Annotated in this window: 41 protein-coding genes; 27 read left to right on the forward strand and 14 right to left on the reverse strand. The window is 73.3% G+C overall.

Annotated features, from left to right (window positions below; all coding sequences use genetic code 11):
* From VE546_RS15810 to argF, 7 genes are all read left to right on the forward strand, one after another.
* Positions 1-351, forward strand: a 351-nt coding sequence (locus tag VE546_RS15810; protein WP_324922735.1) for a DUF6099 family protein, incomplete at its 5' end; no start/stop codon positions are given.
* A gap of 18 nt (positions 352-369) precedes the next feature.
* A complete protein-coding gene (locus tag VE546_RS15815) occupies positions 370-1,293 on the forward strand; it encodes an LLM class F420-dependent oxidoreductase (protein ID WP_324922737.1) in 924 nt (307 codons plus the stop codon).
* A 26-nt stretch (positions 1,294-1,319) separates the two neighbouring features.
* Positions 1,320-2,270 carry a homocysteine S-methyltransferase gene (gene mmuM / locus VE546_RS15820; RefSeq protein WP_324922738.1) on the forward strand — a complete coding sequence of 317 codons (951 nt, stop codon included), beginning with the start codon at positions 1,320-1,322 and terminating at the stop codon, positions 2,268-2,270.
* A 43-nt stretch (positions 2,271-2,313) separates the two neighbouring features.
* On the forward strand, positions 2,314-3,813 hold the full coding sequence (locus VE546_RS15825; protein ID WP_324922739.1) for a 3' terminal RNA ribose 2'-O-methyltransferase Hen1: 1,500 nt from the start codon (positions 2,314-2,316) through the stop codon (positions 3,811-3,813).
* Positions 3,810-6,389: a polynucleotide kinase-phosphatase gene (locus tag VE546_RS15830; RefSeq protein ID WP_324922741.1), complete on the forward strand. Its 2,580-nt coding sequence runs from the start codon at positions 3,810-3,812 to the stop codon at positions 6,387-6,389. Before VE546_RS15825 ends, VE546_RS15830 begins: the two co-directional genes overlap by 4 nt.
* Before the next feature lie 146 nt (positions 6,390-6,535).
* Entirely contained in the window at positions 6,536-7,813 is a 1,278-nt protein-coding gene (locus tag VE546_RS15835) for an arginine deiminase (protein WP_324922742.1), read from the forward strand.
* A gap of 123 nt (positions 7,814-7,936) precedes the next feature.
* Positions 7,937-8,941 (forward strand): ornithine carbamoyltransferase, encoded by a 1,005-nt coding sequence (gene argF, locus VE546_RS15840; protein ID WP_324922743.1) that lies wholly within the window; start codon positions 7,937-7,939, stop codon positions 8,939-8,941.
* Positions 8,942-8,995: 54 nt separating this feature from the next.
* On the opposite strand, the gene VE546_RS15845 is transcribed toward argF, so the two are convergent.
* On the reverse strand, positions 8,996-11,413 hold the full coding sequence (locus VE546_RS15845; RefSeq protein WP_324922744.1) for an ATP-binding protein: 2,418 nt from the start codon (positions 11,411-11,413) through the stop codon (positions 8,996-8,998).
* A gap of 168 nt (positions 11,414-11,581) precedes the next feature.
* On the opposite strand from VE546_RS15845, the gene VE546_RS15850 reads away from it, so the two are divergent.
* From VE546_RS15850 to VE546_RS15865, 4 genes are all read left to right on the forward strand, one after another.
* Positions 11,582-12,235, forward strand: a complete 654-nt coding sequence (locus VE546_RS15850; RefSeq protein ID WP_324922746.1) for a pentapeptide repeat-containing protein — start codon at positions 11,582-11,584, stop codon at positions 12,233-12,235.
* 148 nt (positions 12,236-12,383) lie between these two features.
* The gene (locus VE546_RS15855; protein WP_324922747.1) at positions 12,384-12,995 is read left to right on the forward strand and encodes an NAD(P)H-dependent oxidoreductase; all 612 of its coding nucleotides are present in this window, start codon (positions 12,384-12,386) and stop codon (positions 12,993-12,995) included.
* Positions 12,996-13,167: 172 nt separating this feature from the next.
* Positions 13,168-14,172: an ATP-binding cassette domain-containing protein gene (locus VE546_RS15860; protein ID WP_324922749.1), complete on the forward strand. Its 1,005-nt coding sequence runs from the start codon at positions 13,168-13,170 to the stop codon at positions 14,170-14,172.
* Positions 14,169-15,023 carry an ABC transporter permease gene (locus VE546_RS15865; protein ID WP_324922751.1) on the forward strand — a complete coding sequence of 285 codons (855 nt, stop codon included), beginning with the start codon at positions 14,169-14,171 and terminating at the stop codon, positions 15,021-15,023. Before VE546_RS15860 ends, VE546_RS15865 begins: the two co-directional genes overlap by 4 nt.
* A gap of 64 nt (positions 15,024-15,087) precedes the next feature.
* On the opposite strand, the gene VE546_RS15870 is transcribed toward VE546_RS15865, so the two are convergent.
* The 3 genes from VE546_RS15870 to VE546_RS15880 form a co-directional block, all read right to left on the reverse strand.
* Positions 15,088-18,390, reverse strand: coding sequence for an ATP-binding protein (locus VE546_RS15870; RefSeq protein ID WP_324922753.1), 3,303 nt, complete (start codon positions 18,388-18,390; stop codon positions 15,088-15,090).
* Entirely contained in the window at positions 18,387-19,235 is an 849-nt protein-coding gene (locus tag VE546_RS15875) for an isocitrate lyase/phosphoenolpyruvate mutase family protein (protein WP_324922755.1), read from the reverse strand. Before VE546_RS15875 ends, VE546_RS15870 begins: the two co-directional genes overlap by 4 nt.
* A gap of 125 nt (positions 19,236-19,360) precedes the next feature.
* Positions 19,361-20,128 carry a winged helix-turn-helix domain-containing protein gene (locus VE546_RS15880; RefSeq protein ID WP_324922757.1) on the reverse strand — a complete coding sequence of 256 codons (768 nt, stop codon included), beginning with the start codon at positions 20,126-20,128 and terminating at the stop codon, positions 19,361-19,363.
* Between the two features lie 176 nt (positions 20,129-20,304).
* Here VE546_RS15880 and VE546_RS15885 point away from each other — a divergent pair, with 176 nt between their 5' ends.
* The 3 genes from VE546_RS15885 to VE546_RS15895 all read left to right on the forward strand — a co-directional run bounded on the left by VE546_RS15885 (position 20,305) and on the right by VE546_RS15895 (position 23,445).
* Positions 20,305-20,889, forward strand: a complete 585-nt coding sequence (locus VE546_RS15885) for a hypothetical protein (RefSeq protein ID WP_324922759.1) — start codon at positions 20,305-20,307, stop codon at positions 20,887-20,889.
* Between the two features lie 466 nt (positions 20,890-21,355).
* Positions 21,356-22,867, forward strand: coding sequence for a DNA-3-methyladenine glycosylase 2 family protein (locus VE546_RS15890; RefSeq protein ID WP_324922760.1), 1,512 nt, complete (start codon positions 21,356-21,358; stop codon positions 22,865-22,867).
* A gap of 23 nt (positions 22,868-22,890) precedes the next feature.
* A complete protein-coding gene (locus tag VE546_RS15895) occupies positions 22,891-23,445 on the forward strand; it encodes a methylated-DNA--[protein]-cysteine S-methyltransferase (protein ID WP_324922795.1) in 555 nt (184 codons plus the stop codon).
* 206 nt (positions 23,446-23,651) lie between these two features.
* Here VE546_RS15895 and VE546_RS15900 read toward each other — a convergent pair whose 3' ends face one another.
* Positions 23,652-25,181 (reverse strand): UDP-N-acetylglucosamine 1-carboxyvinyltransferase, encoded by a 1,530-nt coding sequence (locus VE546_RS15900; RefSeq protein ID WP_324922762.1) that lies wholly within the window; start codon positions 25,179-25,181, stop codon positions 23,652-23,654.
* A 373-nt stretch (positions 25,182-25,554) separates the two neighbouring features.
* Between VE546_RS15900 and VE546_RS15905 the strand changes: the two genes are divergently transcribed.
* From VE546_RS15905 to VE546_RS15950, 10 genes are all read left to right on the forward strand, one after another.
* Positions 25,555-28,392 (forward strand): aconitate hydratase, encoded by a 2,838-nt coding sequence (locus tag VE546_RS15905; protein ID WP_324922763.1) that lies wholly within the window; start codon positions 25,555-25,557, stop codon positions 28,390-28,392.
* A 352-nt stretch (positions 28,393-28,744) separates the two neighbouring features.
* Entirely contained in the window at positions 28,745-30,163 is a 1,419-nt protein-coding gene (gene ngcE, locus VE546_RS15910) for an N-acetylglucosamine/diacetylchitobiose ABC transporter substrate-binding protein (protein WP_324922764.1), read from the forward strand.
* A gap of 70 nt (positions 30,164-30,233) precedes the next feature.
* Positions 30,234-31,259: a sugar ABC transporter permease gene (locus VE546_RS15915; RefSeq protein WP_324922765.1), complete on the forward strand. Its 1,026-nt coding sequence runs from the start codon at positions 30,234-30,236 to the stop codon at positions 31,257-31,259.
* Positions 31,260-31,284: 25 nt separating this feature from the next.
* Positions 31,285-32,247 carry a carbohydrate ABC transporter permease gene (locus VE546_RS15920; protein WP_324922767.1) on the forward strand — a complete coding sequence of 321 codons (963 nt, stop codon included), beginning with the start codon at positions 31,285-31,287 and terminating at the stop codon, positions 32,245-32,247.
* A gap of 305 nt (positions 32,248-32,552) precedes the next feature.
* Positions 32,553-33,773, forward strand: coding sequence for an ROK family transcriptional regulator (locus VE546_RS15925; RefSeq protein ID WP_324922770.1), 1,221 nt, complete (start codon positions 32,553-32,555; stop codon positions 33,771-33,773).
* 296 nt (positions 33,774-34,069) lie between these two features.
* On the forward strand, positions 34,070-35,176 hold the full coding sequence (locus VE546_RS15930) for a sugar ABC transporter substrate-binding protein (protein ID WP_324922772.1): 1,107 nt from the start codon (positions 34,070-34,072) through the stop codon (positions 35,174-35,176).
* Positions 35,177-35,277: 101 nt separating this feature from the next.
* Complete coding sequence (locus tag VE546_RS15935; RefSeq protein ID WP_324922773.1) at positions 35,278-36,066, forward strand: ATP-binding cassette domain-containing protein; 789 nt, start codon at positions 35,278-35,280, stop codon at positions 36,064-36,066.
* Positions 36,063-37,388 (forward strand): sugar ABC transporter permease, encoded by a 1,326-nt coding sequence (locus VE546_RS15940; protein WP_324922774.1) that lies wholly within the window; start codon positions 36,063-36,065, stop codon positions 37,386-37,388. The genes VE546_RS15935 and VE546_RS15940 overlap by 4 nt, the downstream gene beginning before the upstream one ends.
* Positions 37,389-37,592: 204 nt before the next feature.
* Complete coding sequence (dxs, locus tag VE546_RS15945; protein ID WP_324922776.1) at positions 37,593-39,518, forward strand: 1-deoxy-D-xylulose-5-phosphate synthase; 1,926 nt, start codon at positions 37,593-37,595, stop codon at positions 39,516-39,518.
* A 98-nt stretch (positions 39,519-39,616) separates the two neighbouring features.
* Positions 39,617-41,221, forward strand: a complete 1,605-nt coding sequence (locus VE546_RS15950) for a glycosyltransferase family 39 protein (RefSeq protein ID WP_324922777.1) — start codon at positions 39,617-39,619, stop codon at positions 41,219-41,221.
* Between the two features lie 25 nt (positions 41,222-41,246).
* Here VE546_RS15950 and VE546_RS15955 read toward each other — a convergent pair whose 3' ends face one another.
* The 7 genes from VE546_RS15955 to VE546_RS15985 all read right to left on the reverse strand — a co-directional run bounded on the left by VE546_RS15955 (position 41,247) and on the right by VE546_RS15985 (position 48,775).
* Positions 41,247-41,615 carry an NYN domain-containing protein gene (locus tag VE546_RS15955; RefSeq protein WP_324922778.1) on the reverse strand — a complete coding sequence of 123 codons (369 nt, stop codon included), beginning with the start codon at positions 41,613-41,615 and terminating at the stop codon, positions 41,247-41,249.
* Positions 41,616-41,733: 118 nt separating this feature from the next.
* The gene (locus VE546_RS15960; protein WP_324922779.1) at positions 41,734-43,863 is read right to left on the reverse strand and encodes a 3-hydroxyacyl-CoA dehydrogenase NAD-binding domain-containing protein; all 2,130 of its coding nucleotides are present in this window, start codon (positions 43,861-43,863) and stop codon (positions 41,734-41,736) included.
* Positions 43,860-45,086 (reverse strand): acetyl-CoA C-acyltransferase, encoded by a 1,227-nt coding sequence (locus tag VE546_RS15965; RefSeq protein ID WP_324922781.1) that lies wholly within the window; start codon positions 45,084-45,086, stop codon positions 43,860-43,862. Before VE546_RS15965 ends, VE546_RS15960 begins: the two co-directional genes overlap by 4 nt.
* 253 nt (positions 45,087-45,339) lie before the next feature.
* Positions 45,340-45,603 carry a hypothetical protein gene (locus VE546_RS15970; protein ID WP_324922782.1) on the reverse strand — a complete coding sequence of 88 codons (264 nt, stop codon included), beginning with the start codon at positions 45,601-45,603 and terminating at the stop codon, positions 45,340-45,342.
* Positions 45,604-45,747: 144 nt separating this feature from the next.
* Positions 45,748-47,022, reverse strand: a complete 1,275-nt coding sequence (locus VE546_RS15975) for a ribonuclease D (protein WP_324922783.1) — start codon at positions 47,020-47,022, stop codon at positions 45,748-45,750.
* Positions 47,023-47,295: 273 nt separating this feature from the next.
* A complete protein-coding gene (locus VE546_RS15980; protein WP_324922785.1) occupies positions 47,296-47,961 on the reverse strand; it encodes a response regulator transcription factor in 666 nt (221 codons plus the stop codon).
* 178 nt (positions 47,962-48,139) lie between these two features.
* Positions 48,140-48,775 (reverse strand): DUF3000 domain-containing protein, encoded by a 636-nt coding sequence (locus tag VE546_RS15985; protein WP_324922787.1) that lies wholly within the window; start codon positions 48,773-48,775, stop codon positions 48,140-48,142.
* Positions 48,776-48,946: 171 nt separating this feature from the next.
* Between VE546_RS15985 and hemE the strand changes: the two genes are divergently transcribed.
* Positions 48,947-49,954 carry a uroporphyrinogen decarboxylase gene (gene hemE / locus VE546_RS15990; RefSeq protein WP_324922797.1) on the forward strand — a complete coding sequence of 336 codons (1,008 nt, stop codon included), beginning with the start codon at positions 48,947-48,949 and terminating at the stop codon, positions 49,952-49,954.
* Here the strand turns inward: hemE and VE546_RS15995 are convergent.
* The gene (locus tag VE546_RS15995) at positions 49,951-50,985 is read right to left on the reverse strand and encodes a DUF4349 domain-containing protein (protein WP_324922788.1); all 1,035 of its coding nucleotides are present in this window, start codon (positions 50,983-50,985) and stop codon (positions 49,951-49,953) included. The two genes, hemE and VE546_RS15995, sit on opposite strands and share 4 nt — an antisense overlap.
* A 146-nt stretch (positions 50,986-51,131) precedes the next feature.
* On the opposite strand from VE546_RS15995, the gene hemG reads away from it, so the two are divergent.
* Complete coding sequence (hemG, locus tag VE546_RS16000) at positions 51,132-52,532, forward strand: protoporphyrinogen oxidase (RefSeq protein ID WP_324922790.1); 1,401 nt, start codon at positions 51,132-51,134, stop codon at positions 52,530-52,532.
* A gap of 4 nt (positions 52,533-52,536) precedes the next feature.
* Positions 52,537-53,253 carry a hydrogen peroxide-dependent heme synthase gene (gene hemQ / locus VE546_RS16005; RefSeq protein WP_324922792.1) on the forward strand — a complete coding sequence of 239 codons (717 nt, stop codon included), beginning with the start codon at positions 52,537-52,539 and terminating at the stop codon, positions 53,251-53,253.
* A gap of 274 nt (positions 53,254-53,527) precedes the next feature.
* On the opposite strand, the gene VE546_RS16010 is transcribed toward hemQ, so the two are convergent.
* Positions 53,528-54,151: a GyrI-like domain-containing protein gene (locus VE546_RS16010; RefSeq protein WP_324922794.1), complete on the reverse strand. Its 624-nt coding sequence runs from the start codon at positions 54,149-54,151 to the stop codon at positions 53,528-53,530.
* Positions 54,152-54,932 lie beyond the last annotated feature (781 nt).

Below are 54,932 nucleotides of genomic sequence, written 5' to 3' on the forward strand. Positions count from 1 at the left end.
CACTCGCTGCGCGGGTCCGGGCAGCGGGCCGACGGGGCGCGTGCCGCGCGGCTGACGGGGATCCGCGATCCGCTCTCCGCGCTGCACGGTCTCGGCGGTCTGCTGAACGAGGCGTGGGGCGCGCTGGTGAGGGTGGCGGTCGAGACGGAGGAGGAAGGGCTCTACTGGAGGTGCATCGAGGGCATCGACGCCGCTGACGAGTGCGGGGACCGGGTGACGGAGATCATCAGGCGCCTCGCCCAGAGATCGCCGCCCGTCCCGGAGGCCCGCCCGCCCGGGCGGGCGGGCCTCCGGGACGGCCCCGGCACCGCGGAGGGCCGCCTTCCGGCGATGCGGGGTGAGTGCGGGTGACGGTGCAGGATAGGGAGCATGGATCTGCGTATTTTCACCGAACCGCAGCAGGGTGCCTCCTACGACACCCTGCTCGCGGTCGCCAAGGCCACCGAGGAGCTGGGTTTCGACGCCTTCTTCCGTTCCGACCACTACCTGAAGATGGGGGACGTCGACGGGCTCCCCGGCCCGACGGACGCCTGGACGACCCTGGCCGGACTGGCCCGTGAGACCCGGCGCATCCGGCTCGGCACCCTGATGACCTCGGCCACCTTCCGGCTGCCGGGCATCCTGGCCATCCAGGTCGCGCAGGTCGACGCCATGTCCGGCGGACGCGTCGAACTGGGCCTGGGCGCGGGTTGGTTCGAGGCCGAGCACACCGCCTACGGCATCCCCTTCCCCAGGGAGAAGTTCGACCGGCTCGAGGAACAGCTTGAGATCATCACCGGTCTGTGGGGGACCGAGGTCGGCAAGACCTTCAGCTACGAGGGCGTCCACTACCGGCTGGCCGACTCGCCCGCCCTCCCCAAGCCCGCGCAGGAGAAGGTGCCGGTGCTCATCGGCGGCCACGGCGCCAAGCGCACCCCGGCCCTGGCGGCGCGCTTCGCCGACGAGTTCAACATCCCCTTCGCCTCGATCGAGGACAGCGAGCGGCAGTTCGGCCGGGTGCGGGCGGCGGCCGAGGAGCACGGCCGCGCGGCCGACGACCTGATCTACTCCAACGCCCTGGTGGTCTGCGTCGGCCGGGACGACGCCGAGGTGGCGCGGCGCGCCGCGGCCATCGGCCGCGAGGTGGAGGAGTTGAAGGAGAACGGCCTGGCCGGATCCCCGGCCGAGGTGGTCGACAAGATCGGCCGCTACGCCGAGATCGGTTCCTCCCGGATCTACCTGCAGATCCTGGACCTGCACGACCTGGACCACCTGGAGCTGATCTCCTCCCGGGTGCAGAGCCAGCTCTCCTGAGCGCGGCGAGGCTGCCGGAGACCGCCATGAGCGTCCCGCCCGCACCCCCGCTCGCCGAGGCCCTCGCGCGCGGCCCGCTCGTCCTCGACGGAGGGCTGTCCAACCAGCTCCAGGCGCAGGGCTGCGACCTGTCCGACGCGTTGTGGTCGGCCCGGCTCCTGGCCGACGACCCCGCACAGATCCGGGCGGCCCACACCGCCTACCTGCGGGCGGGGGCGCGGGTGCTCATCACCGCCAGCTACCAGGCGTCCCACCGGGGCTTCGCCCGGCGCGGAGTGGACCGGGCCGGGACCGACGCCCTGCTGCGGCGCAGCGTGACCCTGGCCCGCGCGGCGGCCGACGGCGCGGCGGGGGAGCCGGTGTGGGTGGCCGCCTCGGTCGGCCCGTACGGGGCGGTGCTCGCGGACGGCAGTGAGTACCGCGGCCGGTACGGGCTGACCGTGGCCGAGCTGGAGCGCTTCCACCGCCCCCGGATCGAGGCGCTGGCCGCGGCCGGACCGGACGCGCTGGCGCTGGAGACCGTGCCGGACGCCGACGAGGCCGAGGCCATGCTGCGGGCCGCGGCGGGCTGCGGCGTGCCGGTGTGGCTGTCGTACACCGTCGCCGCCGACCGCACCCGCGCCGGGCAGTCCCTGGCGGACGCCTTCGCCCTGGCGGCGGGGAACGACCAGGTGATCGCGGTCGGCGTCAACTGCTGCGACCCGCGCGACGCCGGGCCGGCCGTGCGCCTGGCGGCCCGGGTCACCGGCAAGCCCGTGGTCGTCTACCCCAACAGCGGCGAACGCTGGGACGACCGGCGCGGCACCTGGGAGGGGGAGGCCGCCTACGACCCGGCCGCCGCGCGGGACTGGCTGCGCGACGGCGCCCGCCTGATCGGCGGCTGCTGCCGGGTGGGCCCGGAGGGGATCGCGCGGGTGGCCAGGGCGCTGGAGACGCCGGGGGCGCCGAGGGGTGCCGGGGCGCCGGGGGCGCCGTAAAACCGGTGGGCCCGTCCCCGCCCACCGGGCCATACTCGCTCGGGTGTTCCTGACGATGACCACCACCGGCAGCGCCGGGCGGCCCGCCACCGACCTGGGGTACCTGCTGCACAAACACCCCGACCGGGCGCAGGAGTTCTCCACCTCCTACGGCACCGCGCACGTCTTCTACCCCGAGGCCGGGGCCGAACGGTGCACCGCGGCGCTGCTGCTGGAGGTCGATCCCGTGGCGCTGGTCCGCCGCGGCCGGGGCCGGGGCAGCGGCGGCACGCCCGACTCCGCGCTGGCGCAGTACGTCAACGACCGGCCGTACGCCGCCTCCTCGCTGCTCGCCGTGGCCCTGGGCTCGGTGTTCTCCAGCGCGCTCAAGGGCCAGTGCCGGGCGAAGCCCGACCTGGCCGGGCGGAGGCTGCCGCTGCGGATCGAGGTGCCCGCGCTGCCCGCCCGCGGCGGGCCCGAGCTGGTGCGGCGGCTGTTCGAGCCGCTGGGCTGGGACGTCGGGGCCGAACCGGTGCCGCTGGACGCCCGCTTCCCCGACTGGGGCGACTCCCGCTACGTACGGCTGGTGCTCGACGGCGAGGTCCGGCTGGCCGACGCGCTGCGCCACCTGTACGTGCTGCTGCCGGTGCTGGACGACGCCAAGCACTACTGGGTGGCCCCGGACGAGGTGGACAAGCTGCTGCGCGCCGGGGAGGGCTGGCTGGAGCACCACCCCGAGCAGAAGCTGATCACCACCCGCTACCTCACCCGCCGCCACCGGCTCACCCGCGACGCGCTGGAGCGCCTGGAACTCGCCCGCCTCGCCGAGGCCGACGGCAGCGAGGCCGAGGAACTGGACAACGCCGTGGACGAGAACGCCGACACCGAGGAGCGTCCCGCCCCGCTGGCCGTCCGGCGCCGGGAGGCGATCCTCGCCGCGCTGCGCGAGACCGGCGCCGCCCGCGTCCTCGACCTGGGCTGCGGCCAGGGGCAGTTGGTGCAGGCCCTGCTGAAGGAGGGCCGCTGCACCGAGGTCGTGGGCATGGACGTGTCGGTGCGCGCCCTGCACGCGGCCCGGCGGCGGCTGCGTCCGGAGCGGATGTCCGAGCGGCAGGCGGCGCGCCTCACCCTCCTCCAGGGCTCCCTGGCCTACGTCGACCCCCGGCTGGCCGGCTACGACGCGGCGGTGCTCAGCGAGGTGATCGAGCACATCGACCCGCCGCGGCTGCCCGCCGCGGAGTACGCGGTCTTCGGCGCGGCCAGGCCGAAGGCGGTGGTCGTCACCACGCCCAACGCCGAGTACAACGTGCGCTGGGAGACCCTGCCCGCCGGTGCCGTACGCCACCACGACCACCGCTTCGAGTGGACGCGCGGGGAGTTCCGCGCCTGGGCCCGGGACGTCGCCGAACGGTACGGCTACACCGTGGAGTTCCGGCCCGTCGGGGACGACGACCCCGAGGTCGGCCCGCCCACCCAGCTCGCCCTGTTCCGCACCACCGACCGGACGGCACCGACCGCACCGACGACACCGACCGCACCGACCACGGGGGAGACGGCAGCATGACAGCCCGTACGACGGCGCTCGCCGTGCCCGACCTGTCCCTCGTCGTGCTGGTCGGCACCACCGGAGCGGGCAAGTCCACCTTCGCCCGGCGCCACTTCGAACCCACCCAGGTCGTCTCCTCCGACGTCTGCCGCGGACTGGTCGCCGACGACGAGAACGACCAGAGCGCCACGCCCGACGCCTTCGACGTGCTCCACTACATCGTGGGCAAGCGGCTGGCCGCCGGACGCCTGACCGTCGTCGACGCCACCAACGTCCAGACCGAGGCCCGCCGCCGACTGGTGGCCCTGGCCCGCGAACACGACGTGCTCCCCGTGGCGATCGTCCTCGACGTGCCCGAGAACGTCTGCGCCGAGCGCAACGCCGCCCGCCCCGACCGCGCGGACATGCCCGCCCACGTCATCCCGCGCCAGCGGCGCGAACTGCGCCGCTCCCTGCGCTCGCTGGAGCGCGAGGGCTTCCGCAAGGTGCACGTCCTGCGCGGGGTCGAGGAGGTGGAGACGGCCCGGATCGAGCTGGAGCGGCGCTACAACGACCTGCGGCACCTGACCGGCCCGTTCGACATCGTCGGCGACGTCCACGGCTGCCGCGCCGAACTGGAGACCCTGCTGGGCGAGAAGCTCGGCTACGCCATCGAGCGCGACGCGGCGGGACGCGCGGTGGACGCGCGCCACCCGGAGGGCCGCACCGCCGTCTTCGTCGGCGACCTCGTCGACCGCGGGCCGGACAGCCCCGGCGTGCTGCGGCTGGTGATGGGCATGGTCGCCGCCGGCCACGCCCTGTGCGTCCCCGGCAACCACGAGAACAAGCTCGGCCGGTACCTCAGGGGCCGTGCCGTCCGGCACACCCACGGGCTGGCCGAGACCGTCGAGCAGTTCCGGAAGGAGACCGCCGACGACCCGGAGTTCCCCGCCCGGGTGTCGGCGTTCATCGACTCCCTCGTCAGCCACTACGTGCTGGACGGCGGCGCGCTGGTCGTCTGTCACGCCGGGCTGCCCGAGAAGTACCACGGCCGCACCTCCGGACGGGTCCGCTCGCACGCGCTGTACGGCGACACCACCGGCGAGACGGACGAGTACGGCCTGCCCGTGCGCTACCCGTGGGCCGAGGACTACCGGGGCCGGGCGGCCGTGGTCTACGGCCACACCCCCACCCCGCGCGCCACCTGGCTGAACAACACCATCTGCCTGGACACCGGCTGCGTCTTCGGCGGGGCCCTGACCGCCCTGCGCTGGCCCGAGCGCGAACTGGTCGACACCCCCGCCGAGCGGGTCTGGTACGAGCCGGTGAAGCCGCTGACCGGCGACGCGCCCGGCGGGCACGAGGGCCGCCCACTGGCCCTGGCCGACGTGCACGGCCGCCGCGTGGTGGAGACCCGCCACGCGGGGCGCGTCGCGGTGCGCGAGGAGAACGCCGCCGCCGCGCTGGAGGTGATGAGCCGCTTCGCGACCGACCCGCGGCTGCTGCCGTACCTGCCGCCCACGATGGCGCCCTGCGCGACGTCCCGGGTGGAGGGCTACCTGGAGCACCCGGCCGAGGCGTTCGCCGCCTACCGCGCCGACGGCGTGGCGGAGGTGGTGTGCGAGGAGAAGCACATGGGCTCCCGCGCCGTCGTCCTGGTCTGCCGCGACGCCGGCGTGGCCGCCGAGCGCTTCGGCGTCTCCGGCGCCGTGACGGGCGCGCTCTACACCCGCACCGGACGGCCGTTCTTCGACGAGCAGGAGGTGACCGAGCAGGTGCTCGCCCGCGTCCGCGCCGCCGCCGACGGCGCCGGACTGTGGGAGGAGCTGGACACCGACTGGCTGCTGCTGGACGCCGAGCTGCTGCCCTGGTCGCTGAAGTCGGCCGGCCTGCTGCGCAGGCAGTACGCCGCGGTCGGCGCCGCTGCCGGGGCGGTCCTCCCCGGCGCGCTGGCCGCGCTCCGGGCCGCCGCGGACCGCGGGACACCGGTGGACGGACTGCTGGCGCGGCAGCGGGAGCGCGCGGCGGACGCGGCGGCGTTCACCGAGGCGTACGGCCGGTACTGCTGGCCGGTGGAGGGGCTGGAGGGGGTCCGCCTCGCGCCGTTCCAGATCCTGGCCGCGCGCGGGCGCAGCCTGGCCGCCGTACCGCACGACACCCAGCTCGCCTGGCTGGACCGGCTGGCCGACGCCGACCCCTCCGGCCTGCTGCGGCGCACCGGGCGCCTGGTGGTGGACACCGGCGACGAGGCGTCCGTCGCGGCGGGCACCGAGTGGTGGCTGGAGCTGACCGCGGCCGGCGGCGAGGGCATGGTCGTCAAGCCGCTCCGGGCGCTGGTGCGCGGCGCGGACGGGCGGCTGGTCCAGCCGGGGGTGAAGTGCCGCGGCCGCGAGTACCTGCGGATCGTCTACGGCCCGGAGTACACCCGCGAGGAGAACCTGCGGCGGCTGCGGGTGCGCCACCTGGGCCACAAGCGCTCGCTCGCCCTGCGCGAGTACGCCCTCGGCCTGGAGGCGCTGGACCGGCTGGCGGCGGGGGAGCCGCTGTGGCGGATCCACGAGGCGGTCTTCGCCGTCCTGGCGCTGGAGTCGGAGCCGGTCGACCCGCGGCTGTGACGCCGGCCGTGCCGCCGGCTGCGGCGCCTCCCGCGGCGCCCGCCGTGCCGCGGAAGGCCCGGCGGGCGCCGGAAACCGGGCGCCCGCCGGGCCGCCGGAGCCGCGGAACGGGTGTAGGCGGCGGCGTCCCGGCGAGGATTGAGGACATGGGATTCCACGTGGACTCCGAGACCGGGCGGCTGCGCCGCGTCATCCTGCACCGCCCCGACCTGGAACTGAAGCGGCTCACCCCGTCCAACCGGGACGCCCTGCTCTTCGACGACGTGCTGTGGGTGCAGCGGGCCCGCCAGGAGCACGACGGCTTCGCCGACGTGCTGCGCGACCGCGGCGTGGAGGTGCACCTGTTCGGCGACCTGCTGGCCGAGTCGCTGGAGCTCCCCGCCGCGCGCGCGTTCGTGCTGGACCGGACCTTCGACGAGAAGGAGTACGGACCCCTGGCCGCCGACCACCTGCGCGCCGTCTTCGACGGGATGTCCGGCCGCGAGCTGGCCGAGACGCTGGTGGGCGGCATGACCAAGCGGGAGTACCTGGAGCGGTACCCGGAGCCGGTCTCCGTCCGCTTCCACGTGATGGACCTGGACGACTTCCTGGTCGCCCCGCTGCCCAACCACCTGTTCACCCGCGACACCTCCGCCTGGATCTACGACGGGGTGTCCATCAACGCCATGCGCTGGCCCGCCCGCCAGCGCGAGACCGTCCACTTCGAGGCCATCTACCACCACCACCCCCTCTTCGCGGGCGCCGGCGGGGACACCGGCCCCGACGCGAACGACGGTGCCGGCGGGAGCGGCGGGCGGGGCTTCCACATCTGGTCCGAGGGCCAGGGCGCCTACCCCTCCACCATCGAGGGCGGGGACGTGCTGGTCCTCGGCAGCGGCGCGGTGCTCATCGGGATGAGCGAGCGCACCACCCCGCAGGCGGTGGAGATGCTCGCCCGCGGCCTGTTCGCGGCGGGCTCGGCCCGTACGATCGTGGCGCTGGACATGCCCAAGAGCCGCGCCTTCATGCACCTGGACACCGTGATGACGATGGTCGACGGCGACACCTTCACCCAGTACGCGGGCCTGGGCATGCTGCGCTCCTACACGATCGAGCCGGGCGTGGAGGAGACGGACCTGAAGGTCACCGACCACCCGCCCGAGCACATGCACCGCGCCATCGCCGCCGCGCTCGGGCTGGACGACATCCGGGTCCTCACCGCCACCCAGGACGTGCACGCCGCCGAGCGCGAGCAGTGGGACGACGGCTGCAACGTGCTGGCCGTCGAGCCGGGCGTGGTCATCGCCTACGAGCGCAACGTCACCACCAACACCCACCTGCGCAAGTGCGGGATCGAGGTCATCACGATCCCCGGCAGCGAGCTGGGCCGGGGCCGGGGCGGACCGCGCTGCATGAGCTGCCCGGTCGAGCGCGACGCGGCGTAGGCCGGGCGGCCCCGCCCCCTGGCTGCATAGTGATGCGGACCGTCGTATAGACTTCCGGTCTTCCCGTCGTACGTGCCCGTGCGCGGCCCGTACGCGACAGCACCAGGACCCTAGGAGTCTTCCATGGCGATCGATCTCACGGGCCGCCACTTCCTCAAGGAGCTGGACTTCACCCCCGAGGAGTTCCGCCACCTGATCGGCCTGGCCGCCGAGCTGAAGGCGGCCAGGCGGGCGGGCACCGAGGAGCAGCGGCTGCGCGGGAGGAACATCGCGCTGATCTTCGAGAAGACCTCCACCCGCACCCGCTGCGCCTTCGAGGTCGCCGCCGCCCACCAGGGCGCCCACACCACCTACCTCGACCCGGCCGGTTCCCAGATCGGCCACAAGGAGTCGGTGAGGGACACCGCCCGGGTGCTGGGGCGGATGTACGACGCCATCGAGTACCGCGGCAGCGGCCAGGAGATCGTCGAGGAACTGGCCGCCCACGCCGGGGTCCCCGTCTACAACGGCCTCACCGACCAGTGGCACCCCACCCAGATGCTCGCCGACGTGCTCACCATGACCGAGCACAGCGACAAGCCCCTGACGGAGATCTCCTACGCCTACCTCGGCGACGCCCGCAACAACATGGGCAACTCCTACCTCGTCACCGGCGCCCTGCTGGGCATGGACGTCCGCATCGCCGCACCCCGGAGCCTGTGGCCCGAGGAGGACGTGATCGCCGCGGCCCGCTCCCTGGCCGGGACCACCGGCGCCCGCGTCACCCTCACCGAGGAGGTCGGGGAGGGCGTGCGCGGCGCGGACTTCGTCGCCACCGACGTGTGGGTGTCGATGGGCGAGCCCAAGGAGGTCTGGGACGAGCGGATCGCGCTGCTGAAGCCGTACGCCGTCACCATGGACGTCCTGCGCGCCACCGGCAACCCGGACGTGCGGTTCCTGCACTGCCTGCCCGCCTTCCACGACCTGGGCACGGCCGTCGGCCGGGAGATCCACCAGCGGCACGGCCTGGAGTCCCTGGAGGTGACGGACGAGGTGTTCGAGTCGGAGCACTCGGTCGTCTTCGACGAGGCGGAGAACCGCATGCACACCATCAAGGCCGTCCTGGTCGCCACCCTCGCGGGCGCCTGACCGCGGCCGACCGCCGGGGCCGGCCGCCCGCCCGGAGGGGGAACGGCACCGCTCTCATGGCCTGCCGAAGAGCCTGCGGAGGCGCCCTCCGGGACGTCCCCCGCGGAACGGGCCCGTCCCGCGGAGCCTGTGCACGTCCCGTTCGGCGTTCTCCGCGGCCACCGCGTCCCCCGCCTCGGTGTAGGCCGACACGGCCTCCTGCCGCGCCGCGACGGCTCCCTCGAAGTCTCCGGAGGACAGGAGGGACGCGCTCATCTCCTCCAGGTGCCGGCCGACCCGGCGCGGGTCGCCGGCGCTCCGGGCGCAGTCGATCCCCTCCCGGTGGGCCTCCACCGACTCCCGGTGCCTCCCGAGCCGCCGCAGCGCCGTCCCCACGCTCAGCAGCGCATCGCCCAGCTCCCGCACGGCACCGCACTCCCGGTAGAGGGAGGCGGACTCCCGGGAGGCTGCCAGCGCCTCCTCGTGGCGGTCCGTGGCGGCGTACGACACGGCGATGTTGACCAGCGACTGCGCCTGCTCGTACGCGTCGCCGATGTCACGGCTGATGCGCAGGGCGCGCTGGAACTCCGGCACCGCCTCCGCGTGCCTCCCGAGCTGGAGGAGCGAGGCGCCGAGGTTGTTGAGGACCATGGCGAGGCCCTGCGGGTCGGTGTGGTCGGGGAGGCGGCTCAGCGCGGCGACGGCGGCGCGCCGGGCGGACAGCGACTCCTCGAGGCGGTTCGTCAGCAGCAGCGCGCTGCCCAGGTTCGTCAGGGCCGCTCCCTCACCCCGCGGATCGCCCAGCTCGCGGAAGATGTCGATGGCCTGCCGGAAGGCGTGGACGGCCTCCTCGTACCGCCCCAGGTTGTCGAGCCCGAGCCCGAGGTTGTTCAGCGCGCGCCCCGCGAGCGCGCGGTCGCCGACGCCCAGGAAGATCTCCGCCGCGGCCTCGCACGAGCGGACGCACCCCTCGTACTGCCCCGCCCCGTTCTGCGCCAGCCCCAGATTCGTCAGGACCCGGGCCTCGCCGTGCCGGTCACCGAGTCGGCGCGCCGCCTCCAGGGCCACCGGGGCGAGGTCGATCAGCATGGTGAACAGGCGCTTCCGCTGCAGGTAGTGGACCAGGGCGACATGCAGCCCCAGCGCGACGGCGGGACGGTCGCCGTCCGCCATGCGCACGGTGCCGACGAGGTTCGGCAGCTCGGCGTCGAACCACGCGAGGGCGTCCTCGCGGTCGCGGAAGACCGTGCCGGGAGGAGCGGTCCGGGAGGGGTCCACGTGCTCGGCGGCGGCCCGGGCGGTGGCGGAGTAGTGGTCCAGGAGCCGGCCGACCGCCGCCTCCCGGCCGTCGGCGGACGCCAGGTCGCGGCCCTGCTCCGTCGCGTACAGCCGTACCAGGTCGTGCATCGCCCACCTGCCGTCGGCGGCCGAGGCGTCGAGGAGGTGCGCCCGCGCGAGCGCGTCGAGCAGCCGGCGGCAGTGGCGGGGCTCCAGGCCCGCGGTGGCGGCTGCGGCCTCGGTCGAGACGTCGGGGCCCGGATTGACGGAGAGCAGACGGAACAGCCTCGCCTGGTCCGACGGCAGATTGCGGTAGGAGAGTTCGAACGCCGCTCTGACGGCCATGTCCTCGTAGCGCATCTCGTCCAGGCGCGTGTGCTCGCTCCTGAGGTCGTCGACCACCGTGCGCAGACCGCGCCGCGGGCGCTCCGACAGCAGTGCGGCCACGACCTCGACGGCCAAGGGAAGCCCTCCGCACAGCCGCGCGATCTCGTGCGCGCCCTCGGGATCGTCCCGTACCCGGGTGTCCTCCTCGCCCAGCGCCAGGCGGATGCGGCGGTCGAGCAGCTCCACGCTCGCGCCGGGGCTCAGGGTGGGCAGGTCCAGCAGGCGCGCGCCGATGTCCGCCAGGGTGTGCCGGGAAGTGACGAGCGCCCGCGTCACCGGGTCCCCGGGCAGCAGGGGGCGGACCTGTTCGGAGGAGGACGCGTTGTCGATCACGACCAGGACGCCGCGGCCGGCCCGCGCGTAGGCGTCCAGCACGGACCGGTAGAGCCGTTCCCGGCCCTGGAGGTCAGGGGGGACGTGCTCGGCGGGGACTCCCACGGCGCGCAGGAAACCGTCCAGGGCGGTGGCGGGCCCGACCCGCAGCCGCTCGTCGTAGCCGAAGAGGTCGGCGAACAGCACCCCGCCCGGGAACCAGCCCCTCTCGCGCGCCGCGTGCGCCGCCTGCAGGGCCAGTTCGGTCTTGCCGACGCCTCCCATGCCGGACACCGCGGAGATCTGCACGACGCCTCCTCGGGGACCGGACGGGCCCAGCAGTGCCAGCAGTTCGTCGAGGACGGCGGCCCGGCCGGTGAACGTGGGCGAGATCCTGGGCAGTCCGCCCAGCGCCAGGGGGATCTCGGCGGGCAACTGGAAGGTGATGTCGCCCCGGAGACTTCCCACCTGGACGACGGGGCCGAAGAAGTTGCCGCCGCTGATCTCATTCCGCATCCGCTGCCTGCCCGATCCCCGCTCGACAGTCGTCGTCCTCGACGGACGATACGCGGGCGCGGGGACCGCCCGTGCCGGTTCGCCCGAAAAGACCGGCGCTCCCCCCTCCCGTTGTCAGTGGCCGGGCCTAGAGTGCGCGCGACGTCCCCGCCGACCGGAAGGCCCGCCATGCCCGCTCCCCGCGAACTCGCCGACCTGCCGTACGCGGAGTACCTCCAGCCGTTCCGCGGACGGCTGGAGAGCGAAGGGACGTACGACACCGTCCACTTCGACGGGAACGGTTTCGAGGACGCCGACTGCGGCGGCGCCCGCTTCATGGAGTGCGCCTTCTCCTCGGTGAGCTTCACCGGCGGGCACTACCGGCGGACGCGGTTCAACGACGTGTGGCTGCACACCGTCCGCTGGGTGGGGGCGGACCTGGCCGAGACCGAATGGCTGGACGCCGAGATCACGTCCGGGGCGTTCGCCGGGGTGGAGGCGTTCAGCACACGGATGCGCCGCGTCACCTTCTCCCACTGCAAGTTCGACTCGGTCAACCTCCGCGCCGCCGCGCTGCGGGACGTCCGCTTCGCGGACTGCCTGCTGCGCGACGTGGACTTCGGCGGCGCGACCCTGACCGGCGTCGCGTTCCCGGGCTCGACCCTGGACGGAGTGCGGCTGGACGACGTGCGGATGACGGAGGTCGATCTGCGCGACGCCGCCGCGCTGGGGATCACGTCGGGACACGACCGGCTGAGGGGCGCGGTCATCGGCAGCCCCCAACTGCTGGACCTCGCCCCCGTCCTCGCCCAGGTGCTCGGCATCGAGGTGCGGGACCGCTGAGGCCGTACGGCGGGCCGCGGCTGCCCGGCTCCCCGGCTTCCGGCGCGGAGCGCGGGGCAGCCGCGAGATCCGGTCTGGCGGCCGCCAGACCGGATCTCGCGCCTCCCGGGTGAAGGACCCGATCCCAGGCCGACCCCAGGAGGTGGCGATGCACACCGATGAGCCCACCGCCCCGCTGCGCGTCGCGGTCATCATCGGCAGCACCCGCGAGGGCCGGGTGGGGGACGCCGTCGGCCGCTGGTTCACGGACCGGGCGCGGGGGCGGGACGACATCGAACTGGACGTCGTCGACCTCGCCGGGTTCGCCTTCCCCGCCCGCCACCCCGGCCGGGCCACGCCGCAGATGGCCGCGTTCACCGCCAGGATCGAACGGGCGGACGCCTTCGTGGTGGTGACCCCCGAGTACAACCGCAGCTTCCCGGCGTCCCTGAAGCAGGCCGTCGACTACGCCTACGACGAGTGGCGGGCCAAGCCGGTCGGCTTCGTCTCCTACGGCGGCCGCTGCGAGGGCAGGCACGCGGTGGAGCACCTGCGCTCGGTCTTCACCGAGCTGCACACCGTGACGGTGCGCGACGGGGTCGGCCTCAACGTCCTGGACGCCGGATTCGGCCCCGGCCCCGGTGGCGGCGGCGCCGGCCCGCTCCCGGCGCCGGAGGGCGCGGAGGGACCGGAGAGGGCGGTCGCGGCCATGCTCGACCAGCTCGTCTGGTGGGGCCGCGCGCTGCGCGACGCCCGCACCGTACGTCCCTATGTGTGCTGATGTGTCTGCTGGTATGTCCGCCGGCGGCGCGACCGGTCCCGGCCGGAGCGATGAGTCCGGCGGGCCCGGGGGGTCTGAAGAGCGTGCGGGACGCGGCGGCCCGGCGAGCACGCGGCCACCCATCGACCACGAAGCCGAGTACGAAGCGAAGACGGAATGAGGACGACAGAGCATGAGTGACAGCGGTTCCGGCCTGGCGATCGAGACATCGGGGCTGGTCAAGGTGTTCGGGGAGACCCGTGCGGTGGACGGCGTCGATCTCGCCGTGCCCACGGGCACGGTCTACGGCGTCCTCGGTCCCAACGGTGCGGGGAAGACCACGACGGTCAAGATGCTGGCCACCCTGCTGCGCCCCGACGGCGGCGAGGCCCGGGTCTTCGGGCACGACGTGCTGCACGAGGCGGACGCCGTACGCGGCCGGGTGAGCCTGACCGGGCAGTACGCCTCGGTGGACGAGGACCTGACCGGGATGGAGAACCTGCTCCTGCTGGGCCGGCTGCTGGGGCACCACAAGGCCGCGGCCCGGCGCCGGGCCGAGCAGCTCCTGGAGGCGTTCGGACTGACGGAGGCCGCGGGGAGGCAGGTCAAGAACTACTCGGGCGGCATGCGGCGCCGGATCGACATCGCCGCCAGCATCCTCAACACCCCCGACCTGCTCTTCCTCGACGAGCCGACGACCGGTCTGGACCCGCGCAGCCGCAACCAGGTCTGGGACATCGTGCGGGCCGTGGTCGCCCAGGGCACCACGGTGCTGCTGACCACCCAGTACCTGGACGAGGCCGACCAGCTCGCCTCCCGCATCGCCGTCATCGACAAGGGCAGGGTCATCGCCGAGGGCACCAAGGGCGAACTGAAGGCCTCGGTGGGCGCCGGCGTGGTGCACCTGCGGCTGCGGGACGCCGCCCAGCGGCCCGAGGCCGAGCGGGTGCTCGTCCGCGTGCTGGACGCGCAGGTCCAGCTCGACCCCGACCCGGTGGCCCTGACCGCCCGCGTCGGCACGCACGGCGACGGCCGGGGAGCGGCGGAGCAGGCCGCCCGTGCGCTTGCCGAGCTGGCCCGGTCCGGCGTCACCGTCGACAACTTCTCGCTGGGCCAGCCCAGCCTGGACGAGGTCTTCCTCGCCCTCACCGACCACCCCGCCACCCACACCACCAGCAAGGAAGAGGTCCCGGCATGACCACCGCCACGGCCCGTGAGCCGCAGACCGGGGAACTGGCCCCCGTCACCACCGAGAGCCTGGCCGATCTGCTGGTGGCGCGGGAGCGGCCGCCCCGGCCCAGCGCGTGGTCCACGTCGCTCGCCTTCGGGTGGCGGGCGATGCTGAAGATCAAACACGTCCCCGAGCAGCTCTTCGACGTCACCGCCTTCCCGATCATGATGGTGCTGATGTACACCTACCTGTTCGGAGGTGCGCTCGCCGGATCGACCACGGAGTACCTGCAGTTCCTGCTGCCGGGCATCCTGGTGATGAACGTGGTGATGATCACGATGTACACCGGGGTGTCGGTCAACACCGACATCGACAAGGGCGTCTTCGACCGGTTCCGCACCCTGCCGATCTGGCGCCCCTCGGCGATGGTCGGCTACCTGCTCGGCGACATGCTGCGCTACGCGCTCGCCTCGGCGGTGATGCTGACCCTCGGCCTCATCCTGGGCTTCCGGCCCGAGGGCGGGGTGACCGGAGTACTCGCCGGGGTGGCCCTGCTGATCGCCTTCTCGTTCGCCTTCTCGTGGATCTGGACGATGTTCGGCCTGATGCTGCGCACCGAGAAGTCGGTGATGGGCGTCAGCATGATGGTGATCTTCCCGCTGACCTTCCTCAGCAACATCTTCGTCGACCCGAAGACCATGCCGGGCTGGCTCCAGGCCTTTGTGAACAACAGCCCGATCACGCACCTGGCCTCGGCGGTGCGGGGGCTGATGGCGGGCGACTGGCCCGCCTCCGAGGTCGCCTGGTCGCTGGGGTGGGGCGCGGCACTGCTCGCGGTCTTCGGCCCGGTCACCATGCGGCTGTACAACCGCAAGTGAGCCGGGGCCGGGAGCCCTTTCCGCCCCCGTCCCCGCTTCGTCCACCGCGGAACCGCCTGGCGCCTCACCGGCGCCAGGCGGTCTCGCGTTCGGGCAGGTAGCGGCAGGTGGCGCCGGTGGAGACCGAGGCGCGCAGATGGGCGGCCAGCTCGGGGTGGTGCCGGTCGAGCCGGCGCAGGGTGTCGCGGATGCGGGCGGTGACGGTCTTGCGGGCACGCTCGGCCTCGTCGCCCAGGCGCCGGGTGCGCCCGGCGAGCCCGGCGGCGGACCGCAGCTCCGCCAGCAGCGCCTCCCGCTCCCGGTCGAGCCCGGCGGCCCGCTCGTCCTCGCCCAGCGCGACCGCCCGGTCGATCTCCGCGTCCAGCTCCTCCAGGCGCCGCCGGTACCGTGCCTTCGCCTCCTCGTCGAGGACGGGATCGCCGCCCAGCCGCCGGGCGGCCTCCACGGCCCGGCCGCCCCCGGGGTTCAGCAGCCGCACGGCCGGGACGTCCGTGCCCGGCAGGCCGATCAGGAGGTGCAGATCCCGCAGCCCCTTGGCGTCGGGCAGGTGGACCGTGCGCCCCCGGTACGTCAGCGTCCACACCCGGCCGTCGAAGCGGAACACGTTCTCGCCGCCGGGGCCGTCGGCGGCACCGGCCGCGGGGCCCGCCTCCGGCTCCGGGGCCGTGGTGGGCGACGGCCGCCCCGCCACGGGGCGCGCCGAGCGCGCGCGTTCGGCGACGTGCCGCATGCCGAGCTCCGCCGCCTCGCGCTCCACCTCCGCCAGCAGGGACGCGGCGGCCTCCCCGTCCCCCGGCGCGCCGCGTGCGAGCAGCGCCCGTGCGAGGTGGCCGCGGGCCCGGACCGACCAGGGCCGCGCCCGGAGCCGGTCGGCCGAGCGGCGGGCGGCGGTGAGCCGTGCGACCGCCTCGTCCCAGCGTCCCCGGGCGGCCTCCACCAGCCCCAGCCAGAGGTCCATCGGGCCGCTGACGTCGCAGCCGTACAGCGACACCGCCCACTGCCCGGCGAACGGCTCCAGCGCCTCCCGGGCCCGCTCGCACAGCTCCGGATCCCGCGCGGCAGCCGCCGCCTGGGCCTGGAACCTCAGCCACAGCGGGAGGAACGCCTGGGGGACCGGCGGGCCGGCGGAGAGCTCCGCCAGCAGGCCCAGCGCGGCCCCGGTGTCCCCGGGCCCCTCCCGCTCCAGGGCCGTGATGCCCTCCAGCAGCCGGTGCTGGGGGTGGTGGTGCTCGGCGAGCGAGCGGTGCAGGGCCTCCAGCTCCCCGAACCGGCCCTGCTGCAGCCACAGCGCCCAGCGCAGGTGGTCGGCCATGTACGCGAGATGAGGGTTCCGGTGCCCGCCGAAGGCGTCCAGGGCCAGGTCGAGCAGGGAGTCCGCGGCGTCGAAGCGGCCGGTCAGGGTGGCGATGATGTTCTGGTCGATGTACGCGGAGGAGGTGGAGCGGGGCACGCCCGCCCGTTCGGCCAGGGCGACGAACGCGCGGTACTGCTCCAGGTAGCGGGGATCGCCCTGCTCCAGCAGCGCCACCCACCGGAACGAGGCCGCGAGGTACTCCGTCTCGCGGTCCGCCCTGCGGCGCGCCACGGTCATCAGCTCGGAGGTGAGCGCCTCCCGCTCCGGCGCGGTGCCCGGCCCCCAGATGGCGTTGTGACGGGCCCACAGCCCGAAGAGCAGCGCCTCGTCGTCCCCGCCGCGCCGGGCGCGCACGGTGACGCGGACGGTCAGCTCCCGCGCCAGGCGGTCCAGCGTCCGCGCCCCGTCCGCCCCGGTCGTGTCCGTCCCGGCCCCGTCCGTGTCCGCCCCGGTCCCGGTGGCGTCCCCGCCCGAAGTCCCGCCGCCCACCAGGGCGTCGTACGCCTCGTACATCAGGTCGGCGGCCAGCCGCCGCCCGTCGCCGGGGGCGTCCGGGAACTCCGCTCCGTGCAGGGTGAGCGCCACCCGCGCCAGCAGCCCGGGATCGCCGAGTTCGCGGGCCACGGCGGCGGCCTCGGTGAACGCCCGCCAGGCGGCGTCCCGTTCACCGCCGTGCGCCTGGGTCTGCCCCAGGTCGAGGGCGATCAGGACCCGTCTGCGGGGATCACCGACGGCCAGCTCCAGCGCGCGGCGGTAGTGCCCGGCCGCCTCCTCCAGGGCCAGCCGGTCGGCCGCGTACCGGGCGGCGGCCAGCAGGTGCTCCAGCGCCCGGGAGACGTCGAGTTCACCGCCGGCCAGGTGGGCGTGCCGGGCCAGCTCGGCGGGGAGGACGTCCCCGGCCGGGGCGGAGGAGCGCTCCAGCGCGTCGAGCGCGGCGGCGTGCAGCCGCCGCCGCTCCGCCTCCTCCAGCGACGCGTACAGCGTCTCGCGGACCAGGTCGTGCGCGAAGGCGAACCGGCCCGCCCCGAGCGCCGTGACCAGCCGGGCGGCCAGGGCCCGCTCCAGCAGCCGGTCCGCCTGCGGCACGGGCGTCCCGGCGGTGGCCGCCAGCACCGCCCGGTGGAACTCCCGCCCGAGCACGGCCGCGCGGGTCAGCAGCCCGACGACCGCGTCGGGCAGCATCGACAGCCGCCGCCGCAGGGTGTCGCGGACGCTCGGCGCGACCGCGGTGGGCGCCCCGCCGCCGTGCCACAGGCGGGCGCTCTGCTCGACGAAGAACGGGTTGCCGCCGGTGCGGCGGTGCACCTCGGTGACCAGCTCCTGTGCCGGCTCCCGGCCCACCGTGCGGGCGACCAGCGCACCGACCTCCTCGCGGGTGAGCCCGGTCAGCGTCACCGTCGTCGCCCGCGCCACCAGCGGCAGGACCAGCGGCTGCAGCGGATGGCCGTCCGCCTCCACCTCGTCGTCGCGGTAGGTGCCCACCAGCAGCAGCCGCTCGAACCAGGTGTGCCGCGCCGCGAACTCCAGCAGCTTCAGCGACGCCGGATCCGCCCAGTGCAGGTCGTCCAGCACGACCACCACCGGGCGGCTCTGCGAGACCGACACCAGGGCGCTCGTCACCGCGTCGTAGAGGTGGAAGCCCTCGTCCACCTCCGTACCCGCCGTCTCGCCCAGCAGCACGGCCAGGCCGCGGCCCGCGGCCTCCTCGGCCGCCGCCCACTGCCCGGCGGTGACGCCGCGCCGCAGGGCGCGCAGCACCTGCGTCCACGGCCAGTAGCCGGGGGTGCTCCCGGAATCCCAGCAGGACCCGCTCAGCACCAGGGCGCCCCGCCGCCGCGCCTCCTCGGCCGCCTCCGTCACCAGTGCCGTCTTGCCGATCCCCGCCTCCCCGGTGACCAGGACCAGACCGCCGTGGCTCTCCGCGGCCCGGGCGATCGCGGCCCGCAGCAGCCCGGCGGGGCGGTCGCGTCCGATCAGCCGGGGCGTCAGGTCGAGGGGCGGTGGGCGGTTCACGGGCACGAGCCTGGCACACCCCACTGACAACCGCCCGGGGAACCGGGCGCGGAGCGCCAGGTCCAGGGGTCGGCCAGCGCGCGGGCCTGCTCGTAGGAGAGCGGCTCCGGCGCCCCGGCCGCCGGGTCGGCGATCGAGGCGGCCAGCGCCACGGCGCGCTGGAGGGCGGCGCGGAAGAGCAGCGACCCCAGGCTGATCCGGGCCACGCCCAGCCCGGCCAGGCGCTCGTAGGTGTGCCGCCCGGGCGCGAACAGCACGTTCAGCGGCGCGTCCAGCCCGTCCGCCAGCGCCCGGATCGCGTCCTCCTCGGCCAGTCCGGGGACGAAGACGCCGTCCGCCCCGGCCTCCAGGTACGTGCGCGCCCGGCGCAGCGCGGCCGCCGTGGTGGGCTCGGCGGCGAGCCAGTGGGTGTCGGTGCGGGCGTTGACGAACAGCGCGGGCGCGGCCTCCTTGACGGCCGCGATCTTCTCCGCGTGCCGGACCGGGTCGGCGAGGCGTCCATCGGGCAGCCCGTCCTCGACGTTCACCCCGGCCACCCCCGCGTCCGCCAACTCCCGCGCCAGTGCGGCGACATCGTCCGGGTCCTCACCGAACCCGCCCTCGACGTCGACGCTGACGGGCACCGGCAGCCGGGCCAGTCGCCGGCCGAGCGCCAGGGTCTGCTCCCGCGCGGCCCCCGTGGCGTCGGGCAGCCCCGCGGCGGCGGCCACCCCGAGACTGGTGGTCCCGACGGCGGCGAACCCGTGGGCCACCAGGGCGGCGGCCGAGGCGTGGTCCCAGGCGCAGGGCAGCAGCAGCGGCCGCCCGCGGCGGTGCAGCGCGCGGAACGCGGTGGACGTGGTCACCGGATGCGACTCCTCCCTCGTACGGCTTCCTCGTACGGCGCCGGCCCCGGCAGGACCGGCCCGGTGGTCCCCTCCGTGCGGCGCCCCGGTGCCGCCGGCACCGGCGGCCGGCCGGGCCCCGCCCCTCACGCCGGCTCCCCGGCGGGAGGGGCGGGGCGGGCGAGGTCGTCGTCCGTCACGCCCAGCAGCTCGCTCAGCGCGCGCCGCCCCCGCGGGGTCACGCGCAGCGCCCGCCGGGTGCCGATCCGTTCGCACCAGCCGGCGTCCAGGGCGTGGCGGCACAGGGCGGCCCCGGCCACCCCGGCCAGGTGCGGGCGGCGTTCGGTCCAGTCCAGGCAGGCGCGGGCCAGCGGGCGGCGCCCGCGCGGGTGGGCCATCAGGTCGATGCCGAGCCCGTCGAACCAGCGCAGCCCGGCCCCGGTCACCGCGAACCCGGTGTCCTGCTGCACCAGCCCCCGCGCCAGCAGGGCGTCGGTGACCGCGACCCCCAGCCGCCCGGCGAGGTGGTCGTAGCAGGTGCGGGCCCGCGCCATCGCCGCGTCCGCGGAGGCCGCCCGCAGCGAGCGCGGGGCGGGCGGCGGACCGGCGTGCGCGGCCAGCTCCTCGACCAGCCGCGCGGACCGCGGGTCGGCCAGCCGTACGTAGCGGTGCCGCCCCTGCCGCTCCTCGGCCAGCAGACCGCCCTCCACCAGCCGGTCCAGGTGCCCGCTGGCCGTGGCCGGCGCGACCCCGGCCAGCCGGGCCAGCTCGCCCGCCGTCCAGGCCCGTCCGTCCAGCAGCGCCAGGCAGAAGCGGGCCCTGGTCTCGTCGGCGAGCAGTCCGGCCAGCCGGGCGAGCCGCGAGCCCGCGTCCTCGCCGCGCCGGGCACGGCCGGCGCGTTCCGGGAAGTTCATGGGCCCATCATGCGGCCGTGACGTTTCGGTCCCGGCCGAAACGAATCCGGGGCGCGTGGCGGCACCGCCTGCCCGGCCGGGAGTCCGCCACAACCAAACACGCGCCCCGGTGGTCTCACCCCCGTCAGTGTCAGCGGAGCGGGTCCGGACCACGGACCCGGAGGAGGAGCATCGAGTTGAGAACCACGACACGGGCCGCACTGGCCTGCCTGACCGTCATCGGCGCGCTCACCGCCATGCCCGCGGCGGCGCAGGCCGCCCCGCCCGGGACGGACGGCTCGAAGCCGGTGCGGACGGTCGAGAAGACGGTCGAGAAGGGCTACGCGCTGAACTGCTCCGGGCGGTCCGGGGACGTCTCCGTCGCGGTGGACCTGTACCAGAACTCCGCGTTCGGCTCGCACACCGGCGTCTCCGTCGAGACCCCGGAGGGGGAGTACGGCGGCGGCTACGGCCCGGAGGACACCGTGCTGTTCTCCGACGGCGCGGTCACGGCCACCGTCCCGCTCAGGAAGCTGGACGACACCCGGGAGCCGGCCGGCGACGCGGTCGTCACCGGCACCTACGCGACGGCGGGGAGGCCGACGCGCGTGCACGAGGTGATCGAGGACCCCGCGGGCCACTACGTCGTCACCCGGGGCACCAACACCAGGCTCGACGCGTCCGTCACCGCGGACGTCCTCGGACGGACGGTGCCGCTGTCCTGCTCCACCGCCTTCGCGTTCGACCTCACGGTGCTGCGGTTCACCACCGGCCGCGGCTGACGGACGGTCCGTCGCCGTTCCGGGCCGCCGGGCGCCGGAGCGGCGACGGAACGCGCCGCGGGGTGTCGTCGAGTGCGGCGTCCCGAAACCGTCGCTCGTTCCCGGCGGCAGGACGGGGACTTCGAGGTGTCGGACTCCGGCACCGTCTTCGCCCGTCCGGTGCGGAAGAAGGGAACCCCTGCTCCCCGGCTCCCCGGGGCAAGGAACACCAAGCCGGGACCAGGGCGCGCCCCGGAGCGCGCCGCCGCCTCGGAGGGCGGCAGCACACGAGGATCGCCGGTCCCCGTCGAGCCCGTGACCTCCCTGTCCGTGTCCCTCCCGCGCGCCGCGGCGACTCGTCGGTTCACTGCGGCCCATGGCCGGTTGGGGGCCGCCGGCGGAACGCGGCCGTCGTCGTCGGCCGGACGGGGACCTCGATGGCCAGAAACCGCCAGAGGTCCGGGCCGGTCCGGGCGAGGATGGCGGGATGGACGACGACGAGCGGTACCGAGCGACCCGCAGCAAGGACGCCAGATTCGACGGCTGGTTCTTCGTCGCTGTGACCAGCACCGGTGTCTACTGCCGTCCCAGTTGCCCGGTGGTCACACCGAAGCGGGAGAACGTGCGGTTCCACCCGTCCGCCGCGGCCGCCCAGACCTCCGGTTTCCGTGCGTGCAAGCGCTGCCGCCCGGACGCCACCCCGGGCTCCCCGGAGTGGAACATGCGGGCCGACGTGGTCGGCCGGGCCATGCGGCTCATCGCCGACGGCGTGGTGGACCGGGGTGGTGTGGGCGCCCTCGCAGCCGAAGTCGGTTACAGCCGACGGCAGTTGCACCGGATGCTGACCGCCGAGGTGGGAGCCGGGCCGTTGGCGCTGGCCCGCGCCCAGCGAGCACAGACGGCACGTACCCTGATCGAGGCGAGTGAGCTGCCCATGGCGGACATCGCGTTCGCCGCGGGGTTCTCCAGCGTGCGGCAGTTCAACGACACCATGCGGCAGGTCTTCGCGCGCACTCCGTCGGAGATCCGCAGCCGCAGCAGGAGCCTGCCGGCCGGCACCGCGTCGGGGTTCCTGCGGCTGCGGCTGCCGTTCCGGCCCCCGCTGGACCTGTCCCGGCTGTTCCGGTACCTGGCGCTCCGCGCGGTGCCCGGCGTCGAGGAGTACGCGGACGGCGAGTACCGGCGCGTCCTGTCACTTCCGCACTCGACCGGGATGGTCGCCCTGGCACCGGGGGACACGGACGGCCACCTGTGGTGCCGGCTGTGGCTCGACGACCTGCGCGACCTGGGGACGGCCGTGCGGCGCTGCCGCCGACTGCTGGACCTGGACGCCGACCCGGATGCCGTGGCCGAGTCGCTCGGCGGCTGCGAGGTCATGGCGCCGCTGGTCGCCGCCTCGCCCGGAATGCGCTCGCCCGGCCACGTCACCCCCTCCGAACTCGCCGTTCGCGCGCTGATCGGGCAGCAGGTGTCCGTCGCCGCGGCCCGCACCATCGCGGGGCGCCTCACCGCGCGGTACGGAAAGCCCCTCACCGCACCGGTCGACGGGCTCACCCACGTCTTCCCCACCCCCGAGGCCCTGCTGGACGCGGATCCCGCCGACCTCCCCATGCCCGGGGCGCGCAAGAGGGCGTTCTACGCGCTGGCCGAGGCGCTCGCCTCGGGACGGGTGGACCTGGGTCCCGGCGCCGACCGTGAGGAGAGCGAGGCGCGGCTGCTGGAGCTGCCCGGCATCGGCCCCTGGACGGCGTCGTACATCCGCATGCGGGCGCTCGGTGATCCCGATGTGTTCCTGCCCACCGATCTCGGTGTGCACCACGCGCTGGAGCGCCTCGGCCACCCGGGAACCGTGCGGGCCGCCCGCGCCCTCGCGGACACCTGGCGCCCCTGGCGTTCCTACGCCCTGCACCACCTGTGGGCCGTGCTCGATCCCCTGCCCGGCGCGGAGCCGGCGCCGAACACCCCTTTGTCCCGAACAGTTGAGGACGGCAACAAGTGAACCAGGAAGTCCTGCCGCTGCCGATGCCCCGGTCCGGCCCCGCACCGGAACGGCCCGCCGAGTTCGGCACCCCGCTGGACGGGCCCGTGCGCTACACGCTGGCGCCCTCGCCGGTCGATGACCTGTTGGTGATGAGCGACGGCGAGGCGCTGACCGGTCTCTACATGAGCGACCAGCGCTACAGCCCGCAGATCGCGGCGGACTGGGTCCGGGACGACGGGCTCCCCGTGTTCGCGGCGGCGCGCGAGCAGCTCGACGCGTACTTCGCCGGAGAACTGCGCCGGTTCGAGCTGCCGCTGGCGGTGGGGGGCACGGCGTTCCAGCGCCGGGTGTGGAAGGCCCTGACCACCATCCCGTACGGCTCCACCACGACGTACGGGGGGCTGGCGAAGGAGCTGGGACGGCCCGCGGCGTCACGGGCGGTCGGGATGGCCAACGGCCGCAACCCGGTGTGCATCGTGATCCCCTGCCACCGGGTCATCGGTGCCGACGGCTCACTGACCGGTTTCGGCGGCGGCCTGCCCCGCAAGATCCGCCTGCTGGAGCTGGAACGCGGGCGCGGCCCCGGGCGCCGCTGAGTCCGGCCGCCGACCGCGACGACGCCGCCGGGCCGCGGTGTGTCCCGGCCTTCCGCCACCCACGCTCCACGTCGGGCGACACCGGCGGCAGGGCTCGCCGGAGCCCTGCCCGGGCGCGGAGTCCCGGAGGAATCCCACGGGTGCCGCCGCTCCCTTCCCCGGCCCGTACGCGTGCAGGTCGGGCAGGGAGCGGCGGCACCCGCCGGTCAGATGTCGCGGAAGGTCTCGATCTGCGCGCCCACCGAGTTCAGGCGCTCGGCCAGGTCCTCGTAGCCGCGGTTGATGACGTAGACGTTGCGCAGCACCGAGGTGCCCTCGGCCGCCATCATCGCCAGCAGGACGACCACGGCCGGGCGCAGCGCGGGCGGGCACATCATCTCGGCGGCGCGCCAGCGGGTGGGGCCCTCGACCAGGACGCGGTGGGGGTCGAGGAGCTGGAGGCGGCCGCCGAGCCGGTTGAGGTCGGCCAGGTAGATGGCCCGGTTGTCGTAGACCCAGTCGTGGATCAGCGTCTTGCCCTGGGCGCTGGCGGCGATGGCCGCGAAGAAGGGCACGTTGTCGATGTTGATGCCGGGGAACGGCATGGGGTGGATCTTGTCGATCGGCGCCTCCAGCTTCGAGGGCCGCACGGTGAGGTCGACCAGCCGGGTGCGCCCGTTGTCGGCGCGGTACTCCTCGCCGCGCTCGTGGTCCAGGCCCATCTCCTCCAGCACGGCCAGCTCGATCTCCAGGAACTCGATCGGCACCCGGCGGATCGTCAGCTCCGACTCGGTGACCACCGCCGCGGCCAGCAGGCTCATCGCCTCGACCGGGTCCTCGGAGGGGGAGTAGTCCACGTCCAGGTCGATGTGGGGGACGCCGTGCACGGTGAGCGTGGTGGTGCCGACCCCCTCGATCCGCACGCCGAGCTGCTCCAGGAAGAAGCACAGGTCCTGGACCATGTAGTTGGGGGAGGCGTTGCGGATGACGGTCACGCCGTCGTGCCGGGCGGCGGCCAGCAGGGCGTTCTCGGTGACGGTGTCCCCGCGCTCGGTCAGCACGATCGGCCGGGTGGGGCGGACGGAGCGGTTCACCACCGAGTGGTACATGCCCTCGGTGGCGGTGACCTCCAGGCCGAAGTGCCGCAGCGCGCTCATGTGGGGCTGCACGGTGCGGGTGCCCAGGTCGCAGCCGCCCGCGTAGGGGATGCGGAAGTGGTCCATCCGGTGCAGCAGCGGACCGAGGAACATGATGATGCTGCGGGTGCGGCGCGCGGCCTCGGTGTCGATGGCGTCCAGGTCCAGCTCGGCCGGCGGGACGATCTCCAGGTCGGCGCCGTCGTTGATCCAGCGGGTGCGCACCCCGATGGAGCCCAGCACCTCCAGGATGCGGTAGACCTCCTCGATCCGGGCGACCCTCCGCAGCACCGTGCGTCCGGAGTTCAGCAGGGAGGCGCACAGCAGGGCGACGCAGGCGTTCTTGCTGGTCTTGACGTCGATGGAACCCGACAGCCGGCGGCCTCCGACGACCCGCAGGTGCATCGGCCCGGAGTAGCCGAGGGAGACGATCTCGCTGTCCAGGGCTTCGCCGATGCGGGCGATCATCTCAAGACTGATGTTTTGGTTGCCGCGTTCGATGCGGTTGACCGCACTCTGGCTGGTCCCCAGCGCCTCTGCAAGTTGCGCCTGTGTCCAGCCTCGATGCTGGCGGGCGTCACGGATGAGCTTGCCGATACGCAGGAGGTAGTCGTCGGTCATGAGGCCAATGTTATCTCAGATATGAGATGTCAATCTCTGGGGCGGCGGCATGTCCCTCTTTTCTTCATATTTCCACCCCTGTGCCGGACAAGCGGGGCGGCGGGCGCGGTCCCCCGTCCGGCCCATCGTCCGGACGGCCGGTTGGGCCGGGGTGCGCGGGTACCCGGACTCCGGGACGGGGCATGACCGCGGGGCGGCGATGTACTAGAGTTATCTCGACATCGAGATATCTGCCGAGAGGCGCACCACCGCCGCGTCCGCCGAGAAGGTCGGTGAGGTAAGCCTAAGTTAGGTGAACCTCAGCGGAGAAGCCGGGGTCCGGGGCGGCAGGATCGCGGTGGTACGAGCGAACCATGCACTGAAGGAGACTGTCGTGTCGGCGAACAGCTTCGACGCCCGCAGCACGCTGCAGGTGGGCGACGAGTCGTACGAGATCTTCCGGCTGGACAAGGTCGAGGGCTCCGCCCGCCTGCCGTACAGCCTGAAGGTGCTGCTGGAGAACCTGCTCCGGACCGAGGACGGCGCGAACATCACCGCCGACCACATCCGTGCGCTGGGCGACTGGGACGCCGGCGCGCAGCCCAGCCGGGAGATCCAGTTCACGCCGGCCCGCGTGATCATGCAGGACTTCACCGGCGTGCCCTGCGTGGTGGACCTGGCCACCATGCGCGAGGCCGTCAAGGAGCTGGGCGGCGACCCGGCGCGGATCAACCCGCTGGCCCCCGCCGAGCTGGTCATCGACCACTCGGTGATCGCCGACCGCTTCGGCACCCGTGACTCGTTCGCCCAGAACGTCGAGCTGGAGTACGGGCGCAACAAGGAGCGCTACCAGTTCCTGCGCTGGGGCCAGACCGCCTTCGACGAGTTCAAGGTCGTACCGCCGGGCACCGGCATCGTCCACCAGGTGAACATCGAGCACCTGGCCCGCGTGGTGATGGTCCGCGACGGCAGGGCCTACCCCGACACCCTGGTGGGCACCGACTCGCACACCACGATGGTCAACGGCCTGGGCGTGCTCGGCTGGGGCGTCGGCGGCATCGAGGCCGAGGCCGCGATGCTCGGCCAGCCCGTCTCGATGCTCATCCCGCGCGTCGTCGGCTTCAAGCTGACCGGCGAGCTGCCCACCGGCACCACCGCCACCGACCTGGTGCTGACCATCACCGAGATGCTGCGCCAGCACGGGGTCGTCGGCAAGTTCGTCGAGTTCTACGGCGAGGGCGTGGCCGCGGTGCCGCTGGCCAACCGCGCCACCATCGGCAACATGTCGCCGGAGTTCGGCTCGACCGCCGCCATCTTCCCGATCGACGGCGAGACCATCAACTACCTGCGGCTCACCGGCCGCAGCGAGCAGCAGATCGCGCTGGTCGAGGCGTACGCCAAGGAGCAGGGCCTGTGGCTGGACCCGGCCGCCGAGCCGGACTTCTCCGAGCACCTGGAGCTGGACCTGTCCACGGTCGTCCCGTCGATCGCCGGCCCCAAGCGCCCGCAGGACCGCATCGCCCTGTCCGAGGCCAAGCGGCAGTTCCGCGCCGACCTGCCGAACTACATCAAGGAGGGCGTGACCGGCGGCGAGGACCGCAAGCCGGGCGTGCCGCAGCAGGAGAAGCCCCACGGCGTGGCCTCCCCGGTGGACGAGGCCAGCGCCGAGTCGTTCCCGGCCAGTGACGCCCCCGCCTACGGCCACGAGGACAACGGCGCCGGTGCCCCGCAGCACTCCGCCGCCGTCACGGCCGAGGGCCGTCCCAGCAGGCCCGTCCGGGTGACCGCCGCCGACGGCACCGAGTACGAGATCGACCACGGTGCGGTGGCCATCGCGGCCATCACCTCCTGCACCAACACCTCCAACCCGTACGTGATGGTCGGCGCCGCGCTGCTGGCCAAGAAGGCCGTCGAGCGGGGCCTGACCCGCAAGCCGTGGGTGAAGACCACCCTGGCCCCCGGCTCCAAGGTCGTCATGGACTACTACGACCGGGCCGGCCTCACCCCGTACCTGGAGAAGCTGGGCTTCAACCTGGTCGGCTACGGCTGCACCACCTGCATCGGCAACTCCGGCCCGCTGCCGGAGGAGGTCTCCCAGGCCGTCAACGACCACGACCTCGCGGTGGTCTCGGTGCTCTCCGGCAACCGCAACTTCGAGGGCCGGATCAACCCCGACGTCAAGATGAACTACCTGGCGTCCCCGCCGCTGGTCGTCGCCTACGCCATCGCGGGCAGCATGGACATCGACATCACCAGCGAGCCGCTGGCCACCGACTCCGAGGGCAACCCGGTCTACCTGCGGGACATCTGGCCGTCGGAGTCGGAGATCGAGGAGGTCGTGGCCTCCACCATCGGCCAGGAGATGTTCGGCAGCAGCTACTCCGACGTCTTCGCCGGCGACGCCCAGTGGCAGGCGCTGCCGGTCCCGACCGGTGACACCTTCGAGTGGGACCCGGAGTCCACCTACGTCCGCAAGCCCCCGTACTTCGAGGGCATGGGCCTGGAGCCGGAGCCGGTCCAGGACATCACCGGCGCCCGGGTGCTGGCCAAGCTGGGCGACTCGGTCACCACCGACCACATCTCCCCGGCCGGCGCCATCAAGGCCGACACCCCGGCGGGGCGGTACCTGCTGGAGCACGGCGTGGAGCGCCGCGACTTCAACTCCTACGGCTCGCGCCGCGGCAACCACGAGGTCATGATCCGCGGCACCTTCGCCAACATCCGGCTGCGCAACCAGATCGCGCCCGGCACCGAGGGCGGCTACACCCGCGACTTCACCCAGGAGGGCGGGCCGGTCAGCTTCATCTACGACGCCTCCCGGAACTACCAGGCCGCCGGCATCCCGCTGGTCGTCCTGGCGGGCAAGGAGTACGGTTCCGGCTCCTCGCGCGACTGGGCGGCCAAGGGCACCGCACTGCTGGGCGTCAAGGCCGTCATCGCCGAGAGCTACGAGCGCATCCACCGCTCGAACCTGATCGGCATGGGCGTGCTGCCGCTGCAGTTCCCCGAGGGCGCCTCCGCCGACTCGCTCGGCCTGACGGGTGAGGAGACCTTCTCGATCAGCGGCATCGCCGCGCTCAACGAGGGCGGCATCCCGCGGACGGTGAAGGTGACCACCGACACCGGTGTGGAGTTCGACGCCACGGTGCGGATCGACACCCCCGGTGAGGCGGACTACTACCGCAACGGCGGCATCATGCAGTACGTGCTGCGCTCGCTGATCCGCAAGTAATCACAAGTAATCGGGGCGACGCGGGAGACCGCGTTCAACCGGTGATGCCGGGGCCGTACCTCCCTCCGTGGGAGGTACGGCCCCGGCGCGTTTCCCACAGGTCTCAACTCGGGAAAGACTGACACCCAAACGCGCATCGATCTTGCCCCTGAGAAGGGAAGTGGACTATACCTGTCGGCGTCCGGGCGGTCAGATGAGAGGACCGCGGGCCCGGGGGAGGGCGGCATCGGGAGGACCCCGCACAGCTCTGCGAGACCCGGCGTACATCCCGTACAACTCAGCTTCAACTCACCAGCGGTGCCCGGTGGTTCCGGTACACCGCCTGAGTCCTGGAGAAGGCGAGGACTTGAGCATGGGTTCCACCGATGTCAACCGTCGTGATCTGATCAAGCGGGCCACCGCGGCGGGCCTGGCAGCCGTCCCCGCCATGGGTGTGCTCTCCGCCTGCGCGAGCAGCGACAGCGGTGGTGACAGCAAGGTCGCCAAGGGCAAGAAGACCAAGGACAACCCGCTCGGCGTCAACAAGGACGCCCCCCTGGACTTCGTCATCTTCGACGGCGGCTACGGCACCCAGTACGGCAAGGACGCCGCGAAGATCTACGAGCAGAGCTACGGCAAGGTCAAGCTGACCGCCACCCAGAAGATCCGCTCGGTGCTCCAGCCGAGGATGGTCGGCGGCAACCCGCCGGACCTCATCGACAACTCCGGCGCCGAGCAGATGGACGCGGCCACCCTGATCGCCAAGGGCCAGCTCACCGAGCTGAGCCCGCTGCTGGACGCGCCCTCCATCGACGACCCCGGCACCAAGGTCCGCGACACCCTCCTGCCGGGCACCATCGAGATGGGCCAGTACGGCGACGAGAAGGTCTGGCGCCTGAACTACGCCTACACCGTCTTCGGCCAGTGGTACTCCAAGAAGCTCCTGGAGGACAACGACTGGGAGTACCCCAAGACCTGGGACGAGATGCTCGCCCTGTGCGCCAAGGCCAAGAAGAAGGGCATCGCGGGCTGGACGTACGCCGGCCAGCACCCGTACTACATCCCCTTCACCCTCTACGCCTTCATCGGGAAGATCGGCGGCCCGGACGTCATCAGGAACATCGACAACCTGGAGCCGAACGCCTGGAAGCAGGACGCGGTCAAGAGCGCCTTCGAGGCGTACTACGAGCTGGCCGCCAAGGGCTACATCCTCCGGGGGACCCCGGGCCTGGACCACATCCAGTCCCAGACCCAGTGGACCAAGGGCAAGTGCATCTTCATCCCCAACGGCTCCTGGGTGGAGAACGAGGCCGCCGACACCACGCCCAAGGACTTCGGGATGGCCGTCGGCCCGGTCACCGGCCTGGACTCCTCGGACAAGATGCCCTTCGGAGCCCTGTGGGCGAAGGCGGACGAGCCGTTCATCGTGCCCGCGCAGGCGAAGAACGCCGAGGGCGGCATGGAGTTCCTGCGCATCATGCTGAGCAAGCAGTCCGCGCAGAACTTCTCCCGGCTGGTGAAGGCCCTCTCCTGCGTCGCCGGGGCCACCGACGGCCTGGAGATGTCCTCCGGTCTCGCCTCGGCCGACCAGGTGCTCAAGGACGCCGGGGACAACGTGCTCAACCCGCGGATCGCCGACTGGTACCAGACCCTCCACAAGGAGCAGCTCAGCTCGGTGTTCGCCGAGCTGATGGCCGGCCGGGCGAAGCCGGCCGAGGCCATGAGGAAGTGCCAGGAGTACGCCGACAAGGCGGCCAAGGACGACTCGATCAAGAAGTACAAGCACGCATGAGCCGGCCGTCCTGAGAGTCGGTCAGTGAGCACGCCGGGACAACCGGGACACGGAGATGGGACAGGGCGGCATGGCCAGTGACAGCCGTACGGTGGCCGAGGCCACCAAGGAAGCGGCACCACCACCGGTGAGGACCGGTGGGAAGGGGAGGGGGTTCCAGACCTCCCCGCACTACCGGACCTTCGTGAAGTACCGCTTCATCGCGGGATTCCTCGCGGTGCCCCTGGTGCTCTACGGCATCCTGGTCGTGTCGCCCTTCTTCCAGACCTTCTACTACTCGCTGACCGACTGGACCGGCCTCAGCAGCGACTTCGCCTTCGTCGGCCTGGACAACTTCGAGCGGCTGCTGGACGACGACATCTTCCTCGAGTCGCTGTGGCACAACGTCCTGCTGCTGCTGGTCCTGCCGGTGATCACCCTGGGCCTGGGCCTGTTCTTCGCCTTCATGCTCAACGTCGGCGGCCGGCACAGGAGGGGCGAGACGGTCGCCGGGGTCCGCGGCTCGCACTTCTACAAGATCGTCTACTTCTTCCCGCAGGCCCTGTCGATCGCGATCGTCGTGGTGCTGTGGAAGTACATCTTCAACCCCCAGGGCGGCCTGCTCAACGGCATGCTGTCGGCCGTCGGCCTGGAGTCCTGGCAGCAGAGCTGGCTCGGCGACCCGCGACTGGCCTTCTGGTGCGTCGTGGTCGTGATGGTGTGGTCGAACGTCGGCTTCTACGTGGTGCTCTTCTCCGCCGCGATGGGCTCGATCCCCAAGGACATCTACGAGGCGGCGCTGCTGGACGGCGCCAGCCGGGTGACCACCTTCTTCCGGGTCACGCTGCCGCTGATGCGCGACACCGTGCAGACCGGCTGGGTGTACATGGGCATCATGGCGCTCGACGCCTTCGCCGTGGTGCACATCCTGACGGTGAACCAGGGCGGTCCCGCCTACTCGACCATCGTCGCGCCGGTCTACCTCTACAACAAGGCGTTCCAGGACGGCCAGGCCGGATACGCGACCGCGGTCGCGGTGGCCCTGCTGATCGTCACCATGGCCTTCTCGGTGGTGGCGATGGCGTTCGGGCGCCGCAAGGACCGGATCGAGTTCTGAAGGACGAGCGGGGAGAACCAGAACCATGACCAGTGCCGGACCGTCGCCCTCGCTCCGCCCGGGGGACCCGGCGGAGACCGCCGTGGCCCTCACCAAAGGCACCACCGCCGGCCCCGCGGAACCGCAGGGCGGGACCACCGGGAAGCCGGGGAGCGGCGAGGGCGGCCGCACCCTCAACGTCTTCTCGCACGCCTTCCTGATCCTGTGGGCCGTCATGGCCGCGGGACCCCTGCTGTGGGCGGTGATGAACTCCTTCAAGTCCTCCGGGGCGATCCTGGAGGACCCCTGGTCGCTGCCGACCAGGCTGCACTGGGACAACTGGTCCTTCGCCTGGAACGAGGCGGACATCGGCCAGTACACGATCAACTCGGTGATCGTGGTGACCGGCTCCGTGGTCGGCACCATGCTGCTGGGCTCGATGGTGGCGTACGTCCTGGCCCGCTACGAGTTCCCCGGCAACCGGCTGATCTACTTCCTGTTCGTCGGCGGCATGGCGTTCCCGATCATCGTCGCCCTGGTGCCGCTGTTCTTCGTGATGAAGAACTTCACGCTGCTGGACACCTACCACGGCCTGATCCTGGTCTACATCGCCTACTCGCTGCCGTTCACCGTCTTCTTCATGGCGGCCTTCTTCCGCACCCTGCCCGGGTCGATCGCGGAGGCGGCGGAGATCGACGGGGCCTCGCACACCCGGATCTTCTTCCAGGTGATGCTGCCGATGGCCAAGCCCGGCCTGATAAGCGTGGGGATCTTCAACTTCCTGGGCCAGTGGAACCAGTACCTGATCCCCCAGGTGGTGCACGTGGGGGACACCGACAAGTACGTCCTCACCCAGGGCCTGGCCAACCTGGCGGCCCAGACGGGCTACCGCGGCAACTGGGGCGGTCTCTTCGCGGGCCTCACCCTGGCCGTACTGCCCATCCTGGTCGTCTACGTCGTCTTCCAGCGCCAGGTGCAGGCGGGGCTGACCGCCGGCGCCCTGAAGTAGCGCGGCCGGACTTCTCCACCCTTCTGCCCCCTGTGTTAGTTTTCACCCGTTCGTCCGGTTTCCGGCACGTTTCGCCGGGTTTCGGGCGGCCGTCGCGTACGCGACGGCCGCCCGTCGTCGCGAGGTGGTGACGCTCTGTGGAGGGGCGTATGCCCATGGCCTCACTCCGCTCAAGGTCTTGACGGGAGTTAACGCTTCACGCTGTTCTTAGAGTTCACGTGTTGGAGACAAGCCGCACCCCATCGGCGTGGTGCGGCCGACGGGCAGGTGGTCGGGCCGCCCGTCGAGGCGGGAGTGGATGAGTCGTGGAGACTCCGGGGTCGCAGTCCTCGCTGCACCGAGCCAACCTGGAACGGGTGGTGCGGGCCGTACGCATGGCGGGCTCGCTCACGCAGGCCGAGATCGCCCGGACCACCGGATTGTCGGCCGCCACGGTCTCCAACATCGTCCGGGAACTGAAGGACAACGGCACGGTCGAGGTCACCCCGACCTCCGCCGGGGGCCGCCGGGCCCGCAGCGTCTCGCTCTCCGGGGACGCCGGGATCGTCGTCGGCGTCGACTTCGGCCACTCCCACCTGCGCGTGGCCGTCGGCAACCTGGCCCACCAGGTGCTGGCCGAGGAGGCCGAGCCGATCGACGTGGACGTCTCCGCCGCCCAGGGCTTCGACCGGGCCGAGCAGCTCGTCGAGCGGCTGATCGCCTCGACCGGCTTCCGCCGCGAGAAGGTCATCGGGATGGGCCTGGGCGTCCCCGGCCCCATCGACGTCGAGACCGGGACGCTGGGCTCCACCGCCATCCTGCCGGGCTGGGCCGGGACCAATCCGCGCGAGGAGCTGGCCGCCCGGCTCGGCGTGGAGGTCCACGTCGACAACGACGCCAACCTCGGCGCCCTCGGCGAGCTGGTGTGGGGCAGCGGACGCGGGGCGCGGGACCTGGCGTACATCAAGGTCGCCAGCGGCGTCGGCGCGGGCCTGGTGATCAACGGGCAGATCTACCGGGGTCCGGGCGGTACGGCCGGGGAGATCGGCCACATCACCCTGGACGAGTCCGGTCCGGTGTGCCGCTGCGGCAACCGCGGCTGCCTGGAGACGTTCACCGCCGCCCGCTACGTCCTGCCCCTGCTGCACTCCAGCCACGGCCCCGACCTGACCATGACCGAGGTGGTCAGGCTCGCCCGCGCGGGCGACCCGGGCTGCCGCCGGGTGGTGGCCGACATCGGGCGCCACGTCGGCAGCGGCGTCGCCAACCTCTGCAACCTGCTGAACCCGAGCCGGGTGGTGCTCGGCGGGGACCTCGCCGAGGCCGGCGACCTGGTGCTCGACCCGATCCGCGACTCCGTCTCCCGGTACGCCATCCCCAGTGCCGCCCGGCGGCTGACGGTGGTGCCGGGGGCCCTCGGCGGCCGTGCGGAGGTGCTGGGCGCGCTGGCGCTGGTGCTGAGCGAGATGGGCGACTCGACGGTGCTGGACGGTTCGCTGGGCGGCCTGGAGGCCGTGCCCGCGGTCGCGGCGTCCGCCGGCGCCTGAGGCCGGCCGCTCCGGCCTTCCCCTCCCGTCCCCGCCCGGTCGTCCGGGAACGGCCGCTTCCCGGTCCGAAAACCGGTGAGCAGCGGAAAACAAGCGAAGGGGCGGGTCGAACCCTCCTGGCGCGCCGGTGGAGAGAGCGCTCCCACGGCTGCTTTTAGCCACTCTGCGTTCACTTTGTTCACGCAAGGCATCGTTGCGTTCTCGTTAAGGATTTACTTCTTGACGACAGGTTGCGCTCCGAGTTGACTTCCTGCCACCTCGGCCGCAGTGACGCGGCCTCGTCAGGGAGGTTCTGGATGAACACGCAACTGCGCCGTGCCGCTGTGGCCATGGCCGCCACCGCCATGGCCGTCTCGCTCGCCGCCTGTGGCAGCGCCAAGGAGGCCGACGGCAACGGCTCGGCCGGCGGCGAGAAGAAGAAGGACGGCCCGCTGACCATCGGCCTGCTGCTGCCGGAGGACCAGACGGCCCGTTACGAGAACTTCGACAAGCCTCTGATCGAGGAGCGGATCAAGGAACTCTGCTCCGACTGCAAGGTCAGCTACGTCAACGCCAAGCAGGACGCGTCGACCCAGCAGCAGCAGATGAACTCGATGATCACCAAGAAGGTCGACGCGATCATCCTGGACGCGGTGGACTCCAAGTCCATCGCCGGATCGGTCAAGAAGGCCGACGACGCCGGCATCCCCGTCGTCGCCTACGACCGCCTCGCCGAGGGTCCGATCTCCGCCTACACCTCCTTCGACAACGAGGAGGTCGGCAAGGTCCAGGGCAAGGCCCTGCTGGAGGCGCTGGGCGACAAGGCCAAGAACGGCCAGATCGTGATGATGAACGGGTCGCCGACCGACCCCAACGCCGCCATGTTCAAGAAGGGCGCCAAGTCCGTCCTCGACGGCAAGGTCAAGGTGGGCAAGTCCTACGACACCACCGACTGGAAGCCCGAAGAGGCCAACAAGAACATGAGCGGCGCCATCGCCTCCCTGGGCAAGAAGAACATCGTCGGCGTCTACTCCGCCAACGACGGCATGGCGGGCGGCATCATCACCGCGCTCAAGAGCGCCGGCGTCGACCCGCTGCCGCCGGTCACCGGCCAGGACGCCGAGCTGGCGGGCGTCCAGCGCATCATCTCCGGCGAGCAGTTCATGACGGTCTACAAGCCGTTCAAGCCGGAGGCCTACGCCGCCGCCGAGATGGCCGTCGCCCTCGCCCGCGGCGAGGAGCCCAAGGCCGACACCACCGTCGACAGCGCGACCACCAAGGGCGTTCCCGCGACCCTGATCCCGCCGGTGTCGGTGACCGTGGACAACCTGAAGGACACCGTCATCAAGGACGGCCTGTACAAGCTGGAGGAGATCTGCACGCCGGAGTACGCCAAGGCGTGCGCGAAGGCCGGTCTGAAGTAGTCGTCCGACGGTTCCACCCGGCCCCGCCGGTGCCCGCGCCCTCTCCAACCCCGCCGGGGGCGCGGGCACCGGGCGGTTCGATCCCCGTGCTCTTCTAGGAGTTGGTTCACGTGTCCGCTACGCCTGTACTGGCGTTGCGCGGAATCTCCAAGCGCTTCGGTGCCGTTCAGGCGCTCACCGATGTCGACCTGGAGGTCCACGCCGGTGAGGTGGTCGCCCTGGTGGGCGACAACGGCGCCGGAAAGTCCACCCTCGTCAAGACGATCGCCGGCGTCAGCCCCGCCGACGAGGGCGTGTTCGAGTGGGAGGGCCGGCCCGTCGAGGTCAGCCGGCCGCACGACGCCCAGGACCTGGGCATCGCCACCGTCTACCAGGACCTCGCCCTCTGCGACAACCTCGACGTCGTCGCCAACCTGTTCCTCGGCCGCGAGATCATGCGCGCCGGCGTCCTCGACGAGATCGAGATGGAGCGCCGCAGCCGGGAGCTGCTCGACACCCTGTCGATCCGCATCCCCAGCGTCCGCATCCCCATCGCCTCCCTCTCCGGCGGCCAGCGGCAGACCGTCGCCATCGCCCGTTCGATGCTGGGCAACCCCAAGCTCGTCATCCTCGACGAGCCCACCGCCGCCCTCGGCGTCGAGCAGACCGCCCAGGTGCTCGACCTGGTCGAGAGACTGCGCGAGCGCGGCCTCGCCGTCATCCTCATCAGCCACAACATGGCGGACGTCAAGGCGGTCGCCGACAAGGTGGCGGTGCTCCGACTCGGCCGCAACAACGGTGTCTTCGACGTCGCGAGCACCTCGCAGGAAGAGATCATCTCCGCCATCACCGGCGCCACGGACAACGCCGTGACCCGCCGCAAGGCGCGTACCGCGGGGAGCCGACCGTGAGTGAGACCAACCTTTCCAAGACCCCGGCCGCCGACACGGCCGACACCCCGGCCGGCACCGTCCCGGCGGACACGGGCGGCACCGGCGCCGCCAAGGGCGCCACCGTCGCCGTCGACCCGCGGCTGCTGGTCCGCGAGCAGGGCTTCGCGGGCTACTGGACCGAGTTCAAGCGGAAGATGCGCAGCGGCGAGCTGGGCTCCGTCCCGGTCGTCGTCGGACTCGCCATCATCTGGGCCATCTTCCAGTCGATGGACTCGGCCTTCCTCTCCGCGGAGAACCTCTCCAACCTGTCGGTCTACATCGTCGGCACCGGACTGATCTCCGTCGGCATCGTCTTCGTGCTGCTGCTGGGCGAGATCGACCTGTCGGTCGGCTCGGTCAGCGGCCTGGCCTCCGCCACCTTCGCCGTACTCGCCGTCAACAACGGTGTGAACGAGTGGCTGGCGGTCCTCGCGGCCCTGCTCACCGGCGCGGTGATCGGCGCCGTCCACGGCTTCTTCTTCGCGAAGATCGGCGTCCCCGCCTTCGTCGTCACCCTCGCGGGCCTGCTCGCCTGGAACGGCCTGATGCTGAAGGTGCTCGGCACCACGGGCACCATCAACCTCGACAGCGAGGGCCTGGTCGCCACCCTCTCCAACCACTACTTCACCGACATCGCCGTCGCCTACGGCGTCGCGGCGGTCGCGGTCGGCGTCTTCTTCGCCGTCCAGTACCTCGGCGCCCGGCGCCGCGCGGCGGCCGGCATCCCCTCCCGCCCGCTGAGCGAGATCGCGGTGCGCACCGCGCTGCTGGCCGTGCTGGCCTTCGGCGCCGCCTACATGCTCAACCAGTACAAGGGCATGCCGCTGGCCCTGCTGATCTTCCTGGTCGTGCTGGTCGCGCTGGACTTCGTCCTCAAGCGCACCTCCTACGGCCGCAAGGTCTTCGCCCTGGGCGGCAACACCGAGGCGGCCCGCCGCGCCGGCATCAACGTCGCGGCCGTCCGCATCTCGGTCTTCTCCATCGCGGGCACCATGGCCGCCTTCGGCGGACTGATGATCGCCTCCCGCATCCTGGCCGCCAACCAGGGCGCGGGCACCGGCAACCTGCTGATGGAGGCCATCGCCGCGGCGGTCATCGGCGGCACCAGCCTCTTCGGCGGACGCGGCACCGTGTGGTCCGCCCTGCTCGGCATGCTGGTGATCGGCTCGATCGCCAACGGCATGGCCCTGCTGGGCATCGCCGCCGCCGTCCAGTACATGATCACCGGCGCCGTGCTGCTGGCCGCGGTCGTCATCGACTCGGTCTCCCGGCGCACCCAGCGGTCCGCGGGCCGCGGCTGACCGGCGCCTTCGAGCCGTCCCGTCCGGTGCCGGGCCCCCGCCACGGGGGCCCGGCACCGGACGTCGTGCGTTCCGGAGCCCGATCCGGAGCCCGGCCCGGAGTGTGACGAGGAACGCGGTGGCCGCCGCACACCGCTGCGAACGGAACACTAGACTCAACGGATCGGCACAGGCCCGTACGGCTCGACCAGCAAGGAGGCACGGGTGGCTCTGCTGACCCGCATCACGGGACCGCGCGATCTCGACCGGCTCAGCCCCGAACAGCTCGACCGGCTCGCTGGGGAGATCCGGACCTTCCTCGTCGACGCGGTCTCGAAGACCGGCGGTCATCTGGGGCCCAACCTGGGAGTGGTCGAGCTGACCATCGCCCTGCACCGGGTCTTCGACTCGCCCAAGGACAAGATCCTCTTCGACACCGGTCACCAGAGCTACGTGCACAAGCTGCTCACCGGGCGGCAGGACTTCTCGAAGCTGCGCGCCAAGGGCGGCCTCTCCGGCTACCCGTCACGGGCCGAGTCCGAGCACGACGTCATCGAGAACAGCCACGCCTCGACCGTACTGGGCTGGGCCGACGGCCTGGCCAAGGCCAACCAGGTGACGGGTCGCAAGGACCACGTCGTCGCGGTCATCGGCGACGGCGCGCTGACCGGCGGCATGGCCTGGGAGGCGCTGAACAACATCGCCGCCGCCAAGGACCGCCCCCTGGTGATCGTGGTCAACGACAACGAGCGCTCCTACGCGCCGACCATCGGCGGTCTGGCCAACCACCTGGCCACGCTGCGCACCACCGACGGCTACGAGCGCTTCCTGGCCCGCGGCAAGGAGATGCTCAACCGCACCCCGGTGGTCGGCAAGCCGCTGTACGAGACCCTGCACGGCGCCAAGAAGGGCCTGAAGGACGTCATCGCCCCGCAGGGGATGTTCGAGGACCTGGGCCTGAAGTACGTCGGCCCCATCGACGGCCACGACATAGCGGCCCTGGAGTCCGCCCTGGCCCGCGCCAAGCGCTTCAACGGCCCGGTCATCGTCCACTGCCTGACCGAGAAGGGCCGCGGCTACCAGCCCGCCGTCCAGGACGAGGCCGACCGCTTCCACGCCGTCGGCGTCATCCACCCCGACACGGGCCTGCCGGTGGCGGCCGCCGGCCTGGACTGGACCTCGGTCTTCGGCGAGGAGATGGTCAAGCTCGGCCACGAGCGCCCCGACATCGTCGCCATCACCGCCGCGATGCTCCAGCCGGTGGGCCTGCAGAAGTTCGCCGACACCTTCCCCGACCGCGTCTACGACGTGGGCATCGCCGAGCAGCACGGCGCGGTTTCGGCGGCCGGGCTCGCCACCGGCGGGCTGCACCCGGTCTTCGCGGTCTACGCCACCTTCCTCAACCGGGCCTTCGACCAGGTGCTGATGGACGTCGCCCTGCACAAGTGCGGGGTGACCTTCGTCCTGGACCGGGCCGGGGTCACCGGCAACGACGGCGCCTCCCACAACGGCATGTGGGACATGTCGATCCTCCAGGTCGTCCCCGGCCTGCGGATCGCCGCGCCGCGCGACGCCGACCAGTTGCGCGCCCAGCTCCGCGAGGCCGTCGAGGTGGAGGACGCCCCGACCGTCGTCCGCTTCTCCAAGGGCGCGGTCGGCCCGGCCGTCCCGGCGGTCGGCACCATCGGCGGCATGGACGTGCTGCGCGAGCCGGAGCTGGAGGAGGGCGAGCGGCCCGACGTGCTGCTGGTCTCCGTCGGCGCGCTGGCCCCGATGTGCCTGGAGGTCGCCGACCTCCTCGACCGGCAGGGCATCTCCACCACCGTGGTGGACCCGCGCTGGGTCAAGCCGGTCGACGAGGCCCTGCCGCCGCTGGCCGACCGGCACCGCGTCGTCGTCACCGTGGAGGACAACAGCCGGGTGGGCGGCGTCGGCTCCGCGATCTCCCAGGCGCTGCGCGACGCGGGCGTGGACGTGCCGCTGCGCGACTTCGGCATCCCGCCGAAGTTCCTGGACCACGCCTCCCGCGCCGAGGTGCTCGCCGAGATCGGGCTGACCGCGCCGGACATCGCCCGCCAGGTCACCGGCCTCGTCGCCAAGCTCGACGGCCGCTACGCCGACGAGGACACCGCGGAGGCCACCCGCGACTGACGCCCGGTCCGGACCGGCGCGGCACGGCGGGGAGCCCGCCGCGCCGGACCCCTCCCGCTCCCGGTGGGGCGGGAGGGCGGTCCGGATAGGTTGGGCCCATGCCGACCGCCGCTGAGCCGCCGCGATCCGTGGCCTCCCGGGCGACGCCGCCGACGACCGGACGGGTGCCGGGCCCCCGGGCCCGTCGGCAGGCCGGTGCCGTCGCCCACCGGCTGCTGTCCCGTCCCGCCGCGGGCCCCGGGCCGTTCTGGCCGCGGGTGCTGCCCGTGCTCCTGGTGCTGGCCGCCCTCACCCGCCTGCCGTCCTTCCTGCGCCCGGTGTGGAACCCCGACGAGGGCTTCCTCGCCACCCAGGCCCGGATGCTCGCGGACGGCGGCGTGCTCTACGACACCGTCGTGGACCGCAAGCCGCCGCTGCTGCCCTGGCTGTACCAGGGGGCGTTCGCCGTCTTCGGCGACGAGTCGCTGTGGCCGGTGAGGGCCGCGGCCGTCCTGGCGGTGGCGGCGACCGCCGCGCTGCTGGCCGCCACGGCCCGCCGCCGCTGGGGCGACCGGGCCGGGTGGACCGCCGGGGTGCTCCTCGTCCCGGTCTCGGTCGGCCTCAACCCCGAGGACGCCCAGGCGGCGAACTTCGAGGTCTTCATGCTGCCGTTCACGGCCGCCGCCGTCTGGTGCGCCGACCGCCGGCGCTGGGGCGCGGCCGGACTCGCGGTCGCCGGGGCCTTCCTGGTGAAGCAGACGGGCGGCGCCGTCCTGCTCCCCGCGGCGTACCTGCTGTGGCGGTCGGTGCCGCGCGGCCGGGAGCGGCGGGCCGCGCTCGCCCGGCTCGGCACCGGGTTCGCGCTCCCCGTCGCGGGCCTGGCCCTGGCCACCGGGTGGAGCCGCTTCCTCTTCTGGACGGTCACCGGCTCCGGCTCGTACGCCTCCTTCGGCGGCTCGGAACTGCACGTGCTCGGCCGGGGGCTGCTCAACACCGCCGTCCTGGCCGCGGGGTGCGCGGGGCTGCTGCTGCCGCTGGCGGCGGTGCTGCGCGGGCGGGTGCCGGGCCGGCGCCGCGTCCTCACGGCCGACCTGTGGGTCTGGCTGGCGGCGTCCGCGGTCGCCGTGCTCTCCGGCTTCCACTTCTTCGGGCACTACTACCTCCAGCTCCTGCCGCCGCTGGTCCTGCTGGGCACCGGGGCCCTGCACCTGCTGCCGGCCGCCCGGCTGCGCGCGGCGGCGCTGTGCTGCGCGCTGTCGTGCTCGGTGTTCCTGGGCTGGAGCGCCGTGGCGGACGGCGCCGGGCTGGACCACGCCCGGCGGGTGGCCGACGCCGCGCGCCGGCACACCGCGCCGGACGAGGAGGTGCTCATCTGGGGCATGCACCCGGAGAGCTACTGGCTGGCCGACCGCGCCCCGGCCAGCCGCTACCTCACCGCCGGTCTGCTCACCAACTTCAGCGGCGGCCGGGAGGGACACCGGGTGGGGGAGCGGTACGGCGTCGAGGGCGGCTGGCGGACCTTCCGCGCCGAACTGGCCGCCGATCCGCCCGAGGTGGTCATCGACGACTCGCGCGGCAAGCCGTACGCCCCGGCCCGGATGCCGACCCTGCGCGCCTTCCTGGCGGCGCACTACGAGCGCGCGGAGCGGGTGGACGGCGCGGTGGTCTACGTCCGCACGGACCGCACGGACCGCACGGACCACCGGGGCCGCACGGGCCGCTGAGGGCGGGGCCGGCGCGTACGGCCGGTCAGCGGACCGAACGGGGCCCGGCCACCTCGGCGCCCAGCGCCGCCACCCGGGCGCGCAGCTCCCGGTCGGCGGTGACCACGACGCAGCGCCGCCCCCGTCCCTCGGCCGCCACCAGCTCCACGATCCGGTCGTCCCCGCTGCCCCCGGCGGCCACCACCCGCACCCCGGGCACGGAGGCCACCTCGCGCGCGGCGCCCTCCACGACCAGCACGACCTCCTCGTCCCCGCACCCGCCGTCCCGCTCGGCCCGCGCCGCGAGCCGGTCCCGCAGCCGCTCGGCCGCGCCGTGCCGGTCCCGCCACCAGCCGTCGGGCACCGAACCGACGACGTTGGCGGCGTCCACGACCAGAAGAGTGCGTTCGGACATGTCCCCCAGGGTGTCATGCAGACGGACGCGCACGGCGCGACGGCGCCCGCCCGCACGGGAGTGCGGACGGGCGCCGTGGAGAGGAAAGCCGGGACGTCGGGAAGGAGGGAAGCCGCCCTTACCGCGGGACGCTTGCCGCGCCCGGCTCCAGGAACCGCTTGCCGGTGACGCGTTCGGAGACGCCCTCGCGGTCCAGGTACGGCGTGATGCCGCCCAGGTGGAAGGGCCAGCCGGCGCCGGTGATCAGGCACAGGTCGATGTCCTGCGCCTCGGCCACCACGCCCTCGTCGAGCATCAGCCGGATCTCCCCGGCGATCGCGTCCAGGGCGCGCTCGCGGACCTGCTCCTCGGTCAGGACGGTGTCGCCGGTCTCGAAGAGGGCGGCGACCTCCGGGTCCAGCTCCGGCTTGCCGGAGTCGTACACGTACAGGTTGCGCTTGCCCGCCTCGACGACGCGGCCCAGGTTCTCCGAGACCGCGAAGCGGTCCGGGAACGCGGCGTGGAGGGTGCCCGCCACGTGGTGGGCGACGGCCGGGCCGACCAGCTCCAGCAGGACGATCGGCGACATGGGCAGGCCCAGCGGGGCCAGCGCCCGGTCGGCGACCTCCACGGGGGTGCCCTCGTCGATGGAGCGCAGCACCTCGCCCAGGAAGCGGGTCAGGATGCGGTTGACGACGAACGCCGGGGCGTCCTTGACCAGCACGGCCGTCTTCTTCAGCGACTTGGCGACCGCGAAGGCCGTCGCCAGCGAGGCGTCGTCGGTGCGCTCGGCGCGGACGATCTCCAGCAGCGGCAGGACCGCGACCGGGTTGAAGAAGTGGAAGCCCACGACCCGCTCGGGGTGCTTGAGCTTGCTCGCCATCTCGGTGACCGACAGCGAGGAGGTGTTGGTGGCCAGGATGGCGTGCTCGGGCACGACCGCCTCGACCTCGGCGAACACCTGCTGCTTGACGCCCATCTCCTCGAAGACCGCCTCGATGACGAAGTCGGCGTCCGAGAAGGCCTCGGCCTTGTCCAGGGAACCGGTCACCAGGGCCTTGAGCCGGTTGGCCTTGTCCTGGTTGACCCGGCCCTTGAGCAGCAGCTTGTCGATCTCGCCGTGGACGTAGGCCACGCCCTTGTCGATCCGCTCCTGGTCGATGTCGGTCAGGACGACCGGCACCTGGAGGCGGCGGACGAACAGCAGCGCGAGCTGGGAGGCCATCAGGCCCGCGCCGACGACGCCGACCTTGGTGACCGGGCGGGCCAGCGACTTGTCGGGGGCGCCGACCGGCCGCTTGGCGCGCTTCTGCACCAGGTTGAAGGCGTACAGGCCGCTGCGCAGCTCGTCGCTCATGATCAGGTCGGCCAGGGCGCGGTCCTCGGCCTCGAAGCCCTGCCGCAGGTCGCCGTTCTTCGCCGCCGCGATGATGTCCAGCGCGCGGTACGCGGCCGGGGCCGCCCCGTGCACCTTGGCGTCGGCGATGCCGCGGCCGCGGGCGACCGCCTGGTCCCAGGCCTCGCCGCGGTCGACGTCCGGCCGGACGACCTCGATCTCGCCGCGGAGCACCGAGGCGGTCCAGGCCAGGGACTGCTCCAGGAAGTCGGCGCCGTCGAAGACGGCGTCGGCGATGCCCAGCTCGAAGACCTGCTCGCCCTTGAGCTGCTTGTTCTGGTTGAGCGAGTTCTCGATGATCACCGAGACCGCGCGGTCCGCGCCGATCAGGTTCGGCAGCAGGGTGCAGCCGCCCCAGCCGGGCACCAGGCCGAGGAAGACCTCGGGCAGGGAGAAGGCGGGAACGGCCCGGGAGACCGTGCGGTAGGTGCAGTGCAGGCCGACCTCGACGCCGCCGCCCATCGCCGCGCCGTTGTAGTACGCGAAGGTGGGCACGGCCAGGGAGGACAGGCGCTTGAAGACGTCGTGGCCGCCCTTGCCGATGGCCAGCGCGTCCTCGCGGCGCCTGATCACCTCGACGCCCTTGAGGTCGGCGCCGACGGCGAAGATGAACGGCTTGCCGGTGATGCCGACGCCGGTGATCTCGCCCCGGGCGGCCTCCTCCTCGACCTGGTCGATCGCCTTGTCCAGGTTGGCCAGCGACTGCGGCCCGAAGGTGGTGGGCTTGGTGTGGTCCAGGCCGTTGTCCAGGGTGATCAGCGCGAACCGCCCGGCACCCTGCGGGAGGTCGAGGTGGCGTACGTGCGCGCTGGTGACGACCTCGTCCGGGAACAGCTCGGCGGCGCCCTTCAACAGCTCAGCGGTGGAACTCACTTGCCCTCCCAGTGGGGGTTCTCCCAGATCACGGTGCCGCCCATGCCGAAACCGACGCACATGGTGGTCAGGCCGTAGCGGACGTGCGGCTGCTCCTCGAACTGCCGCGCGAGCTGCGTCATCAGGCGGACGCCCGACGAGGCCAGCGGGTGGCCGAACGCGATGGCGCCGCCGTACTGGTTGACGCGCGGGTCGTCGTCGGCGATGCCGTAGTGGTCCAGGAAGGCCAGCACCTGGACGGCGAACGCCTCGTTGATCTCGAACAGGCCGATGTCGTCGATCGACAGACCGGCCTTGGCCAGCGCCTTCTCGGTGGAGGGGATGGGGCCGACGCCCATGACCTCCGGCTCCACCCCCGCGAAGGCGTAGGAGACCAGGCGCATCTTGACCGGCAGGCCCAGCTCCCGCGCCACGTCCTCGGCGGCGATCAGGGAGGCGGTGGCGCCGTCGTTGAGACCGGCGGCGTTGCCCGCGGTGACGCGGCCGTGCGCGCGGAAGGGCGTCTTCAGGCCCGCGAGCTGCTCCAGGGTGGTGCCCGGGCGCATCGGCTCGTCGGCCGTGACCAGGCCCCAGCCGGCCTCGCCGCCCGACTCCTGGGCGACCGCGGCGGTGCGGCGGACGGAGATCGGCACCAGGTCGGCCTGGATCTTGCCGTCGGCGTACGCCTTGGCGGCCTTCTCCTGGCTGCGCACCGCGTACTCGTCGGCGCGCCGCTTGGTCAGGTGCGGGAAGCGGTCGTGCAGGTTCTCCGCCGTCATGCCCATGAACAGGGCGGACTCGTCGACCAGCTTCTCCGAGACGAAGCGCGGGTTGGGGTCCACGCCCTCGCCCATCGGGTGGCGGCCCATGTGCTCGACGCCGCCGGCGATGACGACGTCGTACGCGCCGAAGGCGATCGACCCGGAGGTGGTGGTCACGGCGGTCATGGCACCGGCGCACATGCGGTCGATGGAGTAGCCGGGCACCGTCGTCGGCAGCCCGGCCAGGATGCCGGCGGTGCGGCCGAGGGTGAGGCCCTGGTCGCCGATCTGGGTCGTCGCGGCGATGGCGATCTCGTCGATGCGCTCCGGGGGCAGGTCCGGGTTGCGGCGCAGCAGCTCACGGATGCACTTGACGACCAGGTCGTCGGCGCGGGTCTCGTGGTAGATGCCCTTCGGGCCCGCCTTGCCGAACGGGGTGCGAACGCCGTCGACGAAGACGACGTCCCTAGCGGTACGAGGCACGTTGGCTCTCCTCCAGGTGCGGCCAGGGGTCCGGGGGTGCGTCCCCCGGGGAAGTGCGGTCGCCGAACACGACGTTCTTCCCACCACAATGCTACCGGCCGGTAACTGATGGAGCGCAAGGGGCGCCCCGGGGGGAGGGGCACACGTCACACGTGCGCCCCTCCCCCCGGGGCGGAAGAAGGGCGGACGGTCCGGATCCCGGGGCGCGAGGACGTCCCCGGCGGAACGGGCCGGAAGGCGGCGCGCGGTGCCGTCAGAGGCCGTACATGCCCTGGAAGAGGACGAAGCCGAGGATCATTCCGCCGATCAGACCCGCGATGGAGAGCCCGATGGCGGTCGGGGCGAGCCGTTCGCCCTTGGACTTCGCGACCACGCCGCAGATGATCCCCGCGATGCCGAAGAGCGGCGGGCAGAAGAGGAACGCCACGCAGCCGAGCACGATCCCGACCACGCTGAGCGTGTTGGAGGGGTTCGGCGGCTGCTGATGCGGCTGGTACGGCTGGTTCGGATAGGACATCCTGTACCCCCCTGGTTGTCGGTGGACGCTCACTTTAGGCGTCACCGCCTCACAGGCGGAAGCACGATCCGCGGCGGGGCCGGTCCTCCGGGCCCCGGCCTCCCCCTTCCGCGGCGCCGGGAGGGAGCCGGGGCCGGCGCGGCCCTAGTCCTTCGGCGGTTCGGCCGACAGGGCGACCGCCAGCAGCGCCGCCGTCTGCTCGATCTGCCACTCCCGCGCGCCGTGCGCGCGCAGCGCGTCCGCGATCGCGGATTCGGAGACCTCGCCCGGCGGCTCCCAGCACAGCCGCCGTACGGCGTCGGGCGCGAGCAGGTTCTCCTGGGGGAGGTTCAGCTCCTCGGCACGCTTCGTCACCGCCGTCCGTGCCGCCGAGAGCCGGGCGGCGGCGGCCGGGTCCTTGTCGGCCCAGGCGCGGGGCGGCGGCGGGCCGCTCGGCGCCAGGGCGGGCTGCGGCAGCTCGCTCTCGGGCAGGGCGCGGGCGCGCTGGACCGCCGCGTGCCACTGCTCCAGCTGCTTGCGCCCCATCCGGTGCCCGTACCCCGGCAGCGCGGCCAGCGCCTGCACGGTGGAGGGCAGGGCCAGCGCGGCCTCCACGATGGCCGCGTCGGTGAGCACCTTGCCCGGCGAGACGTCGCGCCGCTGCGCCACCTTGTCGCGTGCCGTCCACAGCTCCCGCACCACCGCCAACTGCCGCCGTCTGCGGACCTTGTGCATGCCCGAGGTGCGGCGCCAGGGGTCCTTGCGGGGGGCCGGCGGCGGGGCGGCGACGATGGCGGCGAACTCCTGGTGCGCCCAGTCCAGCTTCCCCTGGCGCTCCAGCTCCTCCTCCAGGGCGTCGCGCAGGTCGACCAGCAGCTCCACGTCCAGCGCCGCGTACCGCAGCCAGGGCTCGGGCAGCGGGCGGGTGGACCAGTCCACCGCGGAGTGGCCCTTCTCCAGGGAGTAGCCCAGGACGTTCTCGACCATCGCCCCGAGGCCGACCCGGGCGAACCCCGCGAGCCTGCCGGCCAGCTCGGTGTCGAACAGCCGCTTGGGCTGCATGCCTATCTCGCGCAGGCAGGGGAGGTCCTGGGTGGCGGCGTGCAGCACCCACTCGGCGTCCTGGAGCGCCTCCCCGAGGCCGGACAGGTTCGGGCAGCCCACCGGGTCGATCAGGGCGGTCCCCGCGCCCGCGCGGCGCAGCTGGACGAGGTAGGCACGCTGCCCGTAGCGGTATCCGGACGCCCGCTCGGCGTCGACCGCCACGGGACCGCTGCCCGCGGCGAAGGCGTCCACGACCTCGGCGAGGGCCTCGGGGGTGGCGATCACGGGCGGGATGCCCTCGCGCGGCTCCAGCAAGGGGACCGGCGCCGGACCTGCATCCCGCGAGGGAGGCTGAGCTGCGTTGCTGCTTATGGCGGTCTCTTGGGCGTCGGTCACCCGACAAGGGTATCCGCGTGCACGCAGTGCGCAGCGCCCGCCGACGGAACGTCACGTCGGCGGGCGCTGCGCACGGCGGGACCCGGAGGCCGGGCGGTGGGGTGGGGGAACGGGGGGCAGAGGTCGGGCCCCGGACCGGCGGGGCCGGGCCGAGGGAACGGGAGTCGGTGCGTCCTGGTGGCCGGCGGCTTCGGCGGACGCCGCGGACGCCGAGGACTCCGGGGGATCAGTGATGGATCAGCGGTGGGATCAGCAGGGGGAGCAGTGGCGGGATCAGTGGATGATGCCGGTGCGCAGAGCGACCGCGACCATGCCCGCGCGGTCCCCGGTGCCCAGCTTGCGGGCGATCCGGGCGAGGTGGCTCTTGACGGTCAGGGCGGACAGGCCCATGGAGACGCCGATCGCCTTGTTGGACTGGCCCTCCGCCACCAGCCGCAGCACCTCGATCTCCCGGCCGGACAGCTCGCGGTAGCCGTTCGGCTGACCGGGCGCGCCGGGCGGGCGGCGGTGCATGCGGGCGGCAGCGGCGGCGCCGATGGGGGCGGCGCCGGGACGGCCGGGGTGTACGGGGGTGCCGCGGGTGCCGGTGACGACGTATCCCTTGACGCCGCCGGCGAGCGCGTTGCGCACGGCGCCGATGTCGTCGGCGGCGGACAGGGCGAGCCCGTTGGGCCAGCCCGCGGCCCGGGTCTCGGAGAGCAGGGTCAGGCCGGAGCCATCGGGCAGGTGGACCTCGGCCACGCAGATGTCGCGTGGGTTTGCCACTCGGGGACGGGCCTCCGCGATCGACGACGCCTCGATCACGTCCCGGACACCGAGCGCCCACAGGTGGCGGGTGACGGTGGAACGGACGCGGGGGTCGGCGACGACGACCATGGCCGTCGGCTTGTTCGGGCGGTAGGCGACCAGGCTTGTGGGGTGCTCAAGAAGAACGGACACCGGGCCTCCTGGGGAGTGGAGAGCGGACGGAAGCCGACTATGGGGAGAAGTCGGGATGGAGCCCCGTGAAGGGCCACTGAATGCTTCGGCAGCTCACCGGTCCGGCTTTAGGGAATGATCACGAATGAGTGAGTGGCAATTCCGAACAAACCGGACATCAACCCGATCCGGGGAACCGTCAGAGTGGCTGCGGGCCGCGGCGCTGCGGCAGTGGTACGACGGCCGCGCCCTCCCCGCTCTCCGGCGGCAGCCCCGCGCACTGGCACAGCAGGTCGCACCAGGCGCCCAGGTGCCCGGCCGCCGCGCTCCCGAGGTCGTCCCGCGGGGTCCACGAGGCCCTGACCTCGAGCTCCGCCCGCGCCGCGCGCCCCGCCAGCTCCCCGAAGAAGTACGAGCCCGCCCGCGTCACCGTGCCGCCCGGCTCGGCGTACGCCACCGACCGCTCCCGGAGGGCGCCCGTCAGCCACGACCAGGTCACCTCGGGCAGCAGCGGGTCCGCCGCCATCTCCGGCTCCAGCTCGGCGCGGGCCAGGGTGACCACCCGGAACGTGCCCCGCCACGCCTCCTGGCCCGCCGGGTCGTGCAGCAGCACGAACCGCCCGTCGGCCAGCTCCTCGCCGTCCACCTCGACCGACGCCTCCACGGCGTGCGCGAACGGTGCCAGCCGCCGGGGCGGCGGCAGCGGGGCCAGCCGGACCTCCGGCCTCGGCCGCAGTGCCGCCAGGGCCGCCACGGCCTGCCGGAAGGGCCGCGGGGCCTCCTCACCGCCGGGACCGTCCATGCCGTCCGTCAGGTGTGCTCGCGCCGCTGCCATGGGCCGCAGCGTAGGCGGAACGGGTGCCCCGGGCGGGTAGGGACACGTGCGAGACTTCTGGTTGTGACCGCCGACGACCGTACCCCCGCCCCGACCGCCCCTCCCGCCGGGACCTCCGCCGGCTCTCCCGCCGGTTCTCCCACTGGTTCCCCCGCGGCCGACTCCGCGTTCCTGCGGGCGTGCCGCCGCGAGCCGGTGCCGTACACCCCGGTGTGGTTCATGCGGCAGGCCGGCCGCTCCCTGCCGGAGTACCGCAAGGTGCGCGAGGGCATCGGGATGCTCGACTCCTGCATGCGCCCCGATCTCGTCACCGAGATCACCCTCCAGCCCGTCCGCCGCCACCGGGTGGACGCGGCGATCTACTTCAGCGACATCGTCGTCCCGCTGAAGGCCATCGGCGTCGACCTCGACATCAAGCCCGGGGTGGGACCCGTCGTCGACCGCCCCTTCCGCTCGCGCGAGGACCTGGAGCGGCTGCGCCCGCTGGACCCGGACGACGTGAAGTACGTGACCGAGGCCGTCGGCATGCTCACCGCCGAGCTGGGGACCACCCCGCTGATCGGCTTCGCCGGGGCCCCCTTCACCCTCGCCAGCTACCTCGTCGAGGGCGGGCCGTCCCGCAACCACGAGCACACCAAGGCGATGATGTACGGCGCCCCGGAGCTCTGGGCCGACCTGCTGGACCGCCTCGCGGACATCACCGCCGCCTTCCTGAAGGTGCAGATCGAGGCGGGCGCGAGCGCCGTCCAGCTCTTCGACTCCTGGGCCGGCGCCCTGGCCCCCGACGACTACCGCCGCTCGGTGCTGCCCGCCTCCGCCAAGGTCTTCGACGCCGTGGCCCCCTACGGCGTCCCCCGCATCCACTTCGGCGTCGGCACCGGCGAGCTGCTGGGACTGATGGCCGAGGCGGGCGCGGACGTCGTCGGCGCCGACTGGCGGGTGCCCCTGGACGAGGCCGCCCGCCGGATCGGACCCGGCAGGGCCGTCCAGGGCAACCTCGACCCGGCCGTGCTCTTCGCCCCCCGCGAGGCCGTCGAGGCCCAGGCGCGGCGGGTGCTGGACGCGGCCCGGGACCTCCCGGGCCACGTCTTCAACCTCGGCCACGGCGTGCTGCCCGACACCGACCCCGACGCGCTCACCCGGCTCGTGGAGTTCGTGCACGAGCAGACCGCCCGCTAGTCCCCGCCGGCCCCGCCGGTTCCGCTCCCCGCCGCGCCCTCCGGCGCGGCGGGCGCGGTGCGGGACGGGCGGGCGGCGCCCCGCGGCAGACGGCGGCGCGCCACCCGCCACAGCAGCGCCGCCAGCCCGGCCGCCGCGGCGAAGGGCAGCACCGCGCCCAGGACGACGACGATCCAGTGGAGCGTCGCGGTGAAGGCGTCCCACCCGGCCGCCAGGGCGTCGCCGACGGTGGGCCCGTCGTCGCCGCCGTCCCGGGCGGGCTCCCCGTCCGGCTCGTGCAGGGCGAGGGTGACCGTCGCCATCCGGGTGCGCCCCTCCAGGGACGCCAGGCGCGCCTGGAGGGACTCCAGATCGGCCTGCCGGGTGCTCAGCTCGGCCTCCAGGGCCACCACGTCGGACAGCTTGGTGGCCTCGTCCATCAGCTCGCGGACCCGCTCCACGCTGGCCCGCTGCGTCCGGATGCGGCTCTCGGCGTCCACGACCCGGTCGGTGACGTCCTTCGCCGAGACCTTCCGCTCCACCAGCTTCCCGAGCCCGGACAGCTCCTCCAGCACCTCCTCGTACTCTCCCGGCGGCACCCGGAGCGTCACCCGGGAGCGCTCGCGGCCCCCGGAGTCCCGGTCGGTGGTCTCGTCGGCGACGTGGCCGCCCGCGGCCTCCACCGCGGCCCGGGCCCTGGCCAGCGCGCCCGGCACGTCCCCGACCGTCACGGTCAGCGAGGCCGTACGGACGACGTGGGTGGCGGCGGGATCGGGCGCCGCCTTGTCGGCCGACGCCTCCTTCCCGCCCGGCTCCGCGGCGGCGTCCTCCCGTACGCTCCCGGCCTCGTTCCCGGCCTCCTGCCGCGCCGCCCCGGGGACCGCCACGCCCTTGTCGGCGCTGCCCGCCCCCGCGTCGTCGCCCGCCGCCCCGCAGCCGGCGAGCGCCACCGAGAGCGCCACCGAGGCGGCCGACAGCGCGGCGGCGAGGAGCCGCGGGCGCGGCCGGCGGGGCCGGGGAGAGGAACCGGCCGGTGTGCTGCGTGTGAACATCGAACCCCCCAGAACGTGTGCGGATGACGGGAGTTGGACGGACCGCCCGGCACGCCGGTTGCCGGATTCCGGTCGCGAAGCGGTCACGGTGGGGACTCGGCCGGGCCACCGCCCGCGGCCGGGAGGGCGTCTGCGAGAGTGGGGCCATGCACGTCATCGTCGTCGGCGGCGGCATCACCGGACTCGCCGCCGCCCACCGCCTCCTCGCGGGCGGCGCGCGGGTGACCGTCCTGGAGTCCTCGGACCGGCTCGGCGGCAAGCTGCACGCGGGCCGTATCGCGGGGGCCGCGGTGGACCTGGGCGCCGAGTCGATGCTCGCCCGGCGCCCCGAGGCCGTCGACCTGGCCCACGCGGTCGGACTCGGCGACGCCCTCCAGCCGCCCGCCACGGGAACCGCGGCCGTCTGGACCCGCGGCGAGCTGCGCCCGCTGCCCACCGGACACGTCATGGGCGTACCGGCCGACCCCGCCGTCCTCGCCGGAATCCTGGCACCCGACGCCCTCGCCCGCGCCGCCGAGGACGCCGAGCTGCCGCGCACCGAGGTCGGCGAGGACGTGGCCATCGGCGCGTACGTCGCCGAACGGCTCGGCCGCGAGGTGGTCGACCGGCTCGTGGAGCCGCTGCTGGGCGGCGTCTACGCCGGGGACGTCTACCGGATCTCGATGCGCGCGGCCGTCCCCGCGCTGTACGAGGCGGCGCGGACGCAGCGCTCCCTGCTGGCCGGGGTGCGCGGCATCCAGGAGCGGGCCGCCGCGCGGCGGCAGGACGGCCCCGTGTTCATGGGCATCGAGGGCGGCGTGGGACGGCTGCCCGGAGCCGTCGCCGACGCCTGCCGCGCGGCGGGCGCGCGGATCGTCACCGGCGCCCCCGCGACGGGGCTGCGCCGCACCGGGGAGGGCTGGACGGTGACCGCCGCCGGCCGTGCGCTGACCGCGGACGCGGTGGTGCTGGCCGTCCCCGCGCCCGCCGCCGCGCGGCTGCTGGCCGCCGAGGCCCCGGCCGCCGCGGCCGAGCTGACCGCCGTGGAGTACGCCTCCATGGCCCTGGTCACCATGGCCTTCCGCCGCGGTGACCTGGGACGGGTCCCGCAGGGCCGGGGCTTCCTCGTCCCCTCCGTGGACGGGCGGAACATCAAGGCGTCCACCTTCTCGTCCAACAAGTGGGCCTGGAACGCCGCGCAGGACCCGGACCTGTTCGTCCTGCGCACCTCCCTGGGCCGGTACGGCGAGGAGGAGGTGCTGCGCCGCGACGACGCCGAGCTGGTGGAGCTGTCCCTGCGGGACCTGGCGGAGGCGGTCGGGATCAGCGCACGCCCGGTGGAGTCCCGGGTCACCCGCTGGGAGGACGGGCTGCCGCAGTACCCGGTCGGCCACCTGGAACGCGTCGCCCGCGTCCGCCGGCACCTCGCCGCGCACCCGGGCCTGGCGGTGTGCGGGGCGGCGTACGACGGGGTGGGCATCCCGGCCTGCGTCGCCGGCGGCCGCGCCGCCGCCGAGGCGGTGCTGCGCACCCGGCCGCCGGCCGGGCCGGGGAGCGCGGGAGAATGACCGCATGACTGCTGAACCCCGCAAGGCGCCCAACGCGGGCAAGAGGGCCAAGGACCTCAACGAGGTCATCCGCTACACCATGTGGTCGGTCTTCCGGCTGCGCGACGTCCTCCCCGAGGACCGCGCCGGCTACGCCGACGAGGTCCAGGAGCTGTTCGACCAGCTCGCCGCCAAGGACGTCACCGTGCGCGGCACCTACGACGTCTCCGGGCTGCGCGCCGACGCCGACATGATGATCTGGTGGCACGCGGAGACCTCCGAGGCGCTCCAGGAGGCCTACAACCTCTTCCGCCGCACGAAGCTGGGCCGCGCCCTGGAGCCGGTGTGGTCCAACATGGCGCTGCACCGCCCCGCCGAGTTCAACCGGTCGCACATCCCGGCCTTCCTGGCGGAGGAGGAGCCGCGGGCGTACGTGTGCGTCTACCCGTTCGTCCGCTCCTACGAGTGGTACGTGCTGCCCGACGAGGAGCGCCGGAGCATGCTCGCCGAGCACGGAAAGATGGCGCGCGGCTTCCCCGACGTGCGCGCCAACACCGTGGCCTCCTTCGCGCTGGGCGACTACGAGTGGCTGCTGGCCTTCGAGGCCGACGAACTGCACCGCATCGTCGACCTCATGCGCCACCTCCGCGGCTCCAAGGCGCGCCTCCACGTCCGTGAGGAGGTCCCGTTCTACACCGGCCGCCGCAAGCCGGTGGCGGAGCTGGTGGCCGGACTGGCCTGACCGTCCGCCGCATTCCGTACACCCCGCCCCTCGCGCGCCTTCGCGGGCCGGGGCGGGGGAGGAGACGGCGAGCCGACCGGGGCGCGCAGCCGGTCCTGCCCCCGGGTGGTGACGTACGCCGGTGGGGCCGGCGAGGGCGTTGCGCCGGACACGTGGTGCCGGTGCCGGTACGCGGCCCGGTGACCCCGTCAGACCAGGCCCGGACCACGGACCGGGCCGGTCCGCACAGAGCCGCCACCGGCCGGGTCGCAGATCCCCGAGGACGCGTACGAGGTCAGGTGTGAGCCGGGCCGACCGGTTGGCGGAGGATGGTGCGCAGTCGGCTCGGTTCCGTCCTGCGGGCATCGGAGAGGTAGATCTCGTGATGATGCCCGCGGGGGACCAGCTTCTCGGCGGGCATGAACTCCTCGTGCATCCGTGCGATCGTGGGCCCCTCCTCGTCATACGGCCCGACGTGCAGGATCTGTACGCACTGCCCCTCGGCGTAGTCGTCGAACCTCACGCGGTGCCCGGCGCTGAGGTCCTTCGTCCTCGCAACGCGCTCCATCGCCTCGTCGACCATGGCGGAGGTGACCCAGCCCGGCTGAACGATCATGAGCGTCCAGCTCCACTCGTCATGGTCACGGGTCTTGAAGACGCTGAGGTCGTCCGCGTACCACAGTCCTTCCAACGGGCCGACGGTGTGTGTCCGGCCCAACTTCTCCTTGGCGATCGCGCGCACGGCATAGGCGGTCGTGTACAGGGCCTCGACCGCCGCGCGATAGTCGGCCGACGTGTTGGGATTGCCGCGGCCGTCCACCATCAGGAAGCTCATGCGCGGCACATCGACGATCTCGAACCGGTCACGCCTGGCCGAGTAGAGGTCCCGCCGCTCCTTCTTGATGTCGTAGTTCTGCATGAAAGTGTCCTCTCCATCGTGCTCAGCACGTCCTGAAACGCTTTGAATCCCATGCGCATCGGCCCCGAGCGTCATCGGCCGCGGCCGACCATCGCCCGGGTCCACGCCCGGGAATCGCTGTCGCTCGTGAGCTGCGCGTAGGGCGTCGATGCGCCCGGCAACCGTGCGGTCGCGCCGGCGCGAGGAAGGCGGGACGTCGTGCGGGGGAGCAGTGTGCGGAGTCACGCGCACACGCGGCTTGCCCAGCCGTGGCGGAACCGGAAGCGGCTGGCCGTCTACGAACCCCTCGGCCCCGGTCACCGTCTCCGGTTCGCGTCCATGGCGCGGCTGCTCGGCCGGCAGCTGCCGGAAGACGGGAGGGAACGGGACAAGCGGCGCCACGGTCGCATCCTAGCCTCGCGCTTTCGCACGCCCGGCAGACTTGAGACCTTGAAGGCGCGGTTGATCTCCGGTTGTGAGCTTCTTGCCGCCCGCCGGTGGAAGTCCGGTCCTCCGGGTCAGGTGGTCGGCGGTCCCGCGACGGGACCGCTCCATCAGCGCATCGCCCCGCAGTGGCCAGTCGGCGAGGTCACCGGCCCCGGCCCGCTCGCCGGAGTTCCCGCACGGATCCGCGGTCGAGCAGCACGCCGATCACCTCCGGAGCCGTCTCCCTCATCCGCACCACCGCGGGGCCGCCCTCCCCGGTCGGCGTCCCGGACGGGGAAGATCTGCGGCAGGCCCGTCCGCGCGTACCGGCGGGGGTGGCCCACCTCCTCCCCGAACTCCACCTCGGGCGTCATCA

The organism is Streptomyces sp., from assembly GCF_035644915.1.
Classification (GTDB): Bacteria; Actinomycetota; Actinomycetes; order Streptomycetales; family Streptomycetaceae; genus Streptomyces.

Excerpts from the sequence above, each read along its gene's own strand:
- VE546_RS15815 (WP_324922737.1), top strand. The coding sequence starts at position 370 with ATGGATCTGCGTATTTTCACCGAACCGCAGCAGGGTGCCTCCTACGAC.
- mmuM (WP_324922738.1), top strand. The coding sequence starts at position 1,320 with ATGAGCGTCCCGCCCGCACCCCCGCTCGCCGAGGCCCTCGCGCGCGGC.
- VE546_RS15830 (WP_324922741.1), top strand. The coding sequence starts at position 3,810 with ATGACAGCCCGTACGACGGCGCTCGCCGTGCCCGACCTGTCCCTCGTC.
- VE546_RS15835 (WP_324922742.1), top strand. The coding sequence starts at position 6,536 with ATGGGATTCCACGTGGACTCCGAGACCGGGCGGCTGCGCCGCGTCATC.
- argF (WP_324922743.1), top strand. The coding sequence starts at position 7,937 with ATGGCGATCGATCTCACGGGCCGCCACTTCCTCAAGGAGCTGGACTTC.
- VE546_RS15845 (WP_324922744.1), bottom strand. The coding sequence starts at position 11,413 with ATGCGGAATGAGATCAGCGGCGGCAACTTCTTCGGCCCCGTCGTCCAG.
- VE546_RS15850 (WP_324922746.1), top strand. The coding sequence starts at position 11,582 with ATGCCCGCTCCCCGCGAACTCGCCGACCTGCCGTACGCGGAGTACCTC.
- VE546_RS15855 (WP_324922747.1), top strand. The coding sequence starts at position 12,384 with ATGCACACCGATGAGCCCACCGCCCCGCTGCGCGTCGCGGTCATCATC.
- VE546_RS15860 (WP_324922749.1), top strand. The coding sequence starts at position 13,168 with ATGAGTGACAGCGGTTCCGGCCTGGCGATCGAGACATCGGGGCTGGTC.
- VE546_RS15865 (WP_324922751.1), top strand. The coding sequence starts at position 14,169 with ATGACCACCGCCACGGCCCGTGAGCCGCAGACCGGGGAACTGGCCCCC.
- VE546_RS15880 (WP_324922757.1), bottom strand. The coding sequence starts at position 20,128 with ATGAACTTCCCGGAACGCGCCGGCCGTGCCCGGCGCGGCGAGGACGCG.
- VE546_RS15890 (WP_324922760.1), top strand. The coding sequence starts at position 21,356 with ATGGACGACGACGAGCGGTACCGAGCGACCCGCAGCAAGGACGCCAGA.
- VE546_RS15895 (WP_324922795.1), top strand. The coding sequence starts at position 22,891 with ATGCCCCGGTCCGGCCCCGCACCGGAACGGCCCGCCGAGTTCGGCACC.
- VE546_RS15900 (WP_324922762.1), bottom strand. The coding sequence starts at position 25,181 with ATGACCGACGACTACCTCCTGCGTATCGGCAAGCTCATCCGTGACGCC.
- ngcE (WP_324922764.1), top strand. The coding sequence starts at position 28,745 with ATGGGTTCCACCGATGTCAACCGTCGTGATCTGATCAAGCGGGCCACC.
- VE546_RS15915 (WP_324922765.1), top strand. The coding sequence starts at position 30,234 with ATGGCCAGTGACAGCCGTACGGTGGCCGAGGCCACCAAGGAAGCGGCA.
- VE546_RS15920 (WP_324922767.1), top strand. The coding sequence starts at position 31,285 with ATGACCAGTGCCGGACCGTCGCCCTCGCTCCGCCCGGGGGACCCGGCG.
- VE546_RS15930 (WP_324922772.1), top strand. The coding sequence starts at position 34,070 with ATGAACACGCAACTGCGCCGTGCCGCTGTGGCCATGGCCGCCACCGCC.
- VE546_RS15950 (WP_324922777.1), top strand. The coding sequence starts at position 39,617 with ATGCCGACCGCCGCTGAGCCGCCGCGATCCGTGGCCTCCCGGGCGACG.
- VE546_RS15955 (WP_324922778.1), bottom strand. The coding sequence starts at position 41,615 with ATGTCCGAACGCACTCTTCTGGTCGTGGACGCCGCCAACGTCGTCGGT.
- VE546_RS15970 (WP_324922782.1), bottom strand. The coding sequence starts at position 45,603 with ATGTCCTATCCGAACCAGCCGTACCAGCCGCATCAGCAGCCGCCGAAC.
- VE546_RS15985 (WP_324922787.1), bottom strand. The coding sequence starts at position 48,775 with ATGGCAGCGGCGCGAGCACACCTGACGGACGGCATGGACGGTCCCGGC.
- VE546_RS15995 (WP_324922788.1), bottom strand. The coding sequence starts at position 50,985 with ATGTTCACACGCAGCACACCGGCCGGTTCCTCTCCCCGGCCCCGCCGG.
- hemG (WP_324922790.1), top strand. The coding sequence starts at position 51,132 with ATGCACGTCATCGTCGTCGGCGGCGGCATCACCGGACTCGCCGCCGCC.
- hemQ (WP_324922792.1), top strand. The coding sequence starts at position 52,537 with ATGACTGCTGAACCCCGCAAGGCGCCCAACGCGGGCAAGAGGGCCAAG.
- VE546_RS16010 (WP_324922794.1), bottom strand. The coding sequence starts at position 54,151 with ATGCAGAACTACGACATCAAGAAGGAGCGGCGGGACCTCTACTCGGCC.